Origin of the sequence: Winslowiella sp. 2C04, assembly GCF_050037805.1 — a bacterium.
GTDB classification, from domain to species: Bacteria; Pseudomonadota; Gammaproteobacteria; order Enterobacterales; family Enterobacteriaceae; genus Erwinia; species Erwinia toletana_A.
Map to the genome: position 1 here is coordinate 748,635 of NZ_CP188300.1, position 57,671 is coordinate 806,305.

Sequence of the window (57,671 nt, forward strand, 5' to 3'; positions counted from 1 at the left end):
AAAATAATATTCTGTTATCTCAGATGCGTTAATAATAACTATTTCCTATACCCCCCTATTTTTCGTGATCAATTACACAGTTGCGTTAAATAAAAACCTCCGCACCGCCGTTCTCTCTTTTTTCTCCTTGACGAACTTTTGCACGCTTTTATATTGCCTGTATTAGATAAGAAACAAAGTTTCATATATGAAACAAATACCTGGAGGTTTTTTATGAGCTGGATGAGCGTGTGCAATGTTTCACAAGTTCAGGAGGATTTTCCCTTTAGTGGCAAGGTGGAAGGCCGCGAGATCGGTGTTTACCTGGTAGAGGGGGACTATTACGCCCTTGAGGATGTTTGCCCGCACGCCTATGCCTTACTCAGTCAGGGATTTGTTGAAGATGGCAAAGTGGAATGCCCACTGCATGAAGCGGTATTCGACATAAAGTCAGGCCGCTGTCTGCGCGAACCCGGTGAACGCGATCTGCAACGTTTTCCGCTGCGCATCATCGATAACCAAATCCAGATAACCTTTATCGCAGAGGAGCAGGAACAGTGATGAGCAACGATCCCGGTTTTAATCCACAACTGCCGGAAAGCTGGCAGTTTACGCCTCCTGCCGAAGGCGGCAACGGCGCCATCCATCAGCCTGGCCAGTTTCATAATCTGATCTGGCAAACGCGTAATCGCCAGCCTGAAGCTTTTGAAATCTCATTGATTGCCACGCTGGAAGAGCTGTTCGCCGACGGCGTTGACACCTTGCCACAGCTGGTCAGTGCGCTTAATCAGCAGCGTGTTTTTGATCGCAGCGGGCAGGCGTGGAGTGAAGCGAGCTTCGCCGAGTTTTTACAGGTTAACGGTTACTGAAGCCGGGAGAAATCATGACAACCAATATCCAACGTTATCTCGATAAAGGCTTACGTGGCCTGTGGTATCCGGTGCTGGCGAGCTGGGAAGTGCAGTCTGCGCCGGTTGGCATTACCCGACTCAGTCAGCAAATTGTCGTCTGGCGCAATCGGGAAGGGCAGTTGCAGGCGCTGGAAGATCGTTGCCCGCATCGCGGCGCACGTCTGTCGATGGGCTGGAATCTGGGTGATCGCATCGCCTGCTGGTATCACGGTGTGGAAGTTGCCGGCGACGGTGAAGTTAAAGATGTACCGGCGGTCGATCGCTGTCCGCTGGTCGGGCAGAAATGCGTGCGTGGCTATCAGGTCAAAGAGGTGCACGGCGCAATTTTTCTCTGGTTTGGCGTCACGGCTGACGATCAGCCCAGCGAACTCAGCTTTCCGCAGGAACTGGCCGACAGCGCCAGCTACAGCAATTTCCTCTGTACCGCTGGCTGGAACTGCAACTATCAGTACGCGCTGGAAAACGTGATGGACCCGATGCATGGCACTTACCTGCACTCCTCGTCGCATTCAATGGCGGAAGGCGATCGTAAGGCTGACATGATTCTGCAACCTACCGCCAGTGGCTTCGTCTTTCAGAAAGAGGGGCAGATTGGCGTTAACTTTGACTGGGTGGAGTTTGGCGACAGCGGCGCACAGTGGATGCGTCTGTCGATTCCTTATCAGAAGCGCTTTGGACCGGGCGGTCATTTCTGGATTGTGGGCATGGTGGTGCCGGAAGATGAAGATCACTGCCGGGTATTTTTCTGGCGCATCCGTAAAGTGGATGGCTGGCAACGTGACTTATGGCGCTTTATGTACCGCAACCGTCTTGAGGGATTGCACTGGGATGTACTGGAGCAGGATCGGGTGGTACTGGAGAGCATGGCACCGAATGCGCGCGAACATGAATATCTGTATCAACATGATGTTGGCTTGTCCCGCTTACGCCGCATGATGCAGAAGGCGGCCAAACAGCAGCTGGCGCGAATTGAGGCGCAGAGCGAGCAGCAGGGTGTCTCCTGATGAGCGGTTTGCTGGCAGGAAAGCGGATTGTGGTGACCGGTGCGGCGCGTGGGCTGGGCTATCAGTTTGCCGCCGATATTGCCGCCGCCGGAGCGCAGGTGGTGATGTGCGATATTCTCAGCGCTGAACTGGAGAAAAGTGCCGAACGACTGCGCCAGCGTGGTGCTGAGATCAGTACCCAAACTATCGATCTGGCCGACAGTATTTCAGTGGAGCAGGCGTTTAACGCTATCGGTCAGCATGGCGCAATTGACGGGCTGGTAAATAACGCTGCGCTGGCGACCGGCGTGGGTGGCAAAAGCATGATGGAGTATGACATTGAGCTGTGGGATCGCGTAATGCAGGTAAATGTGCGCGGTACCTGGCTAGTGTCGAAAGCGGCGGTGCCGCTGATGGCGAAAGGCGGAAAAATTGTCAATGTCGCCTCCGATACTGCGTTATGGGGCGCTCCGAATCTGCTGGCGTATGTTGCCAGTAAAGGCGCAGTGATTGCCATGACGCGCTCAATGGCACGTGAACTGGGCGAGCGCGGCATCTGCGTCAATGTTATCGCACCGGGGCTGACCCGGGTAGAAGCCACCGAATATGTTCCGGTTGAGCGACATCAACTTTATGAGCAGGGAAGAGCCTTAAGCGGCGCGCAGCATCCAGAGGATGTCAGCGGCAGCGCGATTTGGTTGCTGTCACCCTTGGCCGACTTTGTCACCGGCCAGTTATTACCGGTTAACGGTGGATTCGTTTTCAACTGAGTGAGTCGGGAGACGCCATGTCAGACGATCAAAGCTGTCGCTATCTTATTCCCGGGCTGGATCGCGGGTTGAAACTGCTGCTGGCTTTCGGCCAGCAGCACCGTGAGATGACTTTTGCTGAAATGCACCGGCTGGTGGATATGCCAAAAGCTACCGCCTACCGGGTGGTGCAAACGCTGGAGTTTATGGGGTTTATTGAACGTAACCCGCGTAACAACACCTTTACCTTAGGAATGAATGTGTTGCGGCTGGGGTTTGAATATATCGCCTCGCTGGATGTGGCGCAGGCCGGGCAGCCGGTGATTGAACAGCTGCGTGACAGCAGCCAGTGCAGCAGCCATCTGGCGATCCGCGACGGGCGCGATCTGATTTACATCGCCCGCGTCAGCGCCGCCGGTTCACAAATTAACCAGGTCAGCGTCGGCACGCGTTTGCCGGTGCACTGCACTTCACTTGGTCGGATGCTGTTAACCGATATTAGCCGCGGTGAGTTTGAGCAGCTTTATCCGCAGGAAGCGTTGCCGGACAGCGCACCGGGCGCGCCGAAAAATCGGGAGAATCTGTGGCAGATGGTGCAGCAGGATAAGGCGCGTGGCTATGTGATTGGTGAGTCATTCTTCCGTCATGGCATCTCGTCAATTGTTTATCCGGTGTTTAAACGCAGCGGCAAAGTGGCGGCGGTGGTGAGTATTCTGGTGCCGTCGGGCGAAGTGCCGCCAGAGGATCGCCAGCGTCTGCAACAGCAGGTGCGGGGCGCGGCAGATAAAATATCCGGATTTTTAGGGCATCTAGCCAAAGCCAGTTAATAGTGATTTAAATCATGTATTTATCAGGCGCAATAATTTGCGCCGGGGCAGCTATACGCCAAAAATCATTCACAGTAATTAAAGAGGCGAAAAACTATGAGCGTAATGGGTATCGAAAAGCTGGAGTTTGGCGTCGAGGATCTGGCGCTGTGCAGCAAATTTATCCGCGATTTTGGCTTACAGCCAGTGACTGGCGCGTCCTCGCATCATTACCAGACCCTGAGCGGAGCACAGGTTGCGCTGTACGACCACGCCTGTCCGGAGCTGCCTGCTGCTTTTGAACCGGGTTCAACGCTGCGCCGAATGACCTGGGGAGTAGAGGATCAATCGGCGTTGGATCAGATTCGCCCACGCATGCAGCAGCAGCCAGGATTCAGTGAGTGTGACGGCGTACTGAGCTGTCGCGATCCCAACGGGATGACCATCCGGGTACAAATTTCCCAACAACAGCCGGTTGAACTGCCGATTTCACCGATTAACCAGTGGGGCGATGTACGCCGTGTCGACCAGCCCAGCCCGGTGTATGAACGCGCCGAGCCGGTCAATATTGGTCATGTGGTGTTCTTTGTTGAAGAGCTGGCGGCGGTTGAACAATTTTATCGTGACGTGCTCGGTTTTCAGGTCTCCGACCGTTATATCAACCGCGCGGTGTTTATGCGCTGTCAGGCGCGGGGCGGCCATCACAATCTGTTTCTGTTACAGCTGCCGAACAAAAAGCGTGGACTCAATCATGTTGCTTTTACCGTGCGGGATATTCACGAAGTGATCGGTGGTGGCATCGCGATGAATAAAGAGCAGTGGAGCACGTTTATTGGGCCGGGACGACATCCGATTTCGTCTGCTTACTTCTGGTACGTCAACAGCCCGACCGGCGGTGCTTTTGAGTATTACACCAACGACGACTGGCTGACCGAAAACTGGCAGCCGCGAGAGCTGGAGCATTCGCTGGTGTCATTTACCGAATGGGCAGTTGAAGGGGGTATCGATCACGATACGCGCCGTCAGCAGCACAAGCTGGAGGTGTTATGAGTGCCGGCATGGTGATTATCGGCGGCGGTCAGGCGGGCGGCTGGGCGGCAAAAACCCTGCGTGACCAGGGCTACAACGGCAGCATCAGCATTATTGCCGACGAACCCTGGGATTTCTACGAGCGTCCGCCGCTATCAAAAGCCGCGCTGCTGCAGTCGGATGCGCCGCTGGCGCGCCTGTTTAGCGAAGAGACACAGCGGGCGCTGCATCTGCGCTGGTATCGTCCGGTGCGCGCCGAACAGATTCTGCCGGGGCAGAAACAGCTGTTGCTGAATAATGGTGAAACGCTGCCGTATGACAAGTTGCTAATCGCCACCGGCAGCCGTCCGCGCTGGCCGGACAGTGCCTGGCAGGCTCATCCACGCTTAATGGCGTTGCGTAACTGGCAGGATGCGCAGGCGCTGAAGCAGGCGCTGAATCAGTGTCGGCGGCTGGCGGTGGTCGGCGGTGGCTGGATTGGCCTTGAGATCGCCGCGTCGGCCCGTAGCAAAGGTATTGATGTCACGCTGTTTGAGCGCCAAGCCTTACTGTGCCAGCGCAGCGTCAATCCGCAGGTATCACAGGCATTATGGCAGCTGCATCAGCAGCAGGGGGTCGATCTGCAGTGCGATTGCGGCGAGATCCAACTGAGCGATGCGGCAGGTTATCCGCAGTTGACCAGCGCAAAAACCGCGACGCAAACCTTTGATTTGGTGGTGGTCGGCATTGGTATTGAGCTGAATCTGGAGCTGGCGGCGCAGGCGGGATTAGCCATCGATCACGGCATTGTGATCAACGGCCAGGGGCAGACCAGCGATCCGGCGATCTTTGCCGCCGGTGATGTCGCACGCCATCCCGAATTAGGAATTTCATTACAGTCCTGGGCATTTGCGCAGAATCAGGCGCAGGTGGCAGCAAAGGCCATGCTGGATGCCACTACGGCGGATTATCAGGAAATTCCGTGGCTGTGGTCCGATCAATACCACTGCAATATTCAGATCCTCGGGCTACCGGCGGAGGGCGACACGATACATCGCCCGACAGCGAGCGGCGGCCTGTGGTTTACGCTGGATAATCAGCAGCGCTTACAGCAGCTGGTGGCGATCAATGACGCGCGCACTATCAAGCTGGCAAAGCGCTGGATCGCCGCTGAGCGGGTGTTGGATCCGGCACAGTTAGCCGATACGACGTTTTCGTTAATGACGCTGCGCTAGGATCGCGCTCACCCGACAGGGGAAATCGCATGACAAGCATTGAATCATCCACTGCGGCGGTTACAGCCAGCGGTGCAGGCAGTTGCACGTCTGAAAAACCGGTGCGCTGGTCGATCCCGTTAACGTTGTTCGCCTGCGTATTGCTGGCGTTCTTCGACAAAATCAGCATCGCTGCGCTGTTTTCTGACACGCATTTTCAGCAGGCGATGGGGATCGGTTTCGATACCACGCGGCTAGGCCTGCTGATGAGCGCTTTTTTATTAAGCTATGGCTTCTCATCGGTACTGCTGAGCGGACTGGGCGATCGCGTTAATCCGGTGCGGCTGCTGACCGGCATGATGCTGCTGTGGAGCCTGCTAATGCTGGCAATGGGTTTCACCCATTCCTACAGCGGGATGATGACGCTGCGTATTCTGTTGGGCATTGCCGAAGGGCCGCTGTTTCCGCTGGCATTCGCCATAGTGCGGCATAACTTTCCACAGCACTTGCAGGCGCGCGCCACCATGCTGTGGCTGCTGGGCACACCGGTTGGTGCCGCCATCGGTTTCCCACTGTCGCTGTTTATCCTCAATCATCTCGGCTGGCAAAGCACCTTCTTCTTTATGGCGCTGCTGACGCTACCGGTGGTGGTGCTGGTACGGCTGGTGATGCGCAATGTTCAGCAAGCGCCACGCAGCACCAGCAGTACTACGGAAGAGCCACAGCGCCGCAGCGCACGCAAAGCATTGATGCGCAGCGCGCATTTCTGGCTGATCTGCCTGTTTAACATCACTTTTCTGACCTATCTGTGGGGAATCAACGGCTGGTTACCGAGCTATCTGATTGAAGGAAAAGGTATTCATCTGTCGGAAGCGGGATGGATGGCCTCATTACCCTTTATCGCCATGCTGCTGGGCGAAGGGGTCGGAGCCTGGCTTTCCGACCGGGTCGATAAGCGTGCGCTGGCCTGTTTTATCGCGCTGGCCGGGGCGGCAGTTGGGCTGGTAGCGGTGTTACATCTGCAGCAGGGCTGGCAGGTGATTGCGGCGATGAGTTTCAGCACCTTTATGTGGGGAGCCGGTGCGCCGAATATTTTTGCTCTGCTGGCTAAAGCGACCGATCCGCAGATCAGCGCGACGGCAGGCGGCGTTTTTAACGGCCTCGGCAATTTTGCCGGCGCGCTGGCACCGGTAGTGATGGGGGCGCTGATCGCGGCGACTCACAACATGGATAACGGTCTGCTTTTTCTGGTGGTGATGGCGGCGCTCGGTTGCGCGTTGTTACTGCCGATCCTGAAACGTTACTGAGGAGTAAATCAAATGTCTGATAGCCAGGTTCTGCCGAACAAAACCACCGTTAAACCGGAAGATGTACCGATGGATGCGTGGGTCGAATCACGTATTGCCCGCTTTGAAGGGCGGAAATATGACTGGAACGCGCTGAAGTTTCAGGCCGACTACGATCCAAAATACCGCCGTGCGCAGATGCGCTATATCGGAACCGGAGCCACCGGCGTCAGCGCGGATAACAACACCGTAGCGGCGGAAAACTTTACCTTCTCCACTATGGTGCTGCCGGCGAAATGCGAAGGCCCACTGCATCTGCACGATGATGTTGAAGAAGTGTTTTTTATGTTGAAAGGCACCATCACGTTGATGATTCGTGATGGCGAGCATGAGTATCAGACGGTGCTGAAAGAGCGCGATCTGATTTCAGTGCCGGCCGGAATTTATCGCGGCCTGTTTAATCACGGTGAGGAAGAGGCGCTGATGTGCGTGATGCTGGGCGCGAACAAACCGCGTATCCCGACCTATCCGGCCGACCATCCGCTGGCGAAAGTGAAGCGTAGCTAAGGAGCAGTAATGATCTTCTGGCAACAATCGGGCAATGGTGAGGTGCTGGTGTTGTTACACGGCATCAGCTCCGGCAGCGCCTGCTGGCATAAACAGTTACATGATGTCGCATTGCAGCAGCAGTGTCGCATGCTGGCGTGGGATGCGCCGGGCTATGGTGACAGCAAACCGCTGCCGACGCCGCAGCCGAATGCCGGTGATTATGCTGATGCGCTGGCGAGAATGCTGGATGCCGCGGAGATACAGCGCATTTCGCTGTTAGGGCACTCGCTGGGCGCGCTGATGGCTGTCGCTTTTGCAGCACGTTATCCGCAGCGGGTGCAGCGACTGGTGCTGGCCGATCCGGCGCAGGGATATGGCAGCCAGCCGGCAGAAAAACGCCAGTCGATATTGAGCCAGCGTCAGCAGCAGATGGTGCTGGGGACGGAACAGATGGCGGCGACGCGCGCGGTGAAATTACTGCGCCCCGATGCTGATGAGCGCGACATCGTTACCGTTGCCAGCAGTATGCGCAATCTTAAGCCGGGCGGCTTTCTGCAAGCTGCCGCGATGTTGGCAGAGGACGATATTCGCCGCTGGCTGGCTGATTGTCAGACGCCGCTGGAAGTGTGGTGCGGCCAACTGGATGTGATTACTCCCGCTGTGCAGGCCGAAGCGCTGGCTACGACGCTGGGCTGTCGCTTTGTGCCGATCCCGCATGCCGGACACGCCAGTTATCTCGATAATGCCGCCTTTTTCAACCAGCAGCTGTTGCGCTGGCTTACAGGAGCAGAATATGGATCTAAAGATTAATCAACGTGTTGCGGTTGTCACCGGTGGTTCATCCGGGATTGGCTTTGAAACACTGCGTTTACTGCTGGCGGAAGGTGCAAAGGTGGCTTTCTGTGGCCGCAACGCCGATCGCCTTGCCACTGCCTGTGCCGCACTAAAACAGGAGTTTCCTGATGGGCAGATACTGGCGCTGCCTTGCGATGTTTTACAGGCTGAACAGGTGAATACCTTTGCCGCAGCGGTAGCCGCGCATTTCGGCGGGGTTGATATGCTGATCAATAACGCCGGGCAGGGCTATGTCGCGACATTTGAGCAGACCCCGCACAGTGCCTGGCTCAGCGAAGCCGAACTTAAGCTGTTTGGCGTGATCAACCCGGTTGAGGCCTTTTTGCCGCTGTTGTCACAGTCGGATATTGCCTCGATTACCTGCGTCAATTCACTGCTGGCGCTGCAACCGGAAGAGCACATGATTGCCACTTCAGCAGCGCGGGCGGCACTGCTGAATATGACCCTAAACCTTTCCAAAACCTTAGTTGACCAGGGAATCAGGGTTAATTCGATTCTGCTGGGCATGGTTGAGTCCGGTCAGTGGCGTCGCCGTTTTGAACAGCGCAGCGATCGGCAGCAAAGCTGGGAGCAATGGACGGCGGAGATTGCCAGCAAGCGCGGCATTCCGATGAAACGACTGGGAAAAGCGCAGGAACCGGCGCAGGCGCTGCTGTTTCTCGCTTCGCCACTGGCCTCTTTTACCACCGGTGCGGCACTGGACGTCTCCGGCGGTTTTTGCCGCCATCTCTAATCGGGAGCTTTTGATGAAAAAGATCATGCTGATTGGTTACGGTGCGATGGCGCAGGAAGTGATTGCGCATTTACCGCAGGGGATAAGCATCGGCTGGATTGTCGCACGAGCCGGGCACCATCCGTCAATCCTTGCGCAGTTTAACCAGCAGACAGAGCCGCTGCTATCACCGGCTGACTGTCGCGAAAGGCCGGATCTGGTGCTGGAGTGTGCCAGCCAGCAGGCGGTTGCGCAGTTTGCCGCAATGGTGCTCCAGCGCGGCTGGACGCTGGCGGTAATCTCCACCGGCGCGCTGGCTGATGCGCAGCTGGAACAGCATTTAATCACGCTGCGTCAGCAAACCGGAGGGCGCCTGCGACTGCTGGCCGGGGCGGTGGCCGGAATGGATGGCCTCGCCAGTGCGCGCGAGGGCGGGCTGGAGCAGGTGGTTTATCAGTCGCGTAAAAGTCCCGCCAGCTGGCGTGGCAGTCATGCCGAGAAGTTAGTGAATCTGGCGCAGGTCAGCGAGGCGAGGGTGTTTTTTCACGGCAGCGCTCGCGAGGCGGCGCGGCTGTTTCCAGCCAATGCCAATGTTGCCGCCACCATTGCGCTGGCGGGTATCGGCATGGATGAAACCGAAGTGCAGCTGATGGTTGATCCGGCCACCACGCGTAATACCCATCGTCTTTATGCCCGAGGCCGCTTTGGCGAGATGCAGCTTGAGTTAAGTGGCTTTCCTCTTGGTACGAACCCTAAAACCTCAACGCTGGCAGCATTAAGTGCGGTGCAAGCCTGCCGCCAGCTGCTGGAAGAATAAGGATCCGACATGAGTCTGCAGAAAATTTTTGTCGCTGGCGTCTGGCGTGAAGGACGTGGCGAACCGCTGATGACTACCTTTCCTGCCGACGGCAGCATCAATGCTGAATTACGCGCCGCCAGCATCGAAGATGTGGAGGAAGCCGTGGCGCTGGCCGATCAAGCCTGGCGGCAACCGGCGTGGCGCACGCTGCTACCCCATCAGCGTGCAGCAATTTTGCATCGCGTCAGTGATTTGATAGCCGCCCAACAGGAAGAGCTGGCGGAATTACAGACCCGCGATAATGGCAAACCGCTGGCAGAAACCCGTGGCTTAGTCGCCAGTGCTGCGGCGACCGCCCGCTATTTCGCCGCAGTCTGCGAAGTCCAGGAAGGCGAAATTCCTCCGGCACGCAGCCAGCAACTTATTACCCTGAGCCGCTATGAGCCACTCGGCGTAGTGGCGGCCATTACGCCGTGGAACTCACCGATAGCCAGTGAGATGCAGAAGATTGCGCCGGCGCTGGCGGCGGGTAATGCGGTGATTGTTAAACCGGCAGAAGCCACTCCGCTGCTGGCTCTGAAGCTGGCAGAAATTTTTGCCGAGGCCGGATTGCCGCCGGGTCTACTCAGCGTGCTGCCGGGCAAAGGTTCGGTGATCGGCGACGCGTTGGTGCGGCATCCGCTTATCAAAAAAATCTCATTTACCGGTGGCACGAAAACCGGGCGTGCGCTGGCGCATATTGCGGCAGAAAAGCTGATTCCGGCCTCGCTGGAGCTTGGGGGTAAATCACCGACTATCGTGCTGGCTGATGCGGATATCGAACAGGCGGCGCGTGGTATCTGCTACGGCATTTTTAGTTCTGGCGGCCAGGCTTGCATTGCTGGTTCCCGACTGTTTGTCCACCGCAGCGTCTGGCAGCCGCTAATGGACCGGCTGCTGAGCTTGACTCGTCAGTTACGCCTCGGCCATCCACTGATGCCGGGTAATCACATTGGCCCGTTGATTAGCCACGCCCAGCGTCAGCAGGTGATGGACTATGTGGCACTGGCGCGTGAAGAGGGCGGTGAGATCCTGTGCGGCGGCGAAATTCCTGCCGATCCGGCGCTGGCGGCCGGTAGCTGGTTCCAGCCAACGATTATTACCGGTTTAGACAATCGTGCGCGTGTCTGTCAGGAAGAGATATTCGGCCCGGTACTGGTTGCGATGCCTTTCGATGATGAAAGCGCGTTAATTGCCGATGCCAATCATTCGATTTTTGGGCTGGCGGCGGGCATCTGGACACGCGACAGCGGCCGCGCCTTACAGCTGGCAGAGCAGCTGGAGGTTGGTACGGTGTGGATTAATACCTACAAAGTATTTGCTATTTCTACCCCGTTTGGCGGCTACAAGCAGAGCGGCTTAGGGCGTGAAAAAGGATTGCAGGGAATTAAAGCCTGGATGCAGCAAAAGAGCATTTATCTGGCGACAACGCCGACGATTAACCGCTGGAGTGATTAACTTGACTGGAAGGACGATGATGAGCGAGACGATTAGCGTGGGCGAAGCCATCGCCCGTACCCTCGAGCTGTATAGCGTTGAGGCAATGTATGGCATTATTTCCATTCACAATTTACCCATCGCGGATGCCGTCGGGCAGCGTAATCAGATTCGCTTTATTGCGGCGCGTGGCGAAGCCGGAGCGGTCACCATGGCCGATGCTCACGGGCGTTTTTCCGGGCTTGGCGTGGCGCTGACCAGCACCGGAGCCGGGGCGGGCAACGCGATTGGCGCGCTGGTTGAGGCGCTGAATGCCAGCACGCCGCTGTTGCATCTTACCGGCCAGGTGGAAAAAGCCTTTCTGGATGCCGACAGCGGTTTCATCCACGAAACTCGTGACCAGCTCGGCTTTCTGCGTGCCAGTTCGAAACGTGCTTTTCGCGTCAGCTCACCGCATCAGGCGGTAGCGATGCTGCATCGCGCCATTCAGGAAGCACAGACGCCGCCGTGTGGCCCGGTCTCGCTGGAGATCCCCATTGATATTCAAAGTGCCAGAGTACCGGCAACGCTGGTCACGCCGCCGGTCGCACCATTGCTGATCCCCACGCCAGATGACGCCGTTATCGATCGACTCTGCCAGCAACTGAAACAGGCACGGCGGCCGCTGTTATGGCTTGGCGGTGGCGCGCTGGCTTGCCAACAGGCAGTACGTAAGCTGGCCGATGCTGGCGTTACGGTGATCTCCAGCGCGCACGGACGCGGTATTTTGCCCGACAGTCATCCGCGCAGCTTACGCTCGTTTCATAACTCGCCGTCGGTAGAGGCATTAATGGAGCAGTGCGATCTGACGTTGATTGCCGGATCGCGCCTGCGCAGTAATGAAACCCGCAGCTGGACGCTGACTTTACCCACTCCGCGTATTCAGATTGATGTCGATCCCGCCGCAGCCAGCCGCAACTATCTGGCTGATGAGGTCGTCAACTACGATTGCCATGCGGTACTGACGGCTCTGGCATCCCGGCTGGCGGAGGGAGAAAAGGTTGATGCGCAGTGGGACGCGGCAATCGCGGCGGCGGTAAGCCGTGCTGAAACTGAGCTGCGTCAGCAGTCCGGTGCCTATGCACAACTGAACGATGCCATTGATGCCGCTTTGCCACAGGATGGCATTCTGGTGCGCGACATTACCGTTTCCGGCAGCGTCTGGGGCAGCCGACTGTTTCGCGCGCATGCCCCACTGTGCAATATTCATTCGCTGGCAGGAGCGATTGGTATGGGGCTGGCAATGGCCATCGGCACCGCGCTGGCGAATCCGTCACGAAAAGTGGTCGGGCTGGTGGGGGATGGCGGGTTGTCGCTGAGTCTCGGCGAGCTGGCGACGCTGGCTCAGGAGAAAGCTAATGTGACGCTGCTGGTGATGAACGATGGCGGTTACGGCGTGATGCGTGGCATTCAGGATAAATATTTTGGCGGGCGGCAGTATTACAATCAGCTGCATACGCCTGATTTTACCCTGCTGGCGCAGGCGGTTGGATTACAGGCGTGGACCATTGATGACGCTAAAGATTTTCAGCGGGTACTGGCAGAATCAATCGCGATGCCTGGGCCGTCAGTGATCGAAGTGCGCATGGCAACAATTGGTGCGCTGCATTTCGCCGGTCCACCACAAAAAACGCTGTATTAATCCATTACCGGGCGGGAGCGATCCCGCCCGAAAATCGGTTATTTCTCTGCGGCGATACGCGCTTTAATATGTTCTGCACGCGAAGCTGAAGAAGGATGCGTGTCGAACATGCTGCTCTGATGGCTGCCTTCCAGCTTTGCCAGTTTCTCAAAACTGGTGACTAAACCGTTCGGATCAATTTTGCGCTGTTTCATCAGGTCGAAAGAGTAGTCATCGGCCTGTGACTCCTGAGTTTGTGAGAACTGAGCGTTGACCAGCTGCGCGCCAAGATCGCCCAGCTGCGACTGCGACAGTGACGCGGCAATACCGCCAGCGGCGCTGGCTGCGGTGCGTGCAGCGGTGGTGGCGTAGGCAACCTGCATGGCTTTACGCGTATGGCCCAGTGCGACGTGGCCCATTTCGTGCCCCAGCACACCCTCGACTTCGTTGTCGGTCATCATATCCATCAGACCGCTATAGACGCGGATACAGCCGTTGGCCATCGCCCAGGCGTTCACATCTTTGTTCAGATAGACTTTATAGTTGGCTGGCGTCCCGTTGATATTGTCACCCAGCGAGGTGGCAATTTTGTCCAGGCGTTTGGTGTATTCACTGCTGGCTGGCGCAATCTGCGCTTCGCTATCCATCTGCTGACACGATTGCACGCTCAGTTCTTTGACCTGCGCATCACTTAATGTCGCCGCCTGATAAGCCTGAGCACCAGACTGCATTAATGAGTTAGTGTCAAAATTCTGACAGCCAGACAGTAAGGTGGCAACGCTCAGTGCCATCACGGAGGTACGAATTTTCATTCAGGTCTATCCCATAACAAGGTAATAAAAACAAACACCTGACAAATCGTCGGCGAATAAGGTTTCGATGAACTTTGGTTTTATAGCCGTTTCGCTGTCAAATGCATAGCGGGCAGCGTCTCAAAGCGCGAATTGTGCAGCTCTTTTTGCACCGTGCGCCATGTACATTTCACCTGTTTTTCATGTACATTGATTGTCGACTTTCCTTCGGCTTTGCCTGATAACTGATTAATTACAATAAGTTAGGGACGGCGAAGCGAATTATTTCCGAACTGGAGTAGAAAATGCCTTCTCGTAAAGAGCTTGCCAACGCCATTCGCGCATTAAGTATGGATGCGGTACAAAAAGCCAAATCCGGCCACCCAGGTGCCCCAATGGGTATGGCAGATATCGCCGAAGTGTTATGGCGTGACTATCTGAACCATAACCCAACTAACCCACAGTGGGCTGACCGCGACCGTTTCATCCTGTCTAACGGCCATGGCTCGATGCTGATTTATAGCCTGCTGCACCTCAGCGGTTATGATCTGCCGATGAAAGAGCTGGAGAACTTCCGCCAGCTGCACTCTAAAACTCCTGGTCACCCTGAGTATGGTTATACCGCTGGTGTTGAAACCACCACTGGCCCGCTGGGTCAGGGTATTGCCAATGCCGTCGGTTTCGCCATTGCCGAGCGCACCTTAGCGGCGCAGTTCAACCGTGAAGGTCACGATATCGTTGACCACAACACCTATGTCTTTATGGGTGACGGCTGCATGATGGAAGGCATCTCCCACGAAGTTTGCTCACTGGCGGGTACGCTGAAGCTGGGCAAACTGACGGCGTTTTATGATGACAACGGCATCTCCATCGATGGTCACATTGACGGCTGGTTTACCGACGACACTGCAAAACGTTTCGAGTCTTACGGCTGGCACGTTGTGCGCGGCGTAGACGGTCATGATGCTGATGCTATCAAGGCCGCGATTGAAGAAGCGAAAACCGTAACTGACAAGCCTTCACTGCTGATGTGCAAAACCGTTATCGGTTTTGGCTCACCAAACAAAGCGGGCACCCACGATTCGCACGGCGCACCGCTGGGCGACGACGAAATCGCACTGACCCGTAAACAGCTGGGCTGGGAACACGCGCCATTTGTTATTCCACAGGACATCTATGGTCAGTGGGACGCGAAAGAAGCCGGTCAGGCGAAAGAGGCGGCGTGGAACGAGAAGTTCGCTGCCTATGCGAAAGCGCATCCGGAGCTGGCTGCTGAGTTCAAACGTCGTAGCGTTAATGCGCTGCCGGAAAACTGGCAGGCAGAATCTCAGAAATACATTGAGCAGTTACAGGCTAATCCGGCGAAAATCGCCAGCCGTAAAGCCTCGCAGAATGCTATTGAAGCTTTTGGCAAGCTGCTGCCGGAATACCTGGGCGGCTCCGCTGACCTGGCGCCAAGCAACCTGACCATGTGGTCTGGCTCTAAGCCAATCAACGAAGATCTGGCCGGTAACTACATCCATTACGGTGTACGTGAATTCGGTATGACCGCGATTGCTAACGGTATCTCGCTGCACGGTGGTTTCCTGCCGTACACTGCGACCTTCCTGATGTTTGTTGAATACGCGCGTAACGCCGCTCGTATGGCTGCACTGATGAAAATCCGTCAGGTGATGGTCTATACCCATGACTCAATTGGTCTGGGTGAAGATGGCCCGACGCACCAGCCGGTTGAGCAGCTGGCCAGCCTGCGCGTGACGCCAAATATGAGCACCTGGCGTCCGTGTGATCAGGTTGAGTCTGCAATTGCCTGGAAATACGCTATCGAACGTCAGGATGGCCCGACTGCGCTGATCTTCTCGCGTCAGAACCTGGCACAGCAGGAACGTACTGCTGAGCAGCTGGCAAACGTGGCGCGCGGCGCTTACGTACTGAAGGACTGCGCGGGTCAGCCAGAGCTGATCCTGATCGCTACCGGTTCTGAAGTCGAGCTGGCAGTGGGCGCTTATGATCGCCTGACTTCAGAAGGTCGTAAAGTGCGCGTGGTTTCTATGCCGTCTACCGACGCCTTTGACAAGCAGGACGCAGCTTACCGTGAATCCGTGCTGCCGAAAGCGGTTAGCGCGCGCGTGGCTATCGAAGCGGGTATCGCTGATTACTGGTTCAAGTACACCGGTCTGAACGGCGCTATCGTTGGCATGACCAGCTTCGGTGAGTCTGCTCCAGCTGAGCAGCTGTTCGACCTGTTCGGCTTCACCGTCGACAACGTTGTTGCAAAAGCGAAAGAGCTGATCTGATTGTCTGGGTGGCGTTAACGCCACTCCTGCAAGCAATCACCGGTAAGGGCGGCGTAATGCTGCCCTTTCTTTAATCCCGCACTAATCCGCTGTTTATTCCTGCAGTAATAACCACATTTGTTCAATTTTGTGATGTGGATCTAATATTCAGCAGCGTAATTGATCACAATCATTCCCGCTATTCCTCACTTCCTTTATTCTGGCTGAACCGTTTCAGTTGGTGATGATACCAACATATGAGACAAATTTTGCACGGTGAGAATTCCCTGTACAAATTGAGACGGCTGGCCCAGGCTAACGGCTGTTTAGGGATAAATTCTGACGCAGGAGTGATATGACCGTTCGCGTAGCTATCAACGGCTTTGGTCGCATCGGGCGCAATGTGTTACGTGCTTTGTACGAAACCGGGCGTCGCGCTGAGATAACCGTCGTTGCCATTAACGAGTTGGCTGATGCCACCGGTATGGCGCATCTGTTGAAATACGACACCAGCCATGGGCGTTTCGCCTGGGATGTGCGTCAGGAGCGCGACCTGTTAACGGTGGGCGATGACACTATTCGTCTGTTGCATCTGGCCGATATCAATGACCTGCCGTGGCGCGAACTGAATGTTGATGTGGTACTCGACTGTACCGGGGTTTACGGCAGTCGTGCTGATGGTGAGGCGCATTTGCAGGCGGGAGCGAAGAAGGTGCTGTTTTCCCATCCCGGCGGCAACGATCTCGATGCCACCGTGGTGTTTGGCGTGAACGAGAAAGCGCTGCTGACCAGCGATCGTATCGTCTCTAACGCTTCCTGCACCACCAACTGCATTATTCCGATTATTAAGCTGCTGGATGACGCCTTTAGCATTGAATCTGGCACGGTTACCACCATCCATTCAGCGATGCACGATCAGCAGGTTATCGACGCGTATCACCCGGATTTACGCCGTACCCGTGCCGCCAGCCAGTCGATTATTCCGGTTGATACCCGGCTAGCTGCTGGCATAACCCGTATTTTTCCGAAATTTAATGACCGCTTTGAAGCGATAGCGGTACGCGTACCTACGATTAACGTGACGGCGATTGATTTGAGCGTCAGCGTGCGCGATGCAGTGACGGCGTGCCAGGTCAACGCCTTACTGCAAAATGCATCAGAAGGGGCATTTAGTGGTATAGTTGACTATACGGAATTGCCGTTAGTCTCAATTGATTTTAACCATGATCCGCACAGTGCCATTGTGGACGGTACGCAGACGCGGGTCAGCGGTCAGCACCTGATTAAGACTTTAGTCTGGTGCGACAACGAATGGGGCTTTGCTAACCGGATGATCGATACCACGTTAGCGATGGCCGCAAGCGGTTTCAGGTAAGACGCGGTTTGCGTCTGGCAAAACTTATGAGAATTCAACGAGAGGGTTCACCATGTCTGTAATTAAGATGACCGATCTGGATCTTGCTGGTAAACGTGTTCTGATCCGTGCGGATTTAAACGTGCCAGTGAAAGAAGGGAAAGTGACGTCTGATGCACGTATCCGTGCTTCTCTGCCGACCATCGAACAGGCGCTGAAACAGGGTGCAAAAGTGATGGTAACATCTCACCTGGGTCGTCCGACCGAGGGTGAATACAACGAAGAGTTCTCTCTGCTGCCGGTTGTTAACTACCTGAAAGACAAGCTGGGTGCGGATAACGTTACCCTGGCAAAAGATTACCTCGACGGCGTAGAGCTGACTGCTGGCAAGCTGGTGGTTCTGGAAAACGTGCGCTTTAACAAAGGCGAGAAGAAAGATGACGAAGCGCTGTCGAAGCAGTATGCGGCGCTGTGCGACATCTTTGTGATGGACGCGTTTGGTACGGCACACCGTGCTCAGGCTTCAACTCACGGCGTTGGCAAATTCGCTCCGGTAGCTTGTGCTGGCCCGCTGCTGGCCGCTGAGCTGGAAGCATTAGGTAAAGCGCTGAAAGAGCCTGCGCGCCCAATGGTCGCCGTGGTGGGTGGTTCTAAAGTTTCCACTAAATTCGACGTGCTGAACTCGCTGGTTAAAATCGCCGATACCGTTATCGTCGGCGGCGGCATCGCTAACACCTTCGTGGCAATCGACAACAATGTCGGTAAGTCACTGTACGAACCAGACTTCGTTGAAGCGGCAAAAGGTCTGCGCGACCAGTTCGGTATTCCAGTGCCTACCGACTCCCGCGTTGGCACCGAATTCTCTGAAACTGCTCCTTCAACCGTGAAAAAAGTTTCGGAAGTGCAGGACGACGAAGAAATTATGGACTTCGGTGACGAAACCGCAGAAGCAATGGCTAAACTGCTGAAAGAAGCAAAAACCATTCTGTGGAACGGCCCGGTAGGCGTGTTCGAGTTCCCTAACTTCCGTAAAGGTACCGAAATCATCGCGAAAGCTATCGCAGACAGCGATGCATTCTCCATTGCTGGTGGTGGCGACACCCTGGCAGCGATCGACCTGTTCGGCATTGAAGACAAAATCTCCTACATCTCCACCGGCGGCGGCGCATTCCTTGAGTTTGTGGAAGGCAAAAAACTGCCTGCAGTAGCGATGCTGGAAGAGCGTGCTAAGCAGTAATCTTTGCGGGCAGGGCAATGCGTCCCTGCCACTCTGTTTTGCCTGCTGAAAGGGCAAAACTGAACTGATTTCTTTTATACGGCCAACGAAACAGGACAAAAAGCATGTCTAAAATTTTTGATTTCGTAAAACCAGGCGTTGTCACCGGTGACGACGTACAGAAAGTTTTCCAGGTAGCGAAAGAGAACAAATTCGCTCTGCCAGCAGTTAACTGCGTCGGTACTGATTCAATCAATGCCGTGCTGGAAACCGCTGCTAAAGTTAAAGCGCCGGTCATCGTGCAGTTCTCTAACGGCGGTGCCGCGTTTATCGCCGGCAAAGGCCTAAAATCCGATAAGCCACAGGCTGCGGCTATCCTCGGTGCAATCTCTGGCGCACATCATGTTCACCAGATGGCTGAACACTACGGCGTGCCAGTTATTCTGCACACCGACCACTGTGCGAAGAAACTGCTGCCGTGGATCGACGGTCTGCTGGACGCGGGCGAAGCGCACTTCGCTAAAACCGGTAAGCCACTGTTCTCTTCTCATATGATCGACCTGTCTGAAGAGTCACTGGAAGAGAACATCGAGATTTGCAGCAAGTATCTGGCACGTATGGCCAAGATCAACATGACGCTGGAAATCGAGCTGGGCTGCACCGGCGGTGAAGAAGATGGTGTGGACAATAGCCACATGGATGCTTCTGCACTGTACACTCAGCCACAAGACGTTGATTACGCATACGAAAAACTGAATGCGATCAGCCCACGCTTCACCATCGCGGCCTCTTTCGGTAACGTTCACGGTGTTTACAAGCCAGGTAACGTTAAGCTGACCCCAACCATCCTGAAGGATTCTCAGGAGTACGTCAGCCAGAAACACGGCCTGCCGCACAACTCACTGGATTTCGTCTTCCACGGTGGTTCCGGTTCTTCTGCGCAGGAAATCAAAGATTCAATCAGCTACGGTGTAGTGAAAATGAACATTGATACCGATACCCAATGGGCAACCTGGGACGGCATCCTGCAGTACTACAAAAAGAACGAAGGTTACCTGCAAGCTCAGCTGGGCAACCCGGAAGGCGACGATAAGCCGAACAAGAAATACTACGATCCGCGCGTATGGCTGCGCTCTGCACAATCTTCAATGATTGTGCGTCTGGAGCAGGCATTTAAAGAACTGAACGCGGTTGACGTTCTGTAACTACGTGACTGATTAAAAAAGGCCCTGAGGGGCCTTTTTTTTTGGGAAAATTGCTGAGAATGAGCGGAAGTTTTGCGGTTATTTGGCATAGATTGCCATTTTTGATTACCCTGTCTTAAAGGGATTGCCGGAACACTCTGGCAATGTTTTGTCATTTCCCCATTGGGGATTTTTAACAGGGTGGATGAATGGAAGAATTAAACGTGATAGACGGCATTAATCATGCCGGTGGCTGGCTGGTACGCAACCAGGCGCTGTTGCTCAGTTACGCAGTGAATATTGTGGCTGCAGTAGCGATTATCATTATTGGCTTTATCGTGGCGCGTTTTATCTCTAACGCGGTCAACAGGCTGTTACTGACGCGCGGTATAGATGCCACGGTTGCGGACTTTTTGTCTGCGCTCGTTCGTTATGGCGTGATTGCCTTTACTCTGATAGCAGCGTTAGGGCGGGTTGGCGTTCAGACCGCCTCGGTGATAGCGGTATTAGGTGCCGCCGGTCTGGCTCTGGCTCTGGCACTGCAGGGCTCTTTATCCAACCTGGCCGCAGGCGTGCTGCTGGTGACTTTCCGTCCGTTCCGTACCGGTGAGTTTGTTGATCTCGGTGGCGTAATGGGTACGGTGTTGAACGTGCAGATTTTCTCAACCACCATGCGTTCTTCCGACGGCAAAATCGTGGTCGTGCCAAACGGTAAAATTATTGCCGGTAATATTATTAACTACTCCCGTGAGCCGGCGCGCCGCAACGAGTTTATTATTGGCGTCGCTTACGATGCAGATGTTGATGAAGTGAAACAGCTGCTGCGCGATGTCGTGGAAGCGGACAGCCGCGTGCTGAAAGATCGCGGTATTCAGATCGGTCTGAATGAGCTGGCCGCCTCTTCACTGAACTTTGTCGTGCGTTGCTGGAGCAATAGCGGCGATCTGCAGGATGTCTACTGGGATCTGATGGCTAACTTTAAGAAAGCGCTGGATAGCAAAGGAATTGGTATTCCTTATCCACAGATGGATGTTCATCTGCATCAAACTAAAGCACCGCAGGAGCAGGCGGTCGCTGAATAATCAGTAGCAGAGTGGCGGGGGAAGTTCCTCGCCACTTAACTTCCCCGCACCATTATTAGCTTTGCTGATACTCTATTAATTCTTTCAATTTCCACTAATAATTCACGCGCGATAAACTTGCCACAGAAAATTTTGCTGTGAGGGTTGTCTTGTGTTTTCTGTTTATTTTCAAGGTATTGCTTTAGGTATGGCATTAATACTGCCGCTGGGGCCGCAAAACGCTTTTGTGATGAATCAGGGCGTGCGCCGCCAGTATCATCTGATGACCGCGGGCCTCTGTTCATTAAGCGATATCCTGCTGATCTGCGCCGGAGTGTTTGGCGGCAGTGCGCTGCTGAATCAGTCGCCACTGCTGCTGAATCTGGTGACGTGGGGCGGGGTCGCGTTTCTGCTGTGGTATGGCTGGGGGGCGTTGCGTACTGCACTGCATGGCGATATCGCGCTTGATTCCACCGGTGCGCTGCAACAGAGTCGCTGGCGTATTGTCGCGACCATGATGGCGGTCACCTGGCTTAATCCGCATGTTTATCTGGATACTTTTGTGGTGCTGGGTAGCCTCGGCGGCCAACTGCCGCCAGCAGCACGCTACTGGTTCGCGCTCGGCACCATCAGCGCCTCTGTAGTGTGGTTTTTTGGGCTGGCCTTGCTGGCGTCATGGCTTTCGCCACTGCTGCGCACCCGCAACGCTCAGCGCGTGATCAATCTGCTGGTGGGGCTGGTGATGTGGTTTATCGCTTTCAAACTGGCACAACAGGGAATGATGGGATTTAATTAACGCGGGAAGGGGTTGGGGCGACAGCGAAAAACTAAGAGCATCGCGCATATTAGTGATTTACACGATAAGATATGCTGATACCAATACTCATACGTCTTCAAGGAGGACTTCAGGTGAAATTGAAAGCGCTGGCTATGGCCGCAATGATGGGTGCAGCAGCATTACCGTTGGCTACCCAGGCAGGTGAGCTGCCTAATGGACCGCACGTAATTACTTCAGGACAGGCGAGTGTTGATGCCACGCCGGATATCGCCACACTGTCGATCGAAGTGAATGTTTCATCGAAAGATGCAGCGGAAGCCAAGAAGCAGGCGGATACTCGCGTTGCACAATACTTCGATCTGCTGCAGAAAAATGGCATTGAGAAGAAAGATATTGATGCTGCCAACCTGCGTACCCAGCCAGAATACGATTATACCAAAGAGGGAAAATCGGTTCTGAAGGGTTATCGCGCGGTGCGTCAGGTGCAGGTGACGTTACGCCAGTTGGATAAGCTGAACGATCTGCTGGATGGTGCACTGAAGTCCGGCCTGAATGAAATTCGTTCGGTCGAACTGGGCGTGGCACAACCGGATGAGTATCGTAATAAGGCGCGTAAAGCGGCAATTGATAACGCGACTCAGCAGGCCGAAGCGCTGGCCGCAGGCTTTAATGTTAAGTTAGGCCCGGTCTACAGCATCCGTTACCGTGTGGCGAACTACCAGCCAATGCCGGTGGCGCGCATGTTTAAAGCGGCCGATGCCGCACCTATGACCTCTGAAGCGCAGACCTACGAGCAGCAGAGCATTCACTTTGACGATCAGGTTGACGTGGTGTTTGAACTTCAGCGTAATCAACAACAGCAATAAGTTGAGCCGCTGATTTTAATTCAGGGGCGGTATTTACCGCCCCTGTCGGGATTTATAACAGAAGACTATTCAGTATCCTGACGCAATACCCGGTGGCCATGCGCCAGCAGCGCATCGGTTACTTTTCTCATCAGACGACTCTCCGGCGCGAAGCGGTGCCAGTACAGCATGCGGCGTTGCAGCAAGCCCGGCGTCAGATCGATCAGCTCACCACTCGCCAGCTCTTTCTCGATCTGCAAATGAGGAATCATACAGCAGGTTGATCCCTGACGCGCCAGCTGGACAAAGGCTTCCGACGAGTTAACGATATGGCAGGGCACGCTGCCCGGCGACAAATCAAAGTTCTGTTGTAAAAACGCCTGATGCATATCGTCGAGATGATCAAAGGCCACCGCTGGCGCTTTCAGCAGCGCTGAGCGCGTTACACCATTCGGGAAGTAGCGTGCGGCAAACTCTTTTGACCCAACAAACAGATAGTCCAGCGCGCCCAGTTGATCGACCAGGCAGCTCGGCAGTGGCTGCGGCTGAATACTTACCGCACCCACCACTTCACCACGGCGCAGGCGCTCTTGCGTGCGGGTTTCATCTTCCACTTGCAGGTTCAGGCGCACCGGCGAGTCGGTCAGCACGTTTTTCAATGCCGGTAACAGCCAGGTTGCCAGACTGTCGGCGTTGACCGCCAGTGAAAGCAGCAAAGGGGTTGTGCCGCCGTTTTCATCGCCCAGCCACTCCTCTTCCAGCAGCTCAACCTGATGCAACAGCGCCAGCAACTTCTGCCCCTGCTCGGTCGGGCGAGGGGGGACGGTGCGCACCAGCAGCGGCTGACCGAACATATTCTCCAGCTGTTTTATTCGCTGTGATACTGCTGATTGCGTTATACAAAGCTTCTGCGCAGCGCGTTCAAAGCCGCGCTCGCGAATCACAGCATCCAGAGCCTGAAGCGTTCGATAATCCGGGCGTTTCATTGTTGTAGTCTTATCCTTTAAGGCTGATATCTGCACTATGCCACAAAATCAGGTATTTGCCCTGACCTTACTTATCAATCACTTTGTGGGCTGGCTTCCACTCCTGCACATCAAAGACGATTGAACAGGACATTTTGCGCGGTGCTTGCTTTATACTAGGGCCACACAGTTGCCACAGGTTTTAAACATACCATGACACAGGATGAACTGAAAAAAGCAGTAGGTTGGGCCGCGTTGGAATACGTCAAGCCCGGCACCATTGTCGGCGTTGGCACCGGATCAACCGCCGCGCACTTTATTGATGCGCTGGGCTCAATCAAACATCAAATCGACGGTGCGGTATCCAGCTCGGACGCATCCACTGCCAGATTGAAAAGTTTAGGCATACCGGTGTTTGATCTCAATGAGGTCGACGGACTTTCTGTCTATGTCGACGGCGCCGACGAAATCAACCGCCAGATGCAAATGATTAAAGGCGGTGGCGCAGCGCTGACCCGTGAGAAAATCATTGCGGCGGTGGCAGATAAATTTATCTGTATTGCTGATGAGTCAAAGCAGGTCGATGTGCTGGGTAGATTTCCGCTGCCGGTTGAAGTCATCCCGATGGCGCGCGCTTATGTTGCACGCCAGCTGGTCAAGCTCGGTGGCTTACCCGAGTACCGTCAGAATGTACTGACCGACAACGGCAACATTATTCTCGACGTGCATAATCTGCAAATTCTTGAGCCAATTGCGCTGGAAAACGCGATTAACGCACTGCCTGGCGTGGTGACGGTAGGGCTGTTTGCCAGCCGTGGTGCCGATGTGGCGCTGATAGGTACCGCTTCTGGCGTCAAAACCATTGAAAGATGATCTGTCTGGCGTGAAGACGCCAGCAGTTATTTCTGATAAAAAAACATCTTTTCTTCAACAGGTTAAATTTAGTGACTTATGTCACATAAACCTGGCCTGCCGAGCCATCCTACTAAGTTGGCGGTGTGAACCGCTATAATCTGTCGCATTGTTCTGCCCAACGATGCCGCCGTGCTGGTGGCCAGGCAATCGTTTGTATTGCTGCCAGCGTATTTTTTGATATTTTGACAGAAGGCTGGCTTATATCCGCGATCACCCGGCGGGGTGAAGGGTATAGCGGTTACTTCTGAAGTCTGCAAAATAAGGTCGGGAAATGGCAAAGGTATCACTGGAGAAAGACAAGATTAAGTTCCTGCTGGTGGAAGGTGTTCACCAGAGCGCGCTGGAAAATCTGCGTGCGTCAGGCTATACCAACATCGAATTTCATAAAGGCGCGCTGGACAGCGAGTCTCTGAAGGAATCCATCCGTGATGCGCACTTCGTTGGCATCCGCTCGCGTACTCAACTCAGCGAAGAGATTTTTGCCGCGGCAGAAAAACTGGTCGCGGTAGGTTGCTTCTGTATCGGCACCAACCAGGTTGATCTGAACGCCGCCGCACAACGCGGGATTCCGGTATTTAACGCCCCTTTCTCCAATACCCGATCCGTTGCTGAGTTGGTGATTGGTGAGCTGTTGCTGCTGCTGCGCGGAATTCCGGAAGCAAACGCCAAAGCTCATCGCGGTATCTGGAACAAACTGGCGGTCGGTTCTTTCGAAGCGCGTGGCAAAAAACTGGGTATTATCGGTTATGGCCATATCGGTATGCAGCTCGGTGTACTGGCGGAAAGCCTCGGCATGCATGTGTTCTTCTATGATATCGAGAACAAACTGCCGCTGGGTAATGCCACTCAGGTACGTCATCTGTCCGATCTGCTGAATATGAGCGACGTGGTCAGCCTGCACGTGCCGGAAACCCTTTCTACGCAAAATATGATGGGTGCGGAACAGCTGGCACTGATGAAGCCTGGCGCACTGCTGATTAACGCCTCGCGCGGAACCGTTGTGGATATCCCGGCGCTGTGCGAGGTACTGGCGAGCAAACATCTGGCAGGTGCGGCCATTGACGTGTTCCCGGTCGAGCCGGCAACCAACAGCGATCCGTTTACTTCACCGCTGTGCGAGTTTGATAATGTGATTCTGACGCCACACATTGGCGGTTCTACTCAGGAAGCTCAGGAAAATATCGGCATTGAGGTTGCGGGCAAACTGGCGAAATATTCCGATAATGGTTCTACCCTGTCGGCGGTTAATTTCCCGGAAGTGTCACTGCCGATGCACGGCGCTGCCGTGAGTCGTCTGTTGCATATCCATGAAAACCGTCCGGGCGTACTGACTGCGATTAACCAGATTTTCGCTGAGCAGGGTATCAACATTGCTGCACAGTATCTGCAAACAACGCCGCTGATGGGCTATGTGGTGATTGATATTGATGCTGAAGAAGATGTGGCGCACAAAGCGCTGCAGCTGATGAAAGCGATTCCTGGAACCATCCGCGCACGTTTGCTGTACTGAGTATTTGGGCGGCTAAAACGCCGCCCTGCAATGAAAGTCGCGGGGTCGTTTCGGCTCCCGACTTACCACTGCCACAGTTTTGACGGCGTAATCATCGCTGATAACGGCACATCCCACTCCGCCACCGGTAAATCATCTACCTGCTGACAGTCATGCGCCAGGCCTATGGGGACAAAGCGCTGTTGTCGCCAGTTCTGCAAGGTGCGGTCATAGAAGCCACCGCCCATGCCCAGCCGATTCCCATGATGGTCAAAGGCCACTAACGGCATCAGCACGACCTCCAGCTCGCTGAGCGGCAGCAGAGTGCCTGGCGTCAGCGGTGGCTCGGGAATGCGCAGTCGGTTAGTTTGCAGCTGGGTATTGGCGTCGTAGCGCACAAACAGCAACTGCCCGCGGCAAAACGGATGCAGTACCGGCAGATAAACCTGCTTTTTCTGCTGCCATAGTTTTGCAATTAACGGGCGGGTGTTCAGTTCACCGTCCACTGAAAGAAACAGGGCGATGTTCTGTGCTTGCTGAATGGGGACAAAATTAAGCGCATGCTCCGCAACCTGTTCGGCAGCGCGTTGCTGTTGCTCATCACTAAGTGACTGACGCATATGGCGAATTTTCTTACGAATAGCCTGACGATCTAATAAGGAGATGGATGTCATAGGGAACTCGTTGGAATATAGCGCCCGAAGGCTGAAACGGTCTGGCCGTTAAAGGGAAGGGGAATCTCCGAGATGCCGCAGCAGGCTGTAACCCTTGAACCCTTGGTTCAAGGTGAATGTGCCGTCGCAACCATCAGGCTTCTCGGACGGACCGAGCATGCTCACAGGTTACAGAGCGCCACACTCTGTTTGGTATGAAATATCGGCTCAGGGGACTGGCCCGCTTGCAAACATCTCAGAGAAAATTTTACTTCACCGTCACTGTATCACAGCAAACCATGAAGTGTTATTCGAACTTTGCACCCTGGCGATCGGATATGCGACCTTGTTCAAGTAATGCCTGCTCAATGGTCTGTTGCAGCATCCGAATGCGTTGTTCCATATTGGCAGCATAGTCGCGTGTTTTGACTTTTTCCTGCGCCAGTTCATGGCAAATGTTCAACGCAGCAATAAATACCAGTTGCTCGGTATTAGTGACTCTAGTGCGAACTTTTAAATCTTGCAACCGTTGATTGAGGTCTTCCGCAGCCATGTTCAGCGCATCTTGCTGTTCAGGCGGACAATTCACTCGTAATGAACGGCCAAAAATTTGAATATCTACCGGTTGTGCAGACATGCCACCTTCCTGACTGATTACTGCGCCCGCAATATCGCCCTTGCCACTCAATGGCTTGGGAGGGGCGCCACTATATATACCCCAAAGAGAAGAAACAAGCCCTTTCTGGAATCGTCGAGGCACCTGGTGGTAGCATAACACGAACTAATCCTGCCAACGATGATGAATACGTATGTCTATACAGAACACAATGCCGGCTTACAACACGCTGGCCTCAGCGCTTACGCAGCAGGGAGTCGGTATGACTCCTGCAGAAATGCACGGTTTAATCAGCGGAATCATCTGCGGTGGTACTCAGGATCGCAGCTGGCAAACGCTGGTTCACGATCTGACCAACGAAGGGATGGCGTTCTCGCAGGCGCTGGCGCAACCGCTGCAACAGTTGCATCAGAGCGTCTCGGACACGCTGGAAGATGAAGGCTTTATGTTCCAGCTGTGGCTGCCGGAAGAGGACGACATCACGGTATTTGACCGCGCTGACGCACTGGCGGGCTGGGTTAACCATTTCCTGCTGGGCCTGGGCGTAACGCAGCCAAAACTGGATAAGGTCAAAGGCGAAACCGGTGAAGCGATTGACGATCTGCGCACCATTGCCCAGCTCGGTTATGACGAAGACGAAGATCAGGAAGAGCTGGAGCAATCTCTGGAAGAGATTATTGAATATGTCCGTGTCGCGGCGTTACTTTGCCATGATACTTTCACTCGCCCGGCTCCTGCCGCGGTGGAAATCAAGAAACCGACTTTACACTAAACTATTTTCTGGTGCGGCATTCTCGCCGCCCGTGCCAATGAATTAACAGGGAGCCGTAACGTGGTTAATCTTTCAGCGTTTTTGCAGCGCCGCCAGACACTGTTAGCCAAAATGGCTCCGGCCAGCGCGGCCGTTATTTTTGCTGCACCCGAAGCTACCCGCAGTGCAGACAGCGAATATCCGTATCGTCAGAACAGTGATTTCTGGTACTTCACCGGTTTTAACGAGCCGGAAGCGGTGTTGATACTGATTAAAAGTGATGAGTCGCACAATCACAGCGTCCTTTTCAATCGCGTGCGTGATAAGAATGCTGAGATCTGGTTTGGCCGCCGTCTTGGTCAGGAGGCTGCGCCGGAAAAACTGGGCGTAGACCGTGCATTGCCGTATGACGATATCGGCGAACAGCTGCATCTGTTACTGAACGGGCTGGATGTGGTTTATCACGCTCAGGGCGAATATGCGCAAGCAGATACCATTCTGTTCGGCGCGCTGGAAAAACTGCGTCGCGGTTTTCGGCAGAACTTGCAGGCTCCCGGCACTCTGGTTGACTGGCGCCCGTGGGTGCATGAGATGCGCCTGTTTAAGGCACCGGAAGAGCTTGAGATCCTGCGTCAGGCGGGGAAAATCAGCGCGCTGGCTCATACCCGCGCGATGGAAAAATGCCGCCCTGGCATGTATGAATATCAGCTGGAAGGCGAAATTCATCACGAGTTCAGCCGTCACGGCGCGCGCTTCCCGGCCTATAACACCATTGTGGGCGGGGGTGAAAACGGCTGTATTCTGCACTATACCGAAAATGAATCACCGCTGCGCGACGGCGAGCTGGTGCTGATTGACGCCGGTTGTGAATTCCACGGTTATGCCGGTGATATCACCCGGACTTTCCCGGTTAACGGCAAGTTCAGCGCACCGCAGCGTGCAATTTACGATATCGTTCTGGCGTCACTTAACCGTTCACTGGAACTGTTTGGTCCCGGCATCAGCATTCGTGAGGTCAATAACGAAGTGGTGCGCATTATGGTCAGCGGGCTGGTTAAGCTGGGCGTGATGCAGGGTGATGTCGATCAGCTGATTGCTGATATGGCGCACCGTCAGTTCTTCATGCACGGCCTGAGTCACTGGCTGGGGCTGGATGTCCATGATGTAGGCCATTACGGCACTGTCGACCGTGGCCGCACGCTGGAGCCGGGCATGGTACTGACTGTCGAACCCGGATTGTACATTGCACCGGATGCCGATGTACCGGCAGAGTATCGCGGTATCGGCATTCGTATCGAAGATGACATTGTAATCACCGCTGACGGTAATGAAAATCTTACTGACAGCGTGGTGAAAGATGCCGATGAAATTGAAGCGTTAATGGCGGCAGCAAAAGCGTTATGAGCATTATCATCGCAGGCGGTGGAATGACCGGTGCCACTCTGGCACTGGCGATTTCACATCTTTCTCAAGGCAGTTTACCGGTGACGTTGGTTGAAGCCAGCGCCCCGGGAGAACGCGATCATCCGGGCTTTGATGGACGGGCGATTGCGCTGGCGGCAGGCACCTGTCAGCAACTGGCGGCAATCAATATCTGGCCATCGTTGCAGGATTGCGCTACGCCGATTACCCATGTGCACGTCAGCGACCGTGGTCATGCCGGTTTTGTCTCGCTGGATGCGCAAGACTATCAGGTTTCGGCGCTCGGCCAGGTGGTCGAGCTGCATGATGTTGGCCAGCGGCTGTTTGCCATGCTGAAACAGGCGCCAGGCGTGACGCTACGCTGTCCGGCCGCAGTCACTACCGTGACCCGCAGTCAGCAGCAGGTGACGGTAACGCTGGACAGTGGCGAACAGCTGGACGGCCAGCTGCTGGTCGCCGCCGACGGCGCGCGTTCGAAGCTGGCGGCTTCCTGTGGCATTCAGTGGCAAACTGAGGATTATCAGCAGGTCGCGGTGATTGCTAATGTCTCTACCCAGCTGGCGCATCATGGCCGTGCCTTCGAGCGCTTTACCCAACACGGGCCACTGGCGCTGCTACCGATGTCGCAGGGGCGCTGCTCATTAGTCTGGTGTCATCCTCTGGCGCAGCAGGCGCAGGTGGATAGCTGGAGCGATGAACAGTTTTTGCAGCAGTTGCAGCAGGCGTTTGGCTGGCGGCTGGGAAAATTTACCCATGTTGGTCAGCGGCTGAGTTATCCGCTGGCGCTGCAAACCGCTTCGCAGGTCAGCAGCCATCGTCTGGCAGTAGTCGGGAACGCGGCACAAACTCTGCATCCGATTGCCGGTCAGGGATTTAACCTTGGCCTGCGCGATGTGATGTCGCTGGCAGAAACCCTGGCGGGGGCGCATCGCCAGCAGCAGGATCCCGGCAGTTTTGCCGTGCTGCAACACTATCAACAGCGTCGTCAGCCGGACAGACAAGCCACCGTGGGCATTACCGATGGCCTGGTACGGCTGTTTGCTAACCGTTTTTCGCCGTTGGTCGTTGGACGCAATCTGGGCCTGATGGCCATGGACAATTTACCGCTGATGCGCAATATGCTGGCCGAGCGCACGCTCGGTTGGGTAAAGCGTTGATAAGAGGATTTTAATGCAAACATTTGACGTAGTAATCGCCGGCGGCGGTATGGTGGGTCTGGCGGTGGCTTGCGGCTTGCAGGGCAGCGGATTACGGGTTGCGGTGCTGGAAAAATCGCCGCCGCAGGAGATGGCTGCCGACGCGCCTGCGGGTCTGCGGGTATCCGCGATCAATGCCGCCAGCGAGCGTCTGTTGCAGCATCTTGACGTCTGGTCAGCGATCCTTGCCCTGCGCGCCGCGCCTTATCACGGTATGCAGGTGTGGGATCGAGACAGCTTTGGCCATATCGCCTTTGATGATGAGCAGCAAGGGCTGTCGCATCTTGGTCATATTATTGAAAACCAAGTGATTCATCAGGCGTTGTGGCAGAAAGCCAGCCAGCAGAGTGATATCACGCTGATTGCGCCTGCGCAGTTGCAGCAGGTGTCCTTTGGCGATAACGAGGCGTTTGTCACCCTGCAGGACGGCAATATGATGAGTGCGCGCCTGCTGGTGGCGGCAGATGGCGCGAATTCATGGCTGCGCAACAAGGCTGATATCCCGTTAACCTTCTGGGATTATCAGCATCATGCGCTGGTGGCGAATATTCGCACTGAACAGCCACATGATGCGGTAGCACGTCAGGTGTTTCATGGGGACGGCATTCTGGCATTTTTACCGCTCAGCGATCCGCATTTGTGCTCAATTGTCTGGTCAGTGCCGCCACAGGAAGCCAGCCGATTACAGTCGATGCCGGTTGAACTGTTTAATCAGCAGCTCTCAGTCGCGTTCGATATGCAGATGGGGCTGTGCCAGGCCGAAAGCCAGCGTGAGACATTCCCGTTGATGGGGCGCTATGCCCGGAGTTTTGCCGCTCACCGTCTGGCGCTGGTTGGCGATGCGGCGCATACCGTGCATCCGCTGGCCGGGCAGGGGGTTAACCTCGGCTTTATGGACGCTGCGGAACTGATTGGCGAGATTAAACGCCTGCATCAGCAGGGCAAAGATATCGGCCAGCATCTTTATCTGCGCCGTTACGAGCGCAGCAGGAAGCACAGTGCTGCTGTGATGCTGGCGGGCATGCAGGGCTTCCGTGAGCTGTTTGCGGGTGAGAATCCGGCGAAGAAACTGCTGCGTGATGTCGGTCTCAAACTGGCGGATACTCTGCCAGGCGTTAAGCCACGACTGTTAAAACAGGCGATGGGGCTGAACGATTTGCCTGACTGGCTGAAGTAACACGCGATCCCTGACGGGCGGCGTTTTCGCCGCCTTTTTTTATGCGTCGGCGTCCCGGATCCGCTGCACGTGTCCGATTGCCCTGTGTTGGGGCACATTTGAAAAATTCTAATTCTACGACCCATTTCGCATTATTATTTCTAATGCAGAATGCTTTTCTCCTCAGTCATTTTCTATCCCCGTTCGTTCGAATCTTTATCATTAGTCTGCTTTGATATCGTTTTGTTGTTAATTATGTGCCTTATGGCGCAGTTTTTTAGTGAAAAACTCTGCAGAATCATCCGTGCATTGTGATAGTGCACAGCGGATTCACCCTCGTTTAGCTTATGGTTAATCCACGCGTTAGGTGGTAACTTCAGGGAAAAGGTAACGTTTGCGTCGCGCCGTTTTGCCGGTATTTATTGCAATTTCTAACAACAACAGTTTATGCACAGGACAGATATGACTCAGCAGACTCCCTTGTTCGAACAGCATCAGGCTTGCGGTGCCCGCATGGTAGATTTTCACGGCTGGATGATGCCGCTGCACTACGGTTCACAGATGGATGAGCATCATGCGGTCCGCAATGACGCCGGGATGTTTGATGTTTCACATATGACCATTGTCGATCTGCATGGTGCGCGGACTCGCGAATTTTTGCGTTATTTGCTGGCGAACGATGTCGCTAAGCTGACTTCCGCAGGCAAAGCACTGTACAGCGGGATGCTGAATGCCTCGGGTGGCGTGATTGACGATCTGATTGTTTACTTTATGACCGAGGACTACTTCCGTCTGGTGGTGAACTCGGCAACGCGTGAAAAAGACCTGGCATGGATTGGCGAGCACGCCGCCGCATACGGTGTGCAGCTGACAGAACGTGACGATTTGGCGTTGATCGCCGTGCAGGGGCCAAACGCCCAGCAAAAAGCACAAACTCTGTTGGATGATGCGCAGCGCCAGGCGATTGCCGGTATGAAACCGTTTTTCGGCGTGCAGGCGGGTGAACTGTTTATCGCCACCACCGGTTATACCGGTGAAGCGGGTTATGAAATTGCGCTACCAAAAGAACAAGCGGCGGGCTTCTGGCAGCAACTGCTGGCCGCCGGAGTGAAACCTGCCGGGCTGGGCGCGCGCGATACCCTGCGCCTTGAAGCCGGCATGAATCTGTACGGCCAGGAGATGGATGAAGGTGTTTCGCCGCTGGCTGCCAATATGGGCTGGACGGTGAGCTGGGAGCCTGCCGATCGTGATTTCATTGGGCGCGAGGCGCTGGAAATTCAGCGTAAGAAGGGCACTGACAAGCTGGTTGGCCTGATCATGACCGAGAAAGGCGTACTGCGTAATGAATTACCGGTTCGTTTTACCGATGACGGCGGTAACCATCATGAAGGTGTGATTACCAGCGGATCGTTTTCTCCCACCTTAGGCTACAGCATTGCGCTGGCGCGCGTGCCTGCCGACATTGGCGAGCAGGCGATTGTGCAGATTCGCAATCGCGAAATGCCGGTAAAAGTCACTAAACCTGTTTTTGTTCGATCCGGCAAACCGGTCGTTCAGTAATCTGTTTCTTTTTTCTGGAGAGTATGTCGATGAGCAATGTGCCTGATGAACTGAAGTATCGTGATAGCCATGAGTGGGTGCGTAAGGAAGCGGACGGCAGCTACACCGTCGGCATTACCGAGCACGCACAGGAATTGCTGGGTGATATGGTGTTTGTTGACCTGCCTGACGTCGGTGCCAGCTATGCTGCTGGCGACGATTGTGCCGTGGCAGAGTCGGTAAAGGCCGCCTCTGATATCTATGCTCCGCTGAGTGGTGAAATCATCGCGGTTAACAGTGAGCTGGAAGCTGCGCCCGAGCTGGTTAACAGCGCGCCGTACAGCGAAGGTTGGTTATTTAAAATCAAAGCCAGTGATGAATCAGAGCTGGACGCGATGTTAGACGCCGCTGCCTATAAGGCCTCTATCGACGAGTAACACTCAGACTGCTCCTTCCCTCAGCGAACGGGGGAAGGCTGCCTCCTCCGCCAGACCGTGGAGGGCAATACACTTCCCTATGCCCGATGCAGGATTTACCGCTAATGACTCAGACTCTCAGCCAGCTTGAACACACCGGCGCGTTTATCGAACGCCATATTGGCCCCTCGCAGCAGCAGCAGCAAGCGATGCTGGCGACCGTTGGTGCCAGCTCTCTTACCGATTTAATCGGCTCGATTGTGCCGGCAGATATCCAGTTACCCAGCCCTCCGGCAATTGGCGACGCGTTGACAGAGCACCAGGCGCTGGCCGAGCTGAAAGCGATTGCCAGTCAGAATCAGCTGTATAAATCCTATATCGGCATGGGTTATGCGCCGGTGTTAACGCCGCCGGTTATTCTGCGCAATATGCTGGAAAATCCGGGCTGGTACACCGCTTATACGCCTTATCAGCCAGAAGTTTCGCAGGGCCGACTGGAAGCATTGCTCAATTTCCAGCAGCTGACGCTGGATCTGACCGGGCTGGATATCGCCTCTGCATCGCTGCTGGATGAAGCCACTGCGGCGGCAGAAGCGATGGCGATGGCGAAGCGCGTCAGTAAGCTGAAAAATGCCAATAAATTCTTTGTGGCTGAAGATATTCATCCGCAAACTCTGGATGTGGTGCGCACCCGTGCCGAAACCTTTGGTTTTGAAGTGCTGGTGGATCGGGCTGATAAAGCACTCGATCATCAGGATCTGTTTGGCGTGCTGTTGCAGCAGGTCGGCACTACCGGCGAAGCGCATGACTATCGCCAGCTGATTGCTGAACTGAAAAATCGCAAAGTGATTGTCAGCGTTGCCGCAGAGTTTATGTCGCTGGTATTGCTGGAAGCGCCTGGTAAGCAGGGGGCGGATATTGTCTTCGGCTCGGCGCAACGATTCGGCGTACCGATGGGTTACGGCGGGCCACATGCGGCATTCTTCGCTGCGCGTGATGAGCATAAGCGTTCTATGCCCGGGCGTATTATTGGCGTATCACGTGATGCGGCGGGTAACACCGCGCTGCGCATGGCAATGCAGACGCGCGAACAGCATATCCGTCGTGAGAAAGCCAACTCCAACATCTGTACTTCGCAGGTACTACTGGCCAATATTGCCAGCCTGTATGCGGTGTACCACGGGCCAGTAGGATTGCAGCGCATTGCCGGGCGTATCCATCGTCTGACCGATATTCTGGCTGCCGGCCTGAAGCAGGGCGGCCTGACGCTGCGCCATCACAGCTGGTTTGATACTCTTACCGTTGAGGTTGCGGATAAAGCCGCAGTGCTGGATCGCGCGCTGAGTTTTGGCGCTAATCTGCGTACCGATATTCATAATGCCGTCGGTATCACGCTGGATGAAACCACCAGCCGCGAAGATGTGGTGGCGCTGCTGTCGATTCTGCTGGGTGAAGATCATGCTATTGATATCGAGGCGCTTGACGCGCAGGTTGCGCACAACAGCCAGTCAGTTCCGGCCGATCTGCTGCGTAAAGAGGCGATCCTGACGCATCCGGTATTTAATCGTCATCACAGTGAAACTGAGATGATGCGCTATATGCACAGCCTGGAGCGTAAAGATCTGGCGCTGAATCAGGCGATGATCCCTCTGGGATCCTGCACCATGAAGCTGAACGCCGCGGCGGAAATGATTCCGATTACCTGGCCAGAGTTTGCTGGTCTGCACCCATTCTGCCCGGCCGATCAGGCCAGCGGCTATTTGCAGATGATTGGTCAGCTGTCGCAGTGGCTGGTGCAGCTGACCGGCTATGACGCGCTCTGTATGCAGCCAAATTCCGGGGCGCAGGGCGAGTACGCAGGTTTGCTGGCGATTCGTCGCTACCATGAGAGCCGCAATGAAGCCGGTCGCCATATCTGCCTGATCCCAAGCTCGGCACACGGTACTAACCCGGCTTCGGCACAGATGGCGGGGATGGCAGTCGTGGTGGTGGCTTGTGATAAGCAGGGCAACATCGATTTGCACGATCTGCGCCAGAAGGCGGAGCAGGCGGGCGAAGCGCTCTCTTGCATTATGGTGACCTATCCGTCGACCCATGGTGTTTACGAAGAGACTATCCGTGAAGTGTGCCAGATTGTGCATCAGTTTGGCGGCCAGGTGTATCTCGACGGTGCCAACATGAATGCGCAGGTAGGCATCACGACGCCCGGCTATATTGGCGCGGATGTGTCGCACCTTAACCTGCATAAAACCTTCTGTATTCCGCACGGCGGCGGTGGCCCGGGCATGGGGCCGATTGGCGTAAAAGCACATCTGGCTCCGTTTGTACCGGGTCATAGCGTGGTGCAGATTGATGATATGCTGACCCAGCAAGGCGCGGTGTCTGCCGCACCGTTTGGCAGCGCATCGATTTTACCAATCAGCTGGATGTATATCCGCATGATGGGCGCTGAGGGGCTGAAACAGGCCAGCTCGGTGGCAATCCTGAATGCGAACTATATCGCCACCCGCTTGCAGTCAGCCTATCCAATCCTTTATGCGGGTCGCGATGGCCGCGTGGCGCACGAATGTATTCTGGACATTCGCCCGCTTAAAGAGCAGACCGGCATCAGCGAGCTGGATATCGCCAAACGCCTGATCGACTACGGTTTCCATGCGCCAACCATGTCATTCCCGGTCGCGGGTACGCTGATGGTAGAGCCGACGGAGTCTGAAAGTAAAATCGAACTGGATCGCTTTATCGATGCGATGCTGTCAATCCGTATCGAAATTGATCGTGTGGCGGAAGGTGAATGGCCTGCGGAAGATAATCCGTTGGTAAACGCGCCCCATACTCAGATGGAGATCGTCGGCGAGTGGACACATCCCTACAGCCGTGAACTGGCGGTATTCCCGGCAGGCAGCGACAATAAATACTGGCCGACGGTAAAGCGTCTGGATGATGTATTCGGTGACCGTAACCTGTTCTGCTCATGTGTCCCGATGAGCGAATATCAGTAATTATTGCTGACAGATCAAACCGGCCGGGATTACCCGGCCTTTTTTTTGGGAGGAACGATGAATATTGCCTTAGTCACCGGTGCCAGCCGGGGGATCGGACGCGCGACGGCGTTGCAGCTGGCGGCGCGGGGATATTGTGTTGCCGTTAACTATCATCAACGTGCAGATGCAGCCGCAGAGGTGGTGCGCCAGATTGAACAGGCGGGCGGTCGCGCATTTAGCGTGCAGGCGGATATCGCCGATGAAGCGCAGGTGGTGGCGATGTTTCAGTATATCGACAGCCAGCCTGGAACTCTGACTGCACTGGTGAATAACGCCGGTATTTTGTTTCAGCAATCGACGCTGGAAGAGCTGACCGCCGAACGTATTAATCGGGTATTCCGCACCAATGTCACCGGCACTTTTATCTGCTGTCGTGAGGCGATCAAGCGCATGGCGCACCATCACGGCGGTAACGGTGGGGCGATAGTGAACGTATCATCCGCCGCATCGCGGACCGGCGCGCCGGGGGAATATGTTGATTATGCCGCATCGAAAGGGGCAATGGACACCCTGACAAGGGGGTTGTCGCTGGAAGTGGCGGCGCTGGGCGTGCGGGTTAACGGCGTGCGTCCTGGCTGCATCTACACTGAGATGCATGCTGATGGCGGCGAAGCCGGTCGCGTTGATCGTCTGGCTCCGGCTATTCCAATGCAGCGCGGCGGGCAGGCGGAAGAGATCGCCAACGCGATTGTCTGGCTGCTGAGCGAAGAGGCTTCATATATTACCGGCAGTAATATTGATGCTGCCGGCGGTCGCTGATGGCAGCAGCCTGTTGCGCTGATGTTACATGGCTACACAGTTTAATTTTAGCTTACAGGTGTACTCTGAAATTATTCTCAGTTAGGCTACTTCTGCAACGTTATCTCTGTTTGTGAGTTTCTGACGCGGGGGAGCCCGGTTTTATGACAAATAACACGCTTTTAGCCAAGGGATATTCACTGGCCGAAGAGATCGCTAACAGCATCAGTCATGGTGTTGGCTGTCTGCTGGGGATTATTGGATTAGTGCTGCTGCTTGACCAGGCCATTGATGCACGCGCCAGTGCGCTGGCGATCACCAGCTACAGCGTTTATGGCGGCAGTATGATTCTGCTGTTTCTGGCCTCAACGCTTTACCACGCAATTCCTCATCCACGGGCAAAATACTGGCTGAAAAAACTTGACCACTGTGCCATCTATCTGTTGATTGCCGGCACTTATACGCCATTTCTGCTGGTGGGGCTTAAATCGCCGCTGGCACACTGGCTGATGGTGGTGATCTGGAGTCTGGCGTTAATTGGGGTGGTTTTTAAACTGATATTTGCGCACCGCTTTAAGGCAATGTCGCTGATCACCTATATGTTGATGGGCTGGTTGTCACTGATAGTGATTTATCAACTGGCGATGACCTTATCGGCAGGAGGCGTCTGGCTATTGGCTGCGGGCGGGATTATCTATTCGCTGGGGGTGATTTTCTACGCCTCAAATCGCATTCCGTATAATCATGCAATCTGGCATGGCTTTGTACTCGGTGGCAGCCTGTGTCACTTTATGGCGATCTATTTTTACGTTATTTAATTCAGTGGCGAGGCAGGCAGCCTCGCCTGATGAATGAATTAGTCGATGGTATAAGGCAGCGGCTGAATTGCCAGCTTACCGCCTTCATCGCCCTGAACGCGCAGCACGGTATCGGCATCAAGATCGTTATTCATCACCACCTGCACCCACACCTCACCGTTATCCAGCTGAATGGCCGCCAGAATTGTGCCGGTGCGACGCCAGTTTTCTCCCAGCTGCATCTCCAGCGAATCGCCCGCTTCCGGAACCCGGCTGGCATTGCCCGCCAGCCAGTAAAGCGCACGTTTATTGGCTCCTCGGAACTTGGCGCGAGCCACCATCTCCTGGCCGGTGTAACAGCCTTTTTTAAAGCTGATGGCATCCAGCGACTGCAGGTTGGTGGCCTGTGGGATAAACTGAGTGCTGTTCTTCTCATCGATAATCGGTAAACCCGCTTCGATATTCAGCGCCAGCCATTGTGCGCTGTCATTAAACTGCGCTTCACCGGCCAGCTTTTGCTGAATTTCCTGCGCTTTTTCCGCGCTGGTAATCAGCAGAAAACGCTCGGCAGGATGGGCAAACCACAGCAGCGTGCTGTCACCCTGCTGCACCACCTGATTTTCAGCATCTGGCAGCTGGTCAAACAGGCCGGTCAGCGCTGCACGCGCCTGAAACCCCGCCACACCGGATAACACGGACTGGTCGTCCGCTTCGATGGTGATTTTGGCGAACACCGCATACTTTTTTAGCTCGGTGATTTGGTTTTCACGCACGCTGCGTCGCTCAATATAGGCAAAACCTTCGCCACGATGGAACAGGCGCAGGTTGCTCCACATTTTTCCTTTTGCGTCGCAGTGCGCGCAGAGAAGATGCTGGTTAGAACCCAGTGCGGCGACATCAAGTGTCACCTGCCCCTGCAGATAACTGACGCGATCCTGACCTTGCACGGTAGTCAGCGCCCAATCTTCCAGCGAGATCAGCGTCAGCGGCAAGCGCGCTGAGGCAACAGGCTGACGCGGCGGTAAAGTAAAGGTTGGCATAGTTATATCCTGAAAAGGGTGTCCAAAAGCCATCAATATGCTTCTCATGTTAAAAGAGCACCTGTGCTTTGCAACCTGTTTTCTGAAGATGACGCACAAAACGCGTGTTAACCCTGCATCTTGTAGCAGTGCTTTGCGCGTTAAGCCGGAATGGCAAAATTTGCGTATCGCGCATTTTGTTAAAAAAGCGCTAAACTAGCGCCCATGTTTAGCTAACTGATGATTAAAAAATGGATATTAACAACAAAGCGCGAATTCACTGGGCATGCCGTCGCGGTATGCGTGAGCTGGACATCTCCATTATGCCGTTCTTTGAGTATGAATATGACTCGTTGAGCGACACCGACAAGCAAGTGTTTATTCACCTGCTGGAAAGTGACGATCCCGACCTGTTTAACTGGCTGATGAACCATGGCGAACCTGCCGATCCCGAGCTGAAACGCATGGTGCAACTGATTCAACAGAGAAACCAACAACGTGGTCCAGTGGCAATCTGATCTACGCGTTTCATGGCAAGCTCAGTGGGTTTCACTGTTGCTGCATGGGGTGGTTATTCTGCTGCTGTTACTGGCACCGTGGCCACCAACTTATACTGTTGTCTGGATTGTGCTGTTAACGCTGGTGGTGCTGGAGAGCGTGCGCAGCCAGCGGCGCATTCGTCGTCGCGAAGGGGCAATCGCGCTGTTAACCGAGCGCCGCTTACGCTGGCGTCACAAGGAGTGGATGATTACCCGACGTCCCTGGCGTATAGGGTCGGCTTTGCTGCTGACATTACGTGATAATAGCGGAAAGCGGGAGCGCCTGTGGCTGCTGCGTGACAGCATGGATGAAGCTTCGTGGCGTCAGCTGCGCCAGTGTTTGTTAAGTAAGGGCAGGGATGATGAGTAAGCCGATACTGTTACTGACGCGCAAAATCAACGGGTAGGGTAATTCTCCCGGTTGCGCGTCAGTTAAGCCGCAGTAATACAGGGCTGGGCGGGCTGTTACAGCAGCTCAGCCATTTCAGTCAGCACCTGCTCGCACCACTGTTCAATACGCTCGTCACTGACCTCGTACTGGTTAACATCATCCAGCGCGAGGCCAACAAACTGCTTACCATCAGCGGTCAGCGGTTTCGCGCTGGTGAACTCGTAACCCTCAAGCGGCCAGTAGCCTATAAATCTCACGCCCATCGGCGTCAGCAAGTCGTGCAGCATGCCGAGCGCGTCAAGAAACCACTCGCCGTAGCCAAACTGATCGCCCATGCCATACAGCGCAACGATTTTGCCGCGCAGGTTAAGGCTGGCGATATCAGTCCAGACCGCTTCCCAGTCTTCCTGTAATTCACCAAAATCCCAGGTCGGAATACCGAGAATCAGCAGGTCATACTGTTCCATTAGCGCTGGCGAATCATCTTTCAGATTATGCAGAGTAACCAGTTCTTCACCGATAAAATCACGAATTTTTTCCGCTGCCATTTCGGTATAGCAGGTGCTGGAGCCATAGAAAAGACCAATTTTCATGCCAGGAAAGCTCATTCTTAGTACAATTAGGCCGATTGTATCAGAAGAGGCGCAGGATCAGGCATAATGAGCACGAATGCACACTGATGAGGTAACCGTGCAAGATAACGATTTGATCGAGCAATTTCTGGATGCGCTATGGATTGAGCGCAACCTTGCGCAGAATACACTGGCCTCTTATCGCCTCGATTTGCAGGCGCTGGCGCTATGGCTGGAGCACCACCAACGCAGTCTGCTCAATGCTGAGGCAATTGATTTGCAATCTTTCCTCGCGGAACGGCTGGAAGGCGGCTATAAAGCCAGCAGTTCGGCTCGTTTACTCAGTGCGATGCGTCGGCTGTTTCAGTACCTTTATCGGGAAAAGCAGCGCGATGACGATCCCAGTACGCTGCTCTCCTCACCGAAGCTGCCGCAGCGTTTGCCTAAGGACCTGTCGGAGGCCCAGATTGAACGGCTGTTGCAGGCACCCGGCACCGAGCAGCCGATTGAACTGCGTGATAAAGCGATGCTGGAATTGCTGTATGCAACCGGACTTCGCGTTTCAGAACTGGTAGGCTTAAACCTGAGCGATGTCAGTCTGCGCCAGGGTGTGGTGCGGGTGATTGGTAAAGGCAACAAAGAGCGACTGGTGCCGTTGGGAGAAGAGGCGGTGCACTGGATTGAGCAATTTATCGAGTATGGACGCCCGTGGCTGATGAATGGTCAGAGCGGTGATGTCCTGTTTCCCAGTAACCGTGCTCAACACATGACGCGCCAAACTTTTTGGCACCGAATTAAATATTATGCGACGCTGGCCGCTATAGACAGCGAAAAACTGTCTCCGCACGTGTTGCGACATGCTTTTGCCACCCACTTACTGAACCACGGTGCCGATTTGCGTGTCGTACAGATGCTTTTAGGCCACAGCGATTTATCGACTACACAAATTTACACCCATGTCGCCACCGAGCGTCTGCGTCAATTACATCAAAAGCACCATCCGCGCGCCTGAGGTGCAGGATAGAGAGTGAGAAGAAAGGATTAATATGAAAAAGCGTTTTATGCTGATGTCATTACTGATTGCATCAGTCACGGGTGTTGCCCACGCCGATGATGCGGCGATTCAGCAGTCATTAAAAAAACTGGGTTTAGAGCAAGTTGAGATTCAACCCTCTCCGCTGGCGGGCACCAAAACTGTCCTGACGGAAAGCGGCGTAATGTATGTCAGCGACGACGGCAAACATTTTATTCAGGGCCCGCTGTATGACGTCAGCGGCGCGCAGCCGGTCAATGTGACTAACCAGCTGCTGGAGAAAAAAGTGGATGCGTTGGCGAAAGAGATGATCGTGTACAAGGCGGCAAAAGAGCAGCACGTGATTACCGTCTTCACCGATATCACCTGTGGTTACTGCCGCAAGCTGCATGAGCAGATGGCAGATTATAACGCGCTGGGAATTACCGTGCGCTATCTGGCGTTCCCGCGTCAGGGGCTGAACAGCCCGACGGAAAAACAGATGAAGTCGATCTGGTGTACTGCCGATCGTAAGAAAGCCCTGGATGCAGCGATGAAGGGTGATGATATTTCACCTGCCAGCTGTGACATCAACCTTGATGAACACTACAAACTCGGCGTGCTGTACGGCATTCAGGGTACTCCGGCGATTCTGCTGGAAAACGGCATGATGGTGCCGGGTTATCAGGGGCCGCAAGAGATGAAGCAGTTGCTTGATAGCCAGAAGCGTGGTGGCTAAGTTTCAGTGAATAAACCTACTCAACTCCGTCGCCGTGAGGCGACGGGCGAGGCGCAGTTACCGGCGGAACTTCATCCACTGCTACAACGTCTCTATGCCCATCGTGGCGTGCAGCAAGCCAGTGAACTGGAACGCGGCGCTAAAAATCTGCTCCCTTATCAGTCACTCAGCGGTATTCAGCGCGCGGTTGAAATTCTGCATCAGGCGCTGGTGGACAATAAGCGCATCATGATCGTCGGCGATTTTGATGCCGATGGTGCCACCAGCACCGCGCTTACCGTGCTGGCGCTTCGCAGTATGGGCGGGCGTAATATTGAATATCTGGTGCCCAATCGCTTCGAGGATGGCTACGGTCTGAGTCCGGAAGTGGTGGCGCAGGCGGCGGCACGCGGCGCGGAACTGATTGTTACCGTCGATAATGGTATTTCCTCACTGACCGGCGTTAGCGACGCGCATCAGCGAGGGATTCCGGTGGTGATCACCGATCACCATTTGCCGGGTGAAGTGTTGCCGGATGCCGAAGCGATCGTTAACCCCAATCTTACTGACTGCACCTTCCCGTCACGCTCGCTGGCGGGTGTTGGGGTCGCGTTCTATCTGATGCTGGCGCTGCGTGCGCATCTGCGCGAACTTGGCTGGTTTGAGCGGGGGCCAGCAATGCCTAATCTCGCCGAACTGCTGGATTTAGTCGCGTTAGGAACCGTTGCCGACGTAGTGCCGCTTGATGCCAATAACCGCATTCTGGTGTGGCAAGGAATCAGCCGTATCCGCGCCGGTAAATGTCGCCCTGGAATACGTGCGCTGCTGGAAATCTCTAATCGTGATGCACGCCAGCTGGCCGCCAGCGACCTCGGTTTTGCCCTCGGCCCGCGTCTCAATGCGGCAGGACGTCTTGATGATATGTCGGTTGGCGTGGCGCTGCTGTTAAGTGAAGATCCGGCGCAGGCCCGTATGCTGGCACATGAGCTGGATGCACTGAATCAAGACCGCAAAGACATCGAACAGGCAATGCAGTCTGAAGCGCTGGTGCTGTGTGACAAGCTGGAACGCAGCAGCGATGCACTGCCGCTGGGTATTGCCATGTATCATCCGGAGTGGCATCAGGGCGTGGTGGGAATTCTCGCTTCACGACTGAAAGAGCGATTTCATCGCCCGGTGATTGCTTTTGCGCCAGCCGGTGATGGCACGCTGAAAGGCTCAGGCCGCTCGGTATCAGGATTGCATATGCGCGATGCGTTAGAGCGGATTGATACGCTGAATCCGGGTCTGGTTCTGAAATTTGGCGGCCACGCAATGGCGGCCGGTTTGTCGCTGGAAGAGGCGCGTTTTGAGGAGTTCAGTCAGCGCTTTGCCGAACTGGTGGGTGAGTGGCTGGATGCTGAGATGCTACAGGGCGTTATCTGGTCCGATGGCGAATTAGCCCCGCAGGAACTGACGCTAGCCACCGCTGAATTACTGCGCGAAGCGGGTCCGTGGGGGCAAGCTTTTCCGGAGCCGATTTTTGACGGCAAATTTAAGCTGTTACAGCAGCGTCTGGTGGGCGAACGTCATTTAAAAGTGATGATTGAGCCACTGGGCGGTGGTCCGTTACTGGATGGTATCGCGTTTAATATCGACACCGCGCTATGGCCCGATTCCAGTGTTAAACAGGTTGAGCTGGCCTATAAACTTGATGTGAACGAGTTTCGCGGCAATCGCAATGTGCAGCTGATTATCGAACATCTCTGGCCGTTATAACCCGGTTATTTGATACAGGCGGTGTTCTCGCCGTCTGTATCAAAGGTTTGCAGCCCGTATGCCTTTCAGATGCCAATGCCCGGGCTGAAACCGCGCATCTGTGCTACAAACTGCACGACAATTCAGTTAAACTGCCCCGTTACATTACAGACATTCCTAAATAAAGATTCTTAAACTATGTTTGAAATAAATCCGGTAAAAAACCGTATTCAGGATCTCACCGAGCGCAGTGGCGTTCTTCGGGGGTATCTTTGACTATGATGCGAAGAAAGAACGTCTTGAAGAAGTCAACGCAGAACTAGAGCAGCCTGATGTCTGGAACGAACCCGAACGTGCGCAAGCGCTGGGAAAAGAGCGTTCCTCGTTAGAAGCCATCGTTGCCACTCTGGACCAGATGTCTCAGGGGCTGGAAGATGTTGCTGGCCTGCTGGAACTGGCAGTTGAAGCAGACGATGAAGACACCTTTAATGAAGCCGTTAGCGAACTGGACGAGCTGGAGAAAAAGCTGGGCGAACTGGAATTCCGCCGCATGTTCTCTGGTGAGTATGACAGCGCTGATTGCTATATCGATATTCAGGCCGGTTCCGGCGGCACCGAAGCCCAGGACTGGGCCAGTATGCTGGTGCGTATGTACCTGCGCTGGGCAGAAGCCAAAGGCTTTAAAACTGAAGTGATCGAAGAGTCAGATGGTGATGTGGCCGGTCTTAAATCCGCCACATTACGCATCAGTGGCGATTACGCCTTTGGCTGGCTGCGTACTGAAACTGGCGTCCATCGCCTGGTGCGCAAAAGCCCGTTCGACTCCGGCGGTCGCCGTCATACCTCGTTCAGCTCTGCGTTTATCTACCCGGAAGTGGATGATGATATCGATATCGAAATCAATCCGGCCGATCTGCGCATCGATGTTTATCGCGCATCCGGCGCGGGCGGGCAGCACGTAAACCGTACGGAATCTGCGGTACGTATTACCCACTTGCCAACCAATACCGTGACTCAGTGTCAGAACGACCGTTCTCAGCATAAGAACAAAGATCAAGCGATGAAGCAGATGAAAGCGAAACTGTATGAGCTTGAGATGCAAAAGAAAAATGCTGATAAACAGGCGCTCGAAGATAACAAGTCCGATATCGGCTGGGGCAGCCAGATTCGTTCTTACGTTCTTGATGATTCACGCATCAAAGATCTGCGTACCGGGGTGGAAACACGTAATACCCAGGCGGTACTCGACGGCGATCTGGATCGATTTATTGAAGCAAGTTTGAAAGCAGGGTTATAAGGAACCGACATGTCTGAACAACAACCGCAGGGCGCTGCTGATGCCGCAGTTGAGCTTAACAACGAACTGAAAGCGCGTCGCGAAAAGCTGGGTGCGCTGCGTGAAAACGGCGTGGCGTTTCCGAACGATTTCCGCCGCGATCGTACTTCTGACCAACTGCACGCTGAATTCGACGGCAAAGAGAACGAAGAGCTGGAAGCGCTGAATATCGAAGTCAGTGTTGCTGGCCGAATGATGACGCGCCGCATTATGGGTAAAGCGTCATTTGTGACTTTGCAGGACGTCGGTGGCCGCATTCAGTTGTACGTGGCGCGTGACGATCTGCCAGAAGGTCACTACAACGAGCAGTTCAAAAAATGGGACTTAGGCGACATCCTTGGCGCACGCGGTAAGCTGTTCAAAACCAAAACCGGTGAGCTGTCGATTCACTGTACCGAGCTGCGTTTGCTGACCAAAGCACTGCGTCCGCTGCCGGATAAATTTCACGGCCTGGCCGATCAGGAAACCCGCTATCGTCAGCGTTATCTCGATCTGATTGCCAACGACGAATCACGTAACACTTTCAAAGTGCGTTCCCAGATCATGGCCGGTATTCGCCAGTTCATGGTGGGACGTGACTTTATGGAAGTGGAAACGCCAATGATGCAGGTGATTCCAGGCGGTGCTTCTGCGCGTCCGTTTATCACTCATCATAATGCGCTGGACATTGATATGTACCTGCGTATTGCGCCAGAACTGTACCTGAAGCGTCTGGTAGTGGGTGGATTTGATCGCGTGTTCGAGATTAACCGTAACTTCCGCAACGAAGGTATTTCTCCACGTCATAACCCAGAGTTCACCATGATGGAACTCTATATGGCGTATGCGGATTACAAAGATCTGATCGAACTCACCGAAAGTCTGTTCCGCACCCTGGCGCAGAACGTGCTGGGCAGCACTGTGGTGCCGTATGGCGATCAACAGTTTGATTTCGGCAAACCGTTTGAAAAACTGACGATGAAAGAAGCGATTCTGAAATATCGTCCGGAAACCAATCTGGCCGATCTTGATGATATGGAAAAAGCGTCGGCTATCGCAGCTTCTCTGGGTATTAAAATCGAGAAGAGCTGGGGCTTGGGCCGCGTGGTGACTGAGATCTTTGAAGAGACTGCTGAAAGCCATCTGATTCAGCCGACCTTTATCACTGAGTATCCGGCTGAAGTTTCACCGCTGGCGCGTCGTAATGACGACAATCCGGAAATCACCGACCGCTTTGAATTCTTTATTGGTGGTCGTGAAATCGGTAACGGCTTCTCCGAGCTGAATGATGCAGAAGATCAGGCTGAGCGTTTTGCCCAGCAGGCTAATGCAAAAGATGCCGGTGATGATGAAGCGATGTTCTACGACGAAGACTATGTCACGGCGCTGGAGCACGGTTTGCCACCGACAGCCGGACTGGGGATTGGTATCGACCGTATGGTGATGCTGTTTACCAACAGCCATACGATTCGTGACGTGATTCTGTTCCCGGCGCTGCGTCCAACCAATAAATAATTGGGTAGTACGCCGCAAGATTAACGGTCAGCTAATGCTGGCCGTTTTTTTTGCTGCTATTTTAGCCATTGTTTTTTAACCGGACTTAAGTAGATTAAAAATGTAGCAACATACCTACTTAAAGGAGGCATTATGACGATCACTTATACCAGCCGTCACTTTAATCAGGACGTCTCCAGTGCGAAAAAAGCGGCGGAATCAGGCCCGGTTTACATCACCATGCGCGGTAAGCCAGAGCATGTTCTGATGACTTATCATGACTTTATCCGGCTTTCAGGTAGCCGCAAGTCACTGGTTGAAGCATTATCAATGCCAGCGTCGCAAGATATCGAGTTTGAAACCACCCGTGCGATAAAGCCGTAGCCTTATACTGCGCGAATCTGCACGTGCCGGATCAACGTTCACAGGCTGATGCTATGATTGCTGCCACGGCAATGGTTCATGGCATGACGGTGATAACGCGCAATACTAAAGATTTTATCGGAATGCATGCGCCGTTGTTGAATCCGTGGCGCTAACTAGCGTCGCGACAAGCTGGATCTGTTTCTGTCTCCGCGCTTTCATCACAATTTGTTAACCTCTCTGCAATTTCCTGTTGTTAGTTTGCCAGTCAGACATTTCCGACGCATGATGCAAAGAAATATGACAGTGGTGTGACTAATTATGATTAACGTGGCGTTGGTCGATGACCATGTAGTGGTGCGTTCCGGCTTTGCTCAACTGCTGTCGCTGGAAAATGATATTCAGGTGGTGGGGCAATTTTCTGGCGCGCCGCAGGCGTGGCCGCATTTACTGCGTGATGCTATTGACGTGGTGGTGCTGGATATTGCGATGCCAGAAGAGAGCGGTCTCAGCCTGTTACAGCGGTTGCGTCATCATCGCCCTGGTTTTCGCGCAATTATTCTCAGTATTTATGACTCCAGTGCCTTTGTTCAAAGCGCGGTAGACGCGGGTGCCAGTGGTTATCTGACCAAACGCTGTGGTCCGGAAGAGCTGGTGCAGGCAGTGCGTACCGTCAGTGTAGGGGGATTGTATCTCTGTGCTGATGCGCTGCGTGCTTTGCGTCAAACCACGCAAATACCGCAGGAACTGGCAGAGTTGACGCCGCGTGAAAAAGAGGTGTTCGAGCTGCTGGTCAACGGGCTAAGTGTAAAAGCGATAGCCGGTCAGCTCGACCTGAGCCATAAAACCGTGCACGTGCATCGTGCTAACGTGTTGGGAAAATTGCAGTGTGCGACCACCGTTGAGCTGGTCCACTTTGCCTTGCAGCATCAGTTGCTGAGCGGTCACTGATGCCGCGCTCCCGCCAGTTAGTCCTCTCACTATTCCTGTCGCTATTTTTTGCCCTCAGCTGGCTGGCGCTGTGGATTATCAGTTTTTACTTAAGCCAGAACGAGCAGCAGGCGGTGATGCTGTTACCGCAGGGGCTGCACCTGGCATTGATGATTCTGTTACCGCGCCGCTACTGGCTACCCATGCTGCTGGTTGAAGCGGTGATGCTGATCGCCTTGTTATTTGAGCAGCTACTGACGCAGCCGCTGATATTGCTGTCGCCGCTACTCAGTCTGTTGCCCGCCTGGCTCAGTCAGCGCGTCTGGCATTACTATACTCTCTACTGGCAGCGGCTGACGGTGCTGTTGGCAGCGGTGACCGCTAATGCACTGTTGCAAGGGGGAGTTATTGGCCCGTGGCTGGAGGAGGGCGTAACGCAAACGCTGCTGGCCTCGTTTACCGGCGGCATCCTGCTCACGCCGTTTAGCTATCTGATTTATGAATATCTGCGACAACAACACCTCAGCGATATGCTGGCTCAGCGCATGCCAGATCCGCCACTGCGAACCTCGTTGCTGATTTGGTGCTCGGTATTTTTTGCGATAGGCGTCAGTATTCAGGTGGCTGTCGCGCCGGAGATGGAAGGCCTGCTGCTGATTTTGGTGTTTCTGCCCAACGTATTTATGGCCTATAAGTTTGGCTGGCAGGGTGGGGTATTATCGGCGATCCTCGGTAGCGTATTAATTACACTGACGCGGCAAGCGAGCGGTGCCTTTCACGATCTGCGCGAGCTGGAGCTGTTTCTCTCTACCCAGGCGCTGCTCGGTACTGGCCTGGGAATTGCCGTCAGCCGTCAGCAGCAGCTGGCGCAGCACTTACAGCGTTATCGTCAGCAGCTGGAAAAAGAGCTGCAGGCACGTCGCCAGTTGATGGCACAGCTGGTCGATACCGAAGAGGCGGTGCGCAAAGCGATAGCGCGCGAACTGCACGATGAAATTGGCCAGAATATCACTGCCATCCAGATTCAGGCGATGCTGGTCAGGCGCACCGCTGATACCACGGCGGCGAAGCAGGCCGCCGGACAGATTGGCGATTTGTCGCAGCGTATTCACCACACCACGCGCCAGCTGCTGCGGCAGTTACGACCGCCGGTGCTGGATGAAATGGCATTGGATAAAGCGCTGCACCAGCTGGCGGGGGAATTCTCGTTTGCTGAGCAGGGCGTCGATTTCCGGCTCGACTATCAGTTGTGCGATGCGCCGCAGGATGAAACCCTGACCTTTACCCTCTATCGCGTGGTGCAGGAGCTGCTGAACAATATCAGCAAGCATGCGCAGGCGCGGCGGGTTAGCGTCAGCCTGACGCAAGATAATCAGCTGATTACTCTGGTGGTCAGTGACGATGGTATTGGCGTCACGGCGAATACCGGCAGTGGTTTTGGTCTGCGCGGTATTGAGGAGCGAGTGCGCGCGCTGGGCGGCGACTGGCAGATATCGCAGCAGCAGGGAACGCGCATAATTGTTAACTTGCCCACAAAACTGAGTCAAATAACGACTTAACCAGGAATAAGTCTTAGTGCCCTCCTACTTTGTCTCATCCCCACCCTCAGCCTGTTCCCTATACTCGCCTCAACCCCGGAGGAGCGCATGTCGACAACGGCCCTGACTGAACAGCAGATTAGCGCAGTTTATCGCTACTGGCGTCCGCGACTGCTGCTTTCGATGGTGGTGGGCTACGCGGCTTTTTATCTGACGCGTAAAAGCGTCAGTTACGCGATGCCGGTGATGCAGCTGGAACTGGGGCTGGATAAAGCCGATATCGGCCTGCTGGGCACGCTGTTTTATCTGGTTTACGGCGCGTCAAAATTTTTCTCCGGCATCATCAGTGATAAAACTTCGGCACGCTGGTTTATGGGCACCGGACTGTTTATCACCGGGATGCTGAATGTGGTGTTTACCCTGTGCCACTCGTGGAGCGCACTGCTGATTGTCTGGACGCTGAACGGCTTTTTTCAGGGATGGGGTTGGCCGCCGTGTGCCAAATTGCTCACCAGCTGGTATTCACGCAATGAGCGTGGTTTCTGGTGGGGATGCTGGAATACCTCGATCACCATGGGCGGCGCGCTGGTGCCATTACTGTCAGGGTTTCTCGCCTCCGCGTATGGCTGGCAGGCGGCGCTGCTGGTGCCGGGTGTCACCGGAATGTTGTTAGGTATCTGGCTGTGCTGGCAGTTGTGTGACAAACCGGTGACGCAGGGATTGCCTACCGTCGGCAACTGGCGACGCGATCCGCTGGAGTTATGGCAGGAGCAGCACAGCCCACCCATGAGCATGCGGACGATTTTGCGCCAGGCGATTCTGGCAAACCGCACTATCTGGCTGCTGGCGGCATCCTACGTGCTGGTTTATCTGATTCGGATAGCACTGAATGACTGGGGCAATATCTGGCTGGCGGAAAGCCACGGCGTCTCGCTGCTGGGGGCGAACGCCACGCTATCACTGTTCGAACTTGGCGGGCTGATAGGGGCGCTGTTCGCCGGATGGGGATCGGATCTGCTGTTTCGCGGTCAGCGTGCGCCAATGATTTTGCTGTTTGCCTTTGGGCTGTTTCTCAGCATGACCGCCTTGTGGCTGGCTCCGGTACACCACTACGGTTTGTTGTCGATGTGCTTTTTTAGTCTGGGATTTTTTATCTTTGGCCCGCAAATGCTGATTGGTCTGGCGGCGGCCGAATATTGTCACAAAGACGCTGCGGGAACCGTCACCGGTTTTCTTGGGTTATTTGCCTATCTGGGGGCGGCCTTGGCGGGATGGCCGCTGGCGCAGGTGTTGGAGCATTACGGTTGGTCAGGTTTCTTTGCACTGCTGACGCTGGCGGCCAGCTGTATTGGCTTACTGCTGATGCCGTTGCTGATCGCCGGGCTAAACCGCATGAGATTTAAACAGGTGTCGTAATCTTACCCACTGGCTGTACCCAAAAAAGATAAGGATAAAAAATGAAACTTGCCCCTCTCGCTACCCTGATTGCCGCCGGGCTGACACTGGCCGCGTTCGCCGGCAGTGCGCAAGCCAAAGGTCGTCTGGTGATCTATTGCAGCGCGACCAACACCATGTGTGAAACCGAAGCCAAAGCCTTCGGCGAAAAGTATGACGTGAAAACCAGCTTTATTCGCAACGGATCCGGCAGCACGCTGGCGAAAATCGATGCGGAAAAAAATAATCCGCAGGCGGATGTCTGGTATGGCGGCACGCTCGATCCGCAGTCGCAGGCTGGTGAAATGGGCTTGCTGGCAGCATATAAATCACCAAATCTTGAGCAGATCATGCCGAAGTTCCGCGATCCGGCCAAGGTGAAAGGCAATTACTCATCAGCAATTTACATCGGCATTCTCGGCATGGGGGTAAATACCAATCGCCTGAAAGAGAAAAATTTGCCGGTGCCAAAATGCTGGAAGGATCTGACCAACCCCATCTATAAAGGCGAGATCCAGATTGCCGATCCGCAAAGTTCCGGCACTGCTTACACCGCACTGGCGACCTTCACACAGCTGTGGGGGGAGGATCAAGCATTTGATTACCTTAAGAAGATTAACGGTAACGTCTCTCAGTATACCAAATCCGGTATTGCACCGGCGCGTAATGCCGCACGCGGTGAAACCGCGATTGGCATTGGCTTCCTGCACGACTATTCACTGGAAAAAGAGAAGGGCGCACCGCTGGAGCTGATCTCACCGTGTGAAGGCTCCGGCTATGAAATTGGCGGCGTCAGCATCCTGAAAAATGCCCGCAATATGGAGAATGCCAAACTGTTCGTAGACTGGTCACTGTCAAAAGAGGCGCAGGAGCTGTCGTGGAAGCAGGGGCAGTCCTATCAGATCCTGACCAACACCACGGCCGAAACCTCACCGAACTCGCTGAAACTCGACGATCTGAAATTGATCGATTACGACATGGATAAATACGGCGCTTCCGATACCCGTAAACACTTGATCACCAAGTGGGTCAATGAAGTCAAGATGGGTAAATAACCCACGTTCACCAGCACGTCGCTGATGGCGTGCTGCTGCTCTCTTTTACCCATTACCGGGGAATATCATGAGTGATGCTATAGCTTTGCGCCCGGCGCAGAGACGGGATGCTATTTTCTATTGGCTGGGTATTCTGGTGCTGGCGTTTGCGCTGCTGCCGGTGTTCAGCCTCGACTACGGACTGCTGGAGTCAACCGGCGATGAGATTGTTGCGGCTTACGGTTGGCATGGCTTCAATATTGGTCTGGCATGGGTGCTGTTGCCGCTGTTACTGCTGGTGCGCCCGGCGCACAGCGTCAGTCGTGAGCAGCGTGGCCGCCATCTGTTTGATGCGGGTTATGCATTGTTCTGCGCGCTGTTTATGGTGGTCAGCGCCACGTTGATCGGGCGCGGAATGGGCTATGGATCGATTCTGATGCTGATCAGCCTCGGCGCTATTATGACGCTGGCGCTGTCGCGGCTGGAGTGGCTGGGCGGCGACCGTTTTGTGCTTGGCTCGCTGATCGCCATTGTGGCGCTGATTGGGCTGTTTATTCTCTATCCCAGTCTGGCCATTTTCAAACCGATGTTCAGTGATGACAACGGAGCGTTCGCGCCGTTGCAGTTTATGAATATTCTCGGTCAGGCGCATATCATTCAGGTTATCTGGAACTCATTTTTGCTTAGCGCCGCAGTGGGGATTGGCTGCACCTTCTTCGGGCTGGTGCTGGCGATTTACACCACGCGCATCGCTAAACGTTCAGCGCTGATTGGCCGTATCTTTTCGATTCTGCCGATTGTGACTCCGCCGTTCGTCGTCGGCTTAGGGGTGACGCTGATGATGGGGCGTTCCGGTTATATCACCGAATTTATGGTGCAGTATCTTGGGCTGACCAACAGTAACTGGCTGTACGGTTTTACCGGCATCTGGCTGGCGCAGGTGCTGGCGTTTACGCCGATGTCATTTATGATCCTCGACGGTGCGATTAAAACTATTCATCCGTCGCTGGAAGAAGCCTCTTATACCCTGCGTGCCAACCGCTATCAGACCTTTAAGCGGGTATTCTTACCGCTGCTTAAACCGGCGCTGGCTAACTCGTTTTTAATTGTAATTGTACAATCGCTGGCTGACTTCAGTAACCCGCTGGTACTGGGCGGTAACTTTGATGTACTGGCAACGCAAATCTACTTCTATATTACCGGCGCTCAGCTGGATTATGCCGCCGCCAGTACGCTGGGAGTGATCCTGCTGCTGTTCTCCCTGCTGGTCTTCTGCATCCAGTATATGTGGATTGGTAAACGCTCTTACGTCACCATTTCCGGAAAATCTTCGCGTGGCGATGTACAGCCATTACCTGGCTCGTTAGTGACGGCGGTGACGCTGCTGCTGTGGGTATGGATCGGTTTTAACGTATTGCTGTACGGCAGCATCTTCTACGGCAGCTTCACGGTTAACTGGGGCGTTGATTACACCCTGACGCTGGATAACTTCAGCAAGCTGTTCGGACAGGGATTCAGTGACGGTGCCTGGCCTTCACTGCTCGACACGCTACTGTATGCCGGTATTGCTGCGCCGATTACCGCCATCTTTGGTTTACTGATTGCTTACATTGTGGTGCGCCAGCACTTCACCGGTAAAAAAGTGATCGAGTTTACGACCATGCTGTGCTTCGCGGTGCCGGGCACCGTGGCGGGCGTCTCCTATATTCTGGCGTTTAACAGCGCACCGGTTTATCTCACCGGAACCGCGGCGATTGTGATTATTTCAATGGTGATGCGTAACGTGCCGGTAGGAATTCGCGCCGGTATTGCCGGGCTGGGACAACTGGATAAATCTCTGGATGAAGCCTCACTCAGCCTGCGCGCCGGCTCGTTAAGAACCGTGCTGTTTATCGTACTGCCGCTGCTGCGACCGGCAATCCTTTCGGCACTGATCTACAGCTTTGTGCGCGCCATTACCACCGTCAGCGCCATTGTTTTCCTTGTGACGCCAGATACCCGCGTGGCGACGTCCTACATCCTCAACCGGGTTGAGGATGGCGAATACGGCATGGCGATTGCCTATGGTTCGATTTTGATCGTGGTGATGCTGGCCATCATTTTTATCTTTGATGCGCTGGTCGGTGAAGCGCGCGTGGCCCGTTCGCGGGCGAAAAACAGTTAACAGGGTGCTTATGAACGCTAACGTTGCACAACCAAATGATAATAAAAAACACTTCGTCGAACTGAGAAATATTGGTAAGCGCTTTGGGAATAACGTGGTGATTGACGATCTCAGCCTCGCCATTCCACAGGGGCAGATGGTCACACTGCTGGGGCCGTCGGGCTGTGGCAAAACTACGGTATTAAGGCTGGTGGCCGGGCTGGAAAAACCGACCGAAGGGCAGATCCTGATTGATGGTGAGGATGTGACCCACCGCTCGATTCAGCAGCGTGATATCTGTATGGTTTTTCAGTCTTATGCGCTGTTTCCACATATGTCGCTGGGAGAAAACATCGGCTACGGCTTGCGTATGCTGGGTCGACCAAAAGCCGAAATCCGCGATCGGGTGAATGAAGCGCTGAAACTGGTGGATTTGGAAGGATTTGAAGATCGATTTGTCGATCAAATTTCCGGTGGACAGCAGCAGCGAGTAGCACTGGCGCGTGCGTTGATCCTGAAGCCCAAGGTGCTGTTGTTTGATGAGCCGCTGAGTAATCTTGATGCCAACCTGCGCCGCAGCATGCGTGAAAAAATCCGCGAGCTGCAGCAGCAATTCAATATCACCTCACTGTATGTCACCCACGATCAAAGTGAGGCATTCGCGGTATCGGATACCGTGCTGGTAATGAACAAAGGCAAGATTATGCAGTTGGGCGAGCCGCAAACGCTGTATCGCTATCCGGCTTCGCGCTTTATGGCCGGCTTTATGGGAGACGCCAATATCTTCGATGCGCGTATTAATCACAATCGCGTCGAAATCTTTGGCTATGCGATTGCACGACCTGAAGGTTTTGCCAGCGGATTGCAGCAGTGTGCGGTTGGTGTGCGTCCGGAGGCGATCACCCTCAGTCAGCAGGGGGAGGACAGCCAGCGCTGTACCATTAAAAAAGTCGCCTATATGGGGCCGCAATATGAAGTGCTGGTTGACTGGCACGGACAGCAATTATTGTTGCAGGTTAATGCGATTGAGTTACAACCGTCACCGGGCGATTGCTACTACTTGCAGATTCACCCGTTTGGCATGTTTGAACTGCGCGACACGGCCTGATGCAGTTTTGTAGTCTGTAAATTGACTATCGGCGGCATTGTTGCTGCCGATAGTGAATACGCCGGTTCGGTTAAGAGCGGGTGGTCTGTTCCAGCCAGTCTTTGAAGCTGGCATAAGGGACGTAGAGCGCGACGTTTTTATACAGATTCTTGCCGGTTTTACTCTCATTAATTTCATTGGTATAGCCGACAATTACGCCCGCAATACTGTCATCCGAGGCATTATAGACTGCGCCACCTGACATCCCTTTGACTACGCCTGCATCGGCAGCCACCACCACACAGTTCAAATTGTTCCAGCTATTTTTCAGTCCGGTATTGACCAAGTTGGTGCCGCTGGACGCGACCGGCATCGCCGAAATAAAGCTATAGCCATACAGGTTTACCGTGTCCCCCATCTTGCCATTACGGAAGGTGGGTGGCAGATTTGTTTCATTATTTTTGCGATATACAATCGCCAAATCGCAATCAGGATGATACGCCTTGACTTTATAGGTTGAAAATTTAGCCACATGTGCGGCGGTCAGACTATATTTATCGGTCAACGGGATAGTCGTACCCAGGGTGCCAATTCCCATCACCGTAGGTATACCCGTTACCGTCATGTCGACCCTTTTCAGAGCCTCTCCACTATACTCATATTTGCCTACCGAGCATCCAGCAAGTAACAAACACATTAAGGATATAAGCAGTCGCATCATGTCTCCCCGACGTTGATTATCAAGCAACGTAACTATCACCAGGCCACTCCATTAACCAGGTATCGGCCGCAAAGCATTATTCTTTAAGGCGAAATGCTGAAAAATCCTAACAACCTCACTCAAGATAGCAATGCTTGATTGTATAAAACCGTAAAAACGGGATCAATCTTAACGCGGAATGTTAAGAATGACTAAAGTTTACCGGCAGAATTAGAATAAAAATTCGATTAACAATAAAACGCGTTAACAGCTGATTGTTTACATTTGCACCTGTTTTATTAGGTGCGACAAGCATGATTATTGCTAACCGGTCAACACACATTTGCTGTAAATGTGATGTATGGCTATTATCGGCTATGTTCTAATAGTCGATTGTGATGTAGATCAAATCAAGCCCTCATAGCTGACATCACTAAAAATGACCTTTATACGTAAAACATCCTGCCTGAAGTTATAAGTTTTTTTGGAGAGAATGATATGCCTGTTTCATTACTGGCGTTGGCGCTGAGTGCATTTGCGATCGGCACCACTGAGTTCGTCATTATGGGGCTGCTGCCTGAGGTGGCTAAAGATCTACACGTTTCGATTCCATCAGCCGGATGGTTAATCAGTGGCTATGCGTTGGGTGTTGCCATTGGCGCACCCATTATGGCGCTGCTGACCGCCAGACTGCCGCGTAAGCGCACGCTGATATTACTGATGTCGATCTTTATCGTTGGCAACATTCTGTGTGCGCTGGCGTACAGCTATAACTTGCTGATGCTGGCGCGCGTGGTGACTGCATTATGTCACGGTGCCTTCTTCGGGATTGGCGCGGTAGTTGCTGCCAGTCTGGTACCGGCAGGCAAGCAGGCCTCGGCGGTCGCGCTGATGTTTACCGGCCTGACGCTGGCCAACGTGCTGGGCGTGCCATTAGGCACCTGGTTTGGCCAGTTATTTGGCTGGCGTGCCACGTTTTGGGCGGTATCGGTTATCGGCGTACTGGCATTTATCGCCTTAATCGTCAGCCTGCCGGTAAATAAAGAAGAGAAGCCGGTCCATCTGGCGAGTGAAATCAGCGCGCTGGCCAATGGCAAGCTATGGTTGTCACTGCTGATGACGATGTTCTTTGCTGCGGCTATGTTCGCGCTGTTCAGCTATATCGCGCCGTTGCTGCTGGAAGTGACCGGCATCAGCGATCGCGGCGTCAGCTGGACGCTGTTCCTGATTGGGGGGGGCCTGACCATCGGTAATATTCTCGGCGGTAAGCTGGCAGACTGGCGCGTCTCCTTCAGTCTGATGCTCAGCTTCTCGTTAATTGCGGTATTGTCGCTGCTGTTCAGCTGGACCAGCCATGCGCTGTGGCTGGCGGAAATCACGCTTTTCTTATGGGCAATGGCGACGTTTGCTACCGTTCCGGGCCTGCAAATTAACGTGGTCCGTCACGGTAAAGATGCGC

54 protein-coding genes and 1 other RNA gene (1 of these 55 only partly in view) are annotated in these 57,671 nt (G+C 54.3%); 47 read left to right on the top strand and 8 right to left on the bottom strand.

From position 1 onward, the window contains the following. The first annotated feature begins 213 nt into the window (after positions 1-213). The 14 genes from ACP3TC_RS03205 to ACP3TC_RS03270 all read left to right on the top strand — a co-directional run bounded on the left by ACP3TC_RS03205 (position 214) and on the right by ACP3TC_RS03270 (position 13,008). The gene (locus ACP3TC_RS03205; RefSeq protein ID WP_313853614.1) at positions 214-540 is read left to right on the top strand and encodes a Rieske (2Fe-2S) protein; all 327 of its coding nucleotides are present in this window, start codon (positions 214-216) and stop codon (positions 538-540) included. Further along, positions 540-848, top strand: coding sequence for a recombinase-like helix-turn-helix domain-containing protein (locus ACP3TC_RS03210; RefSeq protein ID WP_426817510.1), 309 nt, complete (start codon positions 540-542; stop codon positions 846-848). The genes ACP3TC_RS03205 and ACP3TC_RS03210 overlap by 1 nt, the downstream gene beginning before the upstream one ends. Before the next feature lie 14 nt (positions 849-862). Beyond that, on the top strand, positions 863-1,894 hold the full coding sequence (locus tag ACP3TC_RS03215; RefSeq protein ID WP_426817511.1) for a Rieske 2Fe-2S domain-containing protein: 1,032 nt from the start codon (positions 863-865) through the stop codon (positions 1,892-1,894). Then, a complete protein-coding gene (locus tag ACP3TC_RS03220; protein WP_426817512.1) occupies positions 1,894-2,643 on the top strand; it encodes an SDR family oxidoreductase in 750 nt (249 codons plus the stop codon). Before ACP3TC_RS03215 ends, ACP3TC_RS03220 begins: the two co-directional genes overlap by 1 nt. A 17-nt stretch (positions 2,644-2,660) precedes the next feature. Next, positions 2,661-3,449: an IclR family transcriptional regulator gene (locus tag ACP3TC_RS03225; RefSeq protein ID WP_313853609.1), complete on the top strand. Its 789-nt coding sequence runs from the start codon at positions 2,661-2,663 to the stop codon at positions 3,447-3,449. Positions 3,450-3,545: 96 nt separating this feature from the next. Then, on the top strand, positions 3,546-4,478 hold the full coding sequence (locus tag ACP3TC_RS03230; protein ID WP_313853607.1) for a VOC family protein: 933 nt from the start codon (positions 3,546-3,548) through the stop codon (positions 4,476-4,478). Further along, a complete protein-coding gene (locus tag ACP3TC_RS03235) occupies positions 4,475-5,671 on the top strand; it encodes an NAD(P)/FAD-dependent oxidoreductase (RefSeq protein WP_426817513.1) in 1,197 nt (398 codons plus the stop codon). Before ACP3TC_RS03230 ends, ACP3TC_RS03235 begins: the two co-directional genes overlap by 4 nt. Positions 5,672-5,700: 29 nt before the next feature. Further along, positions 5,701-6,957 carry an MFS transporter gene (locus ACP3TC_RS03240; RefSeq protein ID WP_426817514.1) on the top strand — a complete coding sequence of 419 codons (1,257 nt, stop codon included), beginning with the start codon at positions 5,701-5,703 and terminating at the stop codon, positions 6,955-6,957. 12 nt (positions 6,958-6,969) lie between these two features. Beyond that, positions 6,970-7,503, top strand: a complete 534-nt coding sequence (locus ACP3TC_RS03245; protein ID WP_313853601.1) for a cupin domain-containing protein — start codon at positions 6,970-6,972, stop codon at positions 7,501-7,503. Between the two features lie 9 nt (positions 7,504-7,512). Continuing rightward, on the top strand, positions 7,513-8,295 hold the full coding sequence (locus ACP3TC_RS03250; protein ID WP_426817515.1) for an alpha/beta fold hydrolase: 783 nt from the start codon (positions 7,513-7,515) through the stop codon (positions 8,293-8,295). Beyond that, a complete protein-coding gene (locus tag ACP3TC_RS03255) occupies positions 8,279-9,073 on the top strand; it encodes an SDR family oxidoreductase (RefSeq protein ID WP_313853598.1) in 795 nt (264 codons plus the stop codon). The genes ACP3TC_RS03250 and ACP3TC_RS03255 overlap by 17 nt, the downstream gene beginning before the upstream one ends. Before the next feature lie 13 nt (positions 9,074-9,086). After that, a complete protein-coding gene (locus tag ACP3TC_RS03260) occupies positions 9,087-9,869 on the top strand; it encodes an aspartate dehydrogenase (RefSeq protein WP_426817516.1) in 783 nt (260 codons plus the stop codon). 9 nt (positions 9,870-9,878) lie between these two features. Beyond that, a complete protein-coding gene (locus ACP3TC_RS03265) occupies positions 9,879-11,348 on the top strand; it encodes an aldehyde dehydrogenase (RefSeq protein ID WP_426817517.1) in 1,470 nt (489 codons plus the stop codon). 19 nt (positions 11,349-11,367) lie between these two features. Next, entirely contained in the window at positions 11,368-13,008 is a 1,641-nt protein-coding gene (locus tag ACP3TC_RS03270; protein WP_426818231.1) for a thiamine pyrophosphate-binding protein, read from the top strand. Positions 13,009-13,046: 38 nt separating this feature from the next. Here ACP3TC_RS03270 and ACP3TC_RS03275 read toward each other — a convergent pair whose 3' ends face one another. Further along, positions 13,047-13,799 carry a M48 family metallopeptidase gene (locus tag ACP3TC_RS03275; protein ID WP_313853592.1) on the bottom strand — a complete coding sequence of 251 codons (753 nt, stop codon included), beginning with the start codon at positions 13,797-13,799 and terminating at the stop codon, positions 13,047-13,049. Between the two features lie 284 nt (positions 13,800-14,083). Between ACP3TC_RS03275 and tkt the strand changes: the two genes are divergently transcribed. The 7 genes from tkt (at position 14,084) to ACP3TC_RS03310 (ending at position 22,513) form a co-directional block, all read left to right on the top strand. After that, positions 14,084-16,075 carry a transketolase gene (gene tkt, locus ACP3TC_RS03280; protein WP_313853591.1) on the top strand — a complete coding sequence of 664 codons (1,992 nt, stop codon included), beginning with the start codon at positions 14,084-14,086 and terminating at the stop codon, positions 16,073-16,075. Between the two features lie 334 nt (positions 16,076-16,409). Next, complete coding sequence (epd, locus tag ACP3TC_RS03285) at positions 16,410-17,429, top strand: erythrose-4-phosphate dehydrogenase (protein ID WP_313853590.1); 1,020 nt, start codon at positions 16,410-16,412, stop codon at positions 17,427-17,429. A 52-nt stretch (positions 17,430-17,481) separates the two neighbouring features. Then, on the top strand, positions 17,482-18,645 hold the full coding sequence (gene pgk, locus ACP3TC_RS03290; RefSeq protein ID WP_313853589.1) for a phosphoglycerate kinase: 1,164 nt from the start codon (positions 17,482-17,484) through the stop codon (positions 18,643-18,645). Positions 18,646-18,749: 104 nt separating this feature from the next. After that, entirely contained in the window at positions 18,750-19,829 is a 1,080-nt protein-coding gene (gene fbaA / locus ACP3TC_RS03295; protein WP_313853588.1) for a class II fructose-bisphosphate aldolase, read from the top strand. 188 nt (positions 19,830-20,017) lie between these two features. Then, positions 20,018-20,890 carry a small-conductance mechanosensitive channel MscS gene (gene mscS / locus ACP3TC_RS03300; RefSeq protein ID WP_313853587.1) on the top strand — a complete coding sequence of 291 codons (873 nt, stop codon included), beginning with the start codon at positions 20,018-20,020 and terminating at the stop codon, positions 20,888-20,890. A gap of 151 nt (positions 20,891-21,041) precedes the next feature. Continuing rightward, the gene (gene argO / locus ACP3TC_RS03305) at positions 21,042-21,665 is read left to right on the top strand and encodes an arginine exporter ArgO (RefSeq protein ID WP_426817518.1); all 624 of its coding nucleotides are present in this window, start codon (positions 21,042-21,044) and stop codon (positions 21,663-21,665) included. Between the two features lie 113 nt (positions 21,666-21,778). Further along, a complete protein-coding gene (locus tag ACP3TC_RS03310) occupies positions 21,779-22,513 on the top strand; it encodes an oxidative stress defense protein (protein WP_313853585.1) in 735 nt (244 codons plus the stop codon). Between the two features lie 65 nt (positions 22,514-22,578). Here the strand turns inward: ACP3TC_RS03310 and ACP3TC_RS03315 are convergent, their stop codons facing one another. Next, complete coding sequence (locus ACP3TC_RS03315; protein WP_313853584.1) at positions 22,579-23,478, bottom strand: LysR family transcriptional regulator ArgP; 900 nt, start codon at positions 23,476-23,478, stop codon at positions 22,579-22,581. Between the two features lie 192 nt (positions 23,479-23,670). Between ACP3TC_RS03315 and rpiA the strand changes: the two genes are divergently transcribed. Further along, positions 23,671-24,330 carry a ribose-5-phosphate isomerase RpiA gene (gene rpiA, locus ACP3TC_RS03320; protein WP_313853583.1) on the top strand — a complete coding sequence of 220 codons (660 nt, stop codon included), beginning with the start codon at positions 23,671-23,673 and terminating at the stop codon, positions 24,328-24,330. A gap of 313 nt (positions 24,331-24,643) precedes the next feature. After that, positions 24,644-25,882 (top strand): phosphoglycerate dehydrogenase, encoded by a 1,239-nt coding sequence (gene serA, locus ACP3TC_RS03325; protein ID WP_313853581.1) that lies wholly within the window; start codon positions 24,644-24,646, stop codon positions 25,880-25,882. A gap of 62 nt (positions 25,883-25,944) precedes the next feature. Here the strand turns inward: serA and ACP3TC_RS03330 are convergent, their stop codons facing one another. The 3 genes from ACP3TC_RS03330 to zapA all read right to left on the bottom strand — a co-directional run bounded on the left by ACP3TC_RS03330 (position 25,945) and on the right by zapA (position 27,151). Then, positions 25,945-26,535 (bottom strand): 5-formyltetrahydrofolate cyclo-ligase, encoded by a 591-nt coding sequence (locus ACP3TC_RS03330; RefSeq protein WP_313853579.1) that lies wholly within the window; start codon positions 26,533-26,535, stop codon positions 25,945-25,947. Positions 26,536-26,595: 60 nt separating this feature from the next. After that, positions 26,596-26,780: non-coding RNA, 6S RNA (gene ssrS / locus ACP3TC_RS03335), on the bottom strand. Between the two features lie 41 nt (positions 26,781-26,821). Continuing rightward, the gene (gene zapA / locus ACP3TC_RS03340; RefSeq protein WP_017803516.1) at positions 26,822-27,151 is read right to left on the bottom strand and encodes a cell division protein ZapA; all 330 of its coding nucleotides are present in this window, start codon (positions 27,149-27,151) and stop codon (positions 26,822-26,824) included. A gap of 172 nt (positions 27,152-27,323) precedes the next feature. Between zapA and ACP3TC_RS03345 the strand changes: the two genes are divergently transcribed. From ACP3TC_RS03345 to trhA, 9 genes are all read left to right on the top strand, one after another. Beyond that, positions 27,324-27,902: a YecA family protein gene (locus tag ACP3TC_RS03345; protein WP_313853577.1), complete on the top strand. Its 579-nt coding sequence runs from the start codon at positions 27,324-27,326 to the stop codon at positions 27,900-27,902. Between the two features lie 60 nt (positions 27,903-27,962). Further along, positions 27,963-29,285, top strand: coding sequence for a Xaa-Pro aminopeptidase (gene pepP, locus ACP3TC_RS03350; RefSeq protein ID WP_426817519.1), 1,323 nt, complete (start codon positions 27,963-27,965; stop codon positions 29,283-29,285). Continuing rightward, entirely contained in the window at positions 29,282-30,460 is a 1,179-nt protein-coding gene (ubiH, locus tag ACP3TC_RS03355; RefSeq protein WP_426817520.1) for a 2-octaprenyl-6-methoxyphenyl hydroxylase, read from the top strand. The genes pepP and ubiH overlap by 4 nt, the downstream gene beginning before the upstream one ends. Before the next feature lie 13 nt (positions 30,461-30,473). Further along, positions 30,474-31,676, top strand: coding sequence for an FAD-dependent 2-octaprenylphenol hydroxylase (gene ubiI, locus ACP3TC_RS03360; protein WP_426817521.1), 1,203 nt, complete (start codon positions 30,474-30,476; stop codon positions 31,674-31,676). Positions 31,677-32,117: 441 nt separating this feature from the next. Continuing rightward, positions 32,118-33,215 carry a glycine cleavage system aminomethyltransferase GcvT gene (gene gcvT, locus ACP3TC_RS03365; protein WP_426817522.1) on the top strand — a complete coding sequence of 366 codons (1,098 nt, stop codon included), beginning with the start codon at positions 32,118-32,120 and terminating at the stop codon, positions 33,213-33,215. 29 nt (positions 33,216-33,244) lie between these two features. Next, on the top strand, positions 33,245-33,631 hold the full coding sequence (gene gcvH, locus ACP3TC_RS03370) for a glycine cleavage system protein GcvH (protein WP_313853568.1): 387 nt from the start codon (positions 33,245-33,247) through the stop codon (positions 33,629-33,631). Between the two features lie 104 nt (positions 33,632-33,735). Then, on the top strand, positions 33,736-36,609 hold the full coding sequence (gcvP, locus tag ACP3TC_RS03375) for an aminomethyl-transferring glycine dehydrogenase (RefSeq protein ID WP_426817523.1): 2,874 nt from the start codon (positions 33,736-33,738) through the stop codon (positions 36,607-36,609). 57 nt (positions 36,610-36,666) lie between these two features. After that, a complete protein-coding gene (locus ACP3TC_RS03380; RefSeq protein WP_426817524.1) occupies positions 36,667-37,410 on the top strand; it encodes an SDR family oxidoreductase in 744 nt (247 codons plus the stop codon). Positions 37,411-37,553: 143 nt separating this feature from the next. After that, positions 37,554-38,207, top strand: coding sequence for a PAQR family membrane homeostasis protein TrhA (trhA, locus tag ACP3TC_RS03385; protein WP_426817525.1), 654 nt, complete (start codon positions 37,554-37,556; stop codon positions 38,205-38,207). A gap of 38 nt (positions 38,208-38,245) precedes the next feature. Here trhA and ygfZ read toward each other — a convergent pair whose 3' ends face one another. Continuing rightward, positions 38,246-39,226, bottom strand: coding sequence for a tRNA-modifying protein YgfZ (gene ygfZ / locus ACP3TC_RS03390; RefSeq protein ID WP_313853563.1), 981 nt, complete (start codon positions 39,224-39,226; stop codon positions 38,246-38,248). Between the two features lie 230 nt (positions 39,227-39,456). Here ygfZ and sdhE point away from each other — a divergent pair, with 230 nt between their 5' ends. Both sdhE and ACP3TC_RS03400 read left to right on the top strand, forming a co-directional pair. Continuing rightward, the gene (sdhE, locus tag ACP3TC_RS03395) at positions 39,457-39,723 is read left to right on the top strand and encodes an FAD assembly factor SdhE (RefSeq protein ID WP_052899472.1); all 267 of its coding nucleotides are present in this window, start codon (positions 39,457-39,459) and stop codon (positions 39,721-39,723) included. After that, positions 39,704-40,114, top strand: a complete 411-nt coding sequence (locus ACP3TC_RS03400; RefSeq protein WP_313853560.1) for a protein YgfX — start codon at positions 39,704-39,706, stop codon at positions 40,112-40,114. Before sdhE ends, ACP3TC_RS03400 begins: the two co-directional genes overlap by 20 nt. 95 nt (positions 40,115-40,209) lie before the next feature. Here the strand turns inward: ACP3TC_RS03400 and fldB are convergent, their stop codons facing one another. Continuing rightward, positions 40,210-40,728, bottom strand: a complete 519-nt coding sequence (gene fldB / locus ACP3TC_RS03405) for a flavodoxin FldB (protein ID WP_313853559.1) — start codon at positions 40,726-40,728, stop codon at positions 40,210-40,212. Positions 40,729-40,804: 76 nt separating this feature from the next. Between fldB and xerD the strand changes: the two genes are divergently transcribed. From xerD to fbpC, 12 genes are all read left to right on the top strand, one after another. After that, the gene (gene xerD / locus ACP3TC_RS03410) at positions 40,805-41,719 is read left to right on the top strand and encodes a site-specific tyrosine recombinase XerD (RefSeq protein WP_313853558.1); all 915 of its coding nucleotides are present in this window, start codon (positions 40,805-40,807) and stop codon (positions 41,717-41,719) included. A 34-nt stretch (positions 41,720-41,753) separates the two neighbouring features. Further along, a complete protein-coding gene (gene dsbC / locus ACP3TC_RS03415; RefSeq protein ID WP_313853556.1) occupies positions 41,754-42,458 on the top strand; it encodes a bifunctional protein-disulfide isomerase/oxidoreductase DsbC in 705 nt (234 codons plus the stop codon). Between the two features lie 6 nt (positions 42,459-42,464). After that, the gene (recJ, locus tag ACP3TC_RS03420) at positions 42,465-44,195 is read left to right on the top strand and encodes a single-stranded-DNA-specific exonuclease RecJ (protein ID WP_426817526.1); all 1,731 of its coding nucleotides are present in this window, start codon (positions 42,465-42,467) and stop codon (positions 44,193-44,195) included. Between the two features lie 177 nt (positions 44,196-44,372). Further along, positions 44,373-45,471 (top strand): peptide chain release factor 2 gene (prfB, locus tag ACP3TC_RS03425; protein WP_313853552.1). Its coding sequence is split into 2 segments (ribosomal slippage): positions 44,373-44,447 and positions 44,449-45,471, totalling 1,098 coding nucleotides; the frame shifts between segments, so codons are not numbered across the junction. Between the two features lie 9 nt (positions 45,472-45,480). Further along, positions 45,481-47,004, top strand: coding sequence for a lysine--tRNA ligase (gene lysS, locus ACP3TC_RS03430; protein WP_426817527.1), 1,524 nt, complete (start codon positions 45,481-45,483; stop codon positions 47,002-47,004). Between the two features lie 132 nt (positions 47,005-47,136). After that, a complete protein-coding gene (locus ACP3TC_RS03435; protein ID WP_313853548.1) occupies positions 47,137-47,367 on the top strand; it encodes a type II toxin-antitoxin system Phd/YefM family antitoxin in 231 nt (76 codons plus the stop codon). Positions 47,368-47,667: 300 nt separating this feature from the next. Continuing rightward, positions 47,668-48,297, top strand: coding sequence for a response regulator transcription factor (locus ACP3TC_RS03440; protein WP_313853547.1), 630 nt, complete (start codon positions 47,668-47,670; stop codon positions 48,295-48,297). Then, positions 48,297-49,835 (top strand): MASE1 domain-containing sensor histidine kinase, encoded by a 1,539-nt coding sequence (locus ACP3TC_RS03445; protein ID WP_313853545.1) that lies wholly within the window; start codon positions 48,297-48,299, stop codon positions 49,833-49,835. The genes ACP3TC_RS03440 and ACP3TC_RS03445 overlap by 1 nt, the downstream gene beginning before the upstream one ends. A gap of 87 nt (positions 49,836-49,922) precedes the next feature. Continuing rightward, entirely contained in the window at positions 49,923-51,230 is a 1,308-nt protein-coding gene (gene uhpC, locus ACP3TC_RS03450; protein ID WP_313853544.1) for an MFS transporter family glucose-6-phosphate receptor UhpC, read from the top strand. 41 nt (positions 51,231-51,271) lie between these two features. Then, complete coding sequence (locus ACP3TC_RS03455) at positions 51,272-52,303, top strand: ABC transporter substrate-binding protein (protein WP_313853543.1); 1,032 nt, start codon at positions 51,272-51,274, stop codon at positions 52,301-52,303. Between the two features lie 67 nt (positions 52,304-52,370). Beyond that, positions 52,371-54,446, top strand: coding sequence for an ABC transporter permease (locus ACP3TC_RS03460; protein ID WP_313853542.1), 2,076 nt, complete (start codon positions 52,371-52,373; stop codon positions 54,444-54,446). A 10-nt stretch (positions 54,447-54,456) separates the two neighbouring features. Continuing rightward, positions 54,457-55,533: a ferric ABC transporter ATP-binding protein gene (gene fbpC, locus ACP3TC_RS03465; RefSeq protein WP_313853540.1), complete on the top strand. Its 1,077-nt coding sequence runs from the start codon at positions 54,457-54,459 to the stop codon at positions 55,531-55,533. Positions 55,534-55,603: 70 nt separating this feature from the next. Here fbpC and ACP3TC_RS03470 read toward each other — a convergent pair whose 3' ends face one another. After that, complete coding sequence (locus tag ACP3TC_RS03470) at positions 55,604-56,230, bottom strand: serine protease (RefSeq protein WP_313857796.1); 627 nt, start codon at positions 56,228-56,230, stop codon at positions 55,604-55,606. 480 nt (positions 56,231-56,710) lie between these two features. Here ACP3TC_RS03470 and ACP3TC_RS03475 point away from each other — a divergent pair, with 480 nt between their 5' ends. Continuing rightward, a protein-coding gene (locus tag ACP3TC_RS03475; RefSeq protein WP_313853539.1) for an MFS transporter crosses the window boundary here: on the top strand, positions 56,711-57,671 show its 5' portion. Its footprint extends 203 nt past the window's final position; only the first 961 of its 1,164 coding nucleotides appear in the window; the start codon lies at positions 56,711-56,713; its stop codon lies beyond the right edge, outside the window.

What these genes read in the sequence shown, in the direction of transcription:
- ACP3TC_RS03265 (WP_426817517.1), top strand. Translation starts at nt 9,879, where the DNA reads ATGAGTCTGCAGAAAATTTTTGTCGCTGGCGTCTGGCGTGAAGGACGT.
- ACP3TC_RS03270 (WP_426818231.1), top strand. Translation starts at nt 11,368, where the DNA reads ATGAGCGAGACGATTAGCGTGGGCGAAGCCATCGCCCGTACCCTCGAG.
- gcvH (WP_313853568.1), top strand. Translation starts at nt 33,245, where the DNA reads ATGAGCAATGTGCCTGATGAACTGAAGTATCGTGATAGCCATGAGTGG.
- ygfZ (WP_313853563.1), bottom strand. Translation starts at nt 39,226, where the DNA reads ATGCCAACCTTTACTTTACCGCCGCGTCAGCCTGTTGCCTCAGCGCGC.
- trhA (WP_426817525.1), top strand. Translation starts at nt 37,554, where the DNA reads ATGACAAATAACACGCTTTTAGCCAAGGGATATTCACTGGCCGAAGAG.
- zapA (WP_017803516.1), bottom strand. Translation starts at nt 27,151, where the DNA reads ATGTCTGCACAACCGGTAGATATTCAAATTTTTGGCCGTTCATTACGA.
- tkt (WP_313853591.1), top strand. Translation starts at nt 14,084, where the DNA reads ATGCCTTCTCGTAAAGAGCTTGCCAACGCCATTCGCGCATTAAGTATG.
- fbaA (WP_313853588.1), top strand. Translation starts at nt 18,750, where the DNA reads ATGTCTAAAATTTTTGATTTCGTAAAACCAGGCGTTGTCACCGGTGAC.
- ACP3TC_RS03315 (WP_313853584.1), bottom strand. Translation starts at nt 23,478, where the DNA reads ATGAAACGCCCGGATTATCGAACGCTTCAGGCTCTGGATGCTGTGATT.
- ACP3TC_RS03215 (WP_426817511.1), top strand. Translation starts at nt 863, where the DNA reads ATGACAACCAATATCCAACGTTATCTCGATAAAGGCTTACGTGGCCTG.
- ACP3TC_RS03455 (WP_313853543.1), top strand. Translation starts at nt 51,272, where the DNA reads ATGAAACTTGCCCCTCTCGCTACCCTGATTGCCGCCGGGCTGACACTG.
- mscS (WP_313853587.1), top strand. Translation starts at nt 20,018, where the DNA reads ATGGAAGAATTAAACGTGATAGACGGCATTAATCATGCCGGTGGCTGG.
- gcvT (WP_426817522.1), top strand. Translation starts at nt 32,118, where the DNA reads ATGACTCAGCAGACTCCCTTGTTCGAACAGCATCAGGCTTGCGGTGCC.
- ACP3TC_RS03225 (WP_313853609.1), top strand. Translation starts at nt 2,661, where the DNA reads ATGTCAGACGATCAAAGCTGTCGCTATCTTATTCCCGGGCTGGATCGC.
- ubiH (WP_426817520.1), top strand. Translation starts at nt 29,282, where the DNA reads ATGAGCATTATCATCGCAGGCGGTGGAATGACCGGTGCCACTCTGGCA.
- ACP3TC_RS03250 (WP_426817515.1), top strand. Translation starts at nt 7,513, where the DNA reads ATGATCTTCTGGCAACAATCGGGCAATGGTGAGGTGCTGGTGTTGTTA.
- ACP3TC_RS03460 (WP_313853542.1), top strand. Translation starts at nt 52,371, where the DNA reads ATGAGTGATGCTATAGCTTTGCGCCCGGCGCAGAGACGGGATGCTATT.
- uhpC (WP_313853544.1), top strand. Translation starts at nt 49,923, where the DNA reads ATGTCGACAACGGCCCTGACTGAACAGCAGATTAGCGCAGTTTATCGC.
- ACP3TC_RS03220 (WP_426817512.1), top strand. Translation starts at nt 1,894, where the DNA reads ATGAGCGGTTTGCTGGCAGGAAAGCGGATTGTGGTGACCGGTGCGGCG.
- dsbC (WP_313853556.1), top strand. Translation starts at nt 41,754, where the DNA reads ATGAAAAAGCGTTTTATGCTGATGTCATTACTGATTGCATCAGTCACG.
- ACP3TC_RS03235 (WP_426817513.1), top strand. Translation starts at nt 4,475, where the DNA reads ATGAGTGCCGGCATGGTGATTATCGGCGGCGGTCAGGCGGGCGGCTGG.
- fbpC (WP_313853540.1), top strand. Translation starts at nt 54,457, where the DNA reads ATGAACGCTAACGTTGCACAACCAAATGATAATAAAAAACACTTCGTC.
- ACP3TC_RS03440 (WP_313853547.1), top strand. Translation starts at nt 47,668, where the DNA reads ATGATTAACGTGGCGTTGGTCGATGACCATGTAGTGGTGCGTTCCGGC.
- ACP3TC_RS03230 (WP_313853607.1), top strand. Translation starts at nt 3,546, where the DNA reads ATGAGCGTAATGGGTATCGAAAAGCTGGAGTTTGGCGTCGAGGATCTG.
- xerD (WP_313853558.1), top strand. Translation starts at nt 40,805, where the DNA reads ATGCACACTGATGAGGTAACCGTGCAAGATAACGATTTGATCGAGCAA.
- epd (WP_313853590.1), top strand. Translation starts at nt 16,410, where the DNA reads ATGACCGTTCGCGTAGCTATCAACGGCTTTGGTCGCATCGGGCGCAAT.
- pgk (WP_313853589.1), top strand. Translation starts at nt 17,482, where the DNA reads ATGTCTGTAATTAAGATGACCGATCTGGATCTTGCTGGTAAACGTGTT.
- ACP3TC_RS03445 (WP_313853545.1), top strand. Translation starts at nt 48,297, where the DNA reads ATGCCGCGCTCCCGCCAGTTAGTCCTCTCACTATTCCTGTCGCTATTT.
- lysS (WP_426817527.1), top strand. Translation starts at nt 45,481, where the DNA reads ATGTCTGAACAACAACCGCAGGGCGCTGCTGATGCCGCAGTTGAGCTT.
- ACP3TC_RS03245 (WP_313853601.1), top strand. Translation starts at nt 6,970, where the DNA reads ATGTCTGATAGCCAGGTTCTGCCGAACAAAACCACCGTTAAACCGGAA.
- ACP3TC_RS03345 (WP_313853577.1), top strand. Translation starts at nt 27,324, where the DNA reads ATGTCTATACAGAACACAATGCCGGCTTACAACACGCTGGCCTCAGCG.
- ACP3TC_RS03210 (WP_426817510.1), top strand. Translation starts at nt 540, where the DNA reads ATGAGCAACGATCCCGGTTTTAATCCACAACTGCCGGAAAGCTGGCAG.
- rpiA (WP_313853583.1), top strand. Translation starts at nt 23,671, where the DNA reads ATGACACAGGATGAACTGAAAAAAGCAGTAGGTTGGGCCGCGTTGGAA.
- ACP3TC_RS03255 (WP_313853598.1), top strand. Translation starts at nt 8,279, where the DNA reads ATGGATCTAAAGATTAATCAACGTGTTGCGGTTGTCACCGGTGGTTCA.
- fldB (WP_313853559.1), bottom strand. Translation starts at nt 40,728, where the DNA reads ATGAAAATTGGTCTTTTCTATGGCTCCAGCACCTGCTATACCGAAATG.
- ACP3TC_RS03260 (WP_426817516.1), top strand. Translation starts at nt 9,087, where the DNA reads ATGAAAAAGATCATGCTGATTGGTTACGGTGCGATGGCGCAGGAAGTG.
- ACP3TC_RS03435 (WP_313853548.1), top strand. Translation starts at nt 47,137, where the DNA reads ATGACGATCACTTATACCAGCCGTCACTTTAATCAGGACGTCTCCAGT.
- ACP3TC_RS03380 (WP_426817524.1), top strand. Translation starts at nt 36,667, where the DNA reads ATGAATATTGCCTTAGTCACCGGTGCCAGCCGGGGGATCGGACGCGCG.
- ACP3TC_RS03240 (WP_426817514.1), top strand. Translation starts at nt 5,701, where the DNA reads ATGACAAGCATTGAATCATCCACTGCGGCGGTTACAGCCAGCGGTGCA.
- ACP3TC_RS03330 (WP_313853579.1), bottom strand. Translation starts at nt 26,535, where the DNA reads ATGACATCCATCTCCTTATTAGATCGTCAGGCTATTCGTAAGAAAATT.
- ACP3TC_RS03275 (WP_313853592.1), bottom strand. Translation starts at nt 13,799, where the DNA reads ATGAAAATTCGTACCTCCGTGATGGCACTGAGCGTTGCCACCTTACTG.
- gcvP (WP_426817523.1), top strand. Translation starts at nt 33,736, where the DNA reads ATGACTCAGACTCTCAGCCAGCTTGAACACACCGGCGCGTTTATCGAA.
- sdhE (WP_052899472.1), top strand. Translation starts at nt 39,457, where the DNA reads ATGGATATTAACAACAAAGCGCGAATTCACTGGGCATGCCGTCGCGGT.
- ubiI (WP_426817521.1), top strand. Translation starts at nt 30,474, where the DNA reads ATGCAAACATTTGACGTAGTAATCGCCGGCGGCGGTATGGTGGGTCTG.
- ACP3TC_RS03470 (WP_313857796.1), bottom strand. Translation starts at nt 56,230, where the DNA reads ATGCGACTGCTTATATCCTTAATGTGTTTGTTACTTGCTGGATGCTCG.
- ACP3TC_RS03205 (WP_313853614.1), top strand. Translation starts at nt 214, where the DNA reads ATGAGCTGGATGAGCGTGTGCAATGTTTCACAAGTTCAGGAGGATTTT.
- serA (WP_313853581.1), top strand. Translation starts at nt 24,644, where the DNA reads ATGGCAAAGGTATCACTGGAGAAAGACAAGATTAAGTTCCTGCTGGTG.